At 73.0% G+C, this 57235-nt stretch carries 51 protein-coding genes and 1 pseudogene (1 of these 52 cut by a window edge); 26 read left to right on the forward strand and 26 right to left on the reverse strand.

All coding sequences use genetic code 11. The annotated features are described in order from the left end of the window. Together dxs and H297_RS0123920 are read left to right on the forward strand one after the other, a co-directional pair. Positions 1-1816: 1-deoxy-D-xylulose-5-phosphate synthase (dxs, locus tag H297_RS38075; RefSeq protein ID WP_106959690.1), on the forward strand; the 1816-nt coding region annotated here is incomplete at its 5' end. Then, positions 1813-3195 carry a class-III pyridoxal-phosphate-dependent aminotransferase gene (locus H297_RS0123920; protein WP_027739124.1) on the forward strand — a complete coding sequence of 461 codons (1383 nt, stop codon included), beginning with the start codon at positions 1813-1815 and terminating at the stop codon, positions 3193-3195. The genes dxs and H297_RS0123920, both read left to right, overlap by 4 nt. 195 nt (positions 3196-3390) lie before the next feature. Here H297_RS0123920 and H297_RS0123925 read toward each other — a convergent pair whose 3' ends face one another. Continuing rightward, positions 3391-4185 (reverse strand): tyrosine-protein phosphatase, encoded by a 795-nt coding sequence (locus H297_RS0123925; RefSeq protein ID WP_027739125.1) that lies wholly within the window; start codon positions 4183-4185, stop codon positions 3391-3393. Positions 4186-4314: 129 nt separating this feature from the next. Here H297_RS0123925 and H297_RS0123930 point away from each other — a divergent pair, with 129 nt between their 5' ends. The 5 genes from H297_RS0123930 to H297_RS0123950 all read left to right on the forward strand — a co-directional run bounded on the left by H297_RS0123930 (position 4315) and on the right by H297_RS0123950 (position 12375). Further along, positions 4315-5019 (forward strand): alpha-ketoglutarate-dependent dioxygenase AlkB, encoded by a 705-nt coding sequence (locus tag H297_RS0123930; RefSeq protein WP_027739126.1) that lies wholly within the window; start codon positions 4315-4317, stop codon positions 5017-5019. Between the two features lie 435 nt (positions 5020-5454). Continuing rightward, a complete protein-coding gene (locus tag H297_RS43800; protein WP_051352123.1) occupies positions 5455-7650 on the forward strand; it encodes an ATP-binding protein in 2196 nt (731 codons plus the stop codon). Between the two features lie 30 nt (positions 7651-7680). Next, positions 7681-8040 carry a roadblock/LC7 domain-containing protein gene (locus H297_RS0123940; protein ID WP_027739127.1) on the forward strand — a complete coding sequence of 120 codons (360 nt, stop codon included), beginning with the start codon at positions 7681-7683 and terminating at the stop codon, positions 8038-8040. A 152-nt stretch (positions 8041-8192) separates the two neighbouring features. After that, a complete protein-coding gene (gene lacZ, locus H297_RS0123945; protein WP_027739128.1) occupies positions 8193-11369 on the forward strand; it encodes a beta-galactosidase, LacZ type in 3177 nt (1058 codons plus the stop codon). A 52-nt stretch (positions 11370-11421) separates the two neighbouring features. Further along, complete coding sequence (locus H297_RS0123950) at positions 11422-12375, forward strand: alpha/beta hydrolase (RefSeq protein ID WP_027739129.1); 954 nt, start codon at positions 11422-11424, stop codon at positions 12373-12375. Positions 12376-12417: 42 nt separating this feature from the next. Here the strand turns inward: H297_RS0123950 and H297_RS38085 are convergent, their stop codons facing one another. Beyond that, the gene (locus H297_RS38085; protein ID WP_158693729.1) at positions 12418-14517 is read right to left on the reverse strand and encodes a GGDEF and EAL domain-containing protein; all 2100 of its coding nucleotides are present in this window, start codon (positions 14515-14517) and stop codon (positions 12418-12420) included. An 83-nt stretch (positions 14518-14600) separates the two neighbouring features. Then, a complete protein-coding gene (locus H297_RS0123960) occupies positions 14601-15422 on the reverse strand; it encodes an SAM-dependent methyltransferase (RefSeq protein WP_027739130.1) in 822 nt (273 codons plus the stop codon). Between the two features lie 223 nt (positions 15423-15645). Here H297_RS0123960 and H297_RS0123965 point away from each other — a divergent pair, with 223 nt between their 5' ends. The 5 genes from H297_RS0123965 (at position 15646) to H297_RS0123985 (ending at position 21005) form a co-directional block, all read left to right on the forward strand. Beyond that, positions 15646-17241: an ABC transporter substrate-binding protein gene (locus tag H297_RS0123965; RefSeq protein ID WP_027739131.1), complete on the forward strand. Its 1596-nt coding sequence runs from the start codon at positions 15646-15648 to the stop codon at positions 17239-17241. Between the two features lie 77 nt (positions 17242-17318). Continuing rightward, the gene (locus tag H297_RS0123970; protein WP_027739132.1) at positions 17319-18299 is read left to right on the forward strand and encodes an ABC transporter permease; all 981 of its coding nucleotides are present in this window, start codon (positions 17319-17321) and stop codon (positions 18297-18299) included. A 65-nt stretch (positions 18300-18364) separates the two neighbouring features. Then, the gene (locus H297_RS0123975; RefSeq protein ID WP_051352132.1) at positions 18365-19165 is read left to right on the forward strand and encodes an ABC transporter permease; all 801 of its coding nucleotides are present in this window, start codon (positions 18365-18367) and stop codon (positions 19163-19165) included. A gap of 119 nt (positions 19166-19284) precedes the next feature. After that, positions 19285-20250, forward strand: coding sequence for an ABC transporter ATP-binding protein (locus tag H297_RS0123980; protein WP_051352133.1), 966 nt, complete (start codon positions 19285-19287; stop codon positions 20248-20250). Between the two features lie 128 nt (positions 20251-20378). Further along, positions 20379-21005 (forward strand): ABC transporter ATP-binding protein, encoded by a 627-nt coding sequence (locus tag H297_RS0123985; protein ID WP_486589646.1) that lies wholly within the window; start codon positions 20379-20381, stop codon positions 21003-21005. A gap of 48 nt (positions 21006-21053) precedes the next feature. Here the strand turns inward: H297_RS0123985 and H297_RS38090 are convergent, their stop codons facing one another. Both H297_RS38090 and H297_RS0123995 read right to left on the reverse strand, forming a co-directional pair. Beyond that, positions 21054-22292, reverse strand: a complete 1239-nt coding sequence (locus H297_RS38090; protein WP_051352125.1) for a peptidoglycan DD-metalloendopeptidase family protein — start codon at positions 22290-22292, stop codon at positions 21054-21056. 143 nt (positions 22293-22435) lie between these two features. Then, positions 22436-23239: a DUF6227 family protein gene (locus H297_RS0123995; protein ID WP_027739136.1), complete on the reverse strand. Its 804-nt coding sequence runs from the start codon at positions 23237-23239 to the stop codon at positions 22436-22438. Between the two features lie 284 nt (positions 23240-23523). Here H297_RS0123995 and H297_RS0124000 point away from each other — a divergent pair, with 284 nt between their 5' ends. Next, positions 23524-25074: an FAD-dependent oxidoreductase gene (locus H297_RS0124000; RefSeq protein WP_027739137.1), complete on the forward strand. Its 1551-nt coding sequence runs from the start codon at positions 23524-23526 to the stop codon at positions 25072-25074. Between the two features lie 45 nt (positions 25075-25119). Here H297_RS0124000 and H297_RS0124005 read toward each other — a convergent pair whose 3' ends face one another. The 5 genes and pseudogenes from H297_RS0124005 to H297_RS0124025 form a co-directional block, all read right to left on the reverse strand. Then, positions 25120-26937 (reverse strand): acyl-CoA dehydrogenase, encoded by a 1818-nt coding sequence (locus tag H297_RS0124005; protein ID WP_027739138.1) that lies wholly within the window; start codon positions 26935-26937, stop codon positions 25120-25122. A gap of 140 nt (positions 26938-27077) precedes the next feature. Further along, positions 27078-27868, reverse strand: a pseudogene (locus H297_RS38095) (SAM-dependent methyltransferase). Positions 27869-27930: 62 nt separating this feature from the next. Continuing rightward, complete coding sequence (locus tag H297_RS0124015; RefSeq protein WP_027739139.1) at positions 27931-28755, reverse strand: SAM-dependent methyltransferase; 825 nt, start codon at positions 28753-28755, stop codon at positions 27931-27933. Positions 28756-28829: 74 nt separating this feature from the next. Continuing rightward, on the reverse strand, positions 28830-29093 hold the full coding sequence (locus H297_RS0124020; RefSeq protein ID WP_027739140.1) for a DUF397 domain-containing protein: 264 nt from the start codon (positions 29091-29093) through the stop codon (positions 28830-28832). A gap of 4 nt (positions 29094-29097) precedes the next feature. After that, entirely contained in the window at positions 29098-29955 is an 858-nt protein-coding gene (locus tag H297_RS0124025; RefSeq protein WP_027739141.1) for a Scr1 family TA system antitoxin-like transcriptional regulator, read from the reverse strand. A gap of 384 nt (positions 29956-30339) precedes the next feature. Between H297_RS0124025 and H297_RS0124030 the strand changes: the two genes are divergently transcribed. Both H297_RS0124030 and H297_RS0124035 read left to right on the forward strand, forming a co-directional pair. Next, positions 30340-30774: an ATP-binding protein gene (locus tag H297_RS0124030; RefSeq protein WP_064744872.1), complete on the forward strand. Its 435-nt coding sequence runs from the start codon at positions 30340-30342 to the stop codon at positions 30772-30774. A 196-nt stretch (positions 30775-30970) separates the two neighbouring features. After that, positions 30971-31801, forward strand: coding sequence for an SAM-dependent methyltransferase (locus H297_RS0124035; RefSeq protein ID WP_027739143.1), 831 nt, complete (start codon positions 30971-30973; stop codon positions 31799-31801). A 177-nt stretch (positions 31802-31978) separates the two neighbouring features. Here H297_RS0124035 and H297_RS0124040 read toward each other — a convergent pair whose 3' ends face one another. Both H297_RS0124040 and H297_RS0124045 read right to left on the reverse strand, forming a co-directional pair. Further along, the gene (locus H297_RS0124040; RefSeq protein ID WP_027739144.1) at positions 31979-32881 is read right to left on the reverse strand and encodes a Scr1 family TA system antitoxin-like transcriptional regulator; all 903 of its coding nucleotides are present in this window, start codon (positions 32879-32881) and stop codon (positions 31979-31981) included. Between the two features lie 252 nt (positions 32882-33133). Next, the gene (locus H297_RS0124045) at positions 33134-33376 is read right to left on the reverse strand and encodes a DUF397 domain-containing protein (protein WP_027739145.1); all 243 of its coding nucleotides are present in this window, start codon (positions 33374-33376) and stop codon (positions 33134-33136) included. A 222-nt stretch (positions 33377-33598) separates the two neighbouring features. Here H297_RS0124045 and H297_RS43355 point away from each other — a divergent pair, with 222 nt between their 5' ends. After that, entirely contained in the window at positions 33599-33775 is a 177-nt protein-coding gene (locus H297_RS43355) for a hypothetical protein (RefSeq protein ID WP_158693726.1), read from the forward strand. On the opposite strand, the gene H297_RS0124055 is transcribed toward H297_RS43355, so the two are convergent. Together H297_RS0124055 and H297_RS0124060 are read right to left on the reverse strand one after the other, a co-directional pair. Beyond that, positions 33752-35917, reverse strand: a complete 2166-nt coding sequence (locus H297_RS0124055; RefSeq protein WP_027739146.1) for an AAA family ATPase — start codon at positions 35915-35917, stop codon at positions 33752-33754. The genes H297_RS43355 and H297_RS0124055 overlap by 24 nt on opposite strands. 70 nt (positions 35918-35987) lie before the next feature. Further along, the gene (locus H297_RS0124060) at positions 35988-36632 is read right to left on the reverse strand and encodes a TetR/AcrR family transcriptional regulator (RefSeq protein ID WP_027739147.1); all 645 of its coding nucleotides are present in this window, start codon (positions 36630-36632) and stop codon (positions 35988-35990) included. Between the two features lie 296 nt (positions 36633-36928). On the opposite strand from H297_RS0124060, the gene H297_RS0124065 reads away from it, so the two are divergent. From H297_RS0124065 to H297_RS0124085, 5 genes are all read left to right on the forward strand, one after another. Next, a complete protein-coding gene (locus H297_RS0124065) occupies positions 36929-37963 on the forward strand; it encodes an NAD(P)-dependent alcohol dehydrogenase (protein WP_027739148.1) in 1035 nt (344 codons plus the stop codon). Between the two features lie 169 nt (positions 37964-38132). Beyond that, positions 38133-39041, forward strand: a complete 909-nt coding sequence (locus H297_RS0124070) for a universal stress protein (protein ID WP_027739149.1) — start codon at positions 38133-38135, stop codon at positions 39039-39041. 161 nt (positions 39042-39202) lie between these two features. Continuing rightward, the gene (locus H297_RS0124075) at positions 39203-40732 is read left to right on the forward strand and encodes a cytosine permease (protein WP_027739150.1); all 1530 of its coding nucleotides are present in this window, start codon (positions 39203-39205) and stop codon (positions 40730-40732) included. 195 nt (positions 40733-40927) lie between these two features. Further along, positions 40928-41713 carry an aldo/keto reductase gene (locus H297_RS0124080; RefSeq protein ID WP_051352134.1) on the forward strand — a complete coding sequence of 262 codons (786 nt, stop codon included), beginning with the start codon at positions 40928-40930 and terminating at the stop codon, positions 41711-41713. Continuing rightward, complete coding sequence (locus H297_RS0124085) at positions 41713-42165, forward strand: HIT domain-containing protein (RefSeq protein ID WP_027739152.1); 453 nt, start codon at positions 41713-41715, stop codon at positions 42163-42165. Before H297_RS0124080 ends, H297_RS0124085 begins: the two co-directional genes overlap by 1 nt. Positions 42166-42213: 48 nt before the next feature. Here the strand turns inward: H297_RS0124085 and H297_RS0124090 are convergent, their stop codons facing one another. Further along, positions 42214-43749 (reverse strand): ATP-dependent DNA ligase, encoded by a 1536-nt coding sequence (locus tag H297_RS0124090; protein ID WP_027739153.1) that lies wholly within the window; start codon positions 43747-43749, stop codon positions 42214-42216. Between the two features lie 51 nt (positions 43750-43800). Here H297_RS0124090 and H297_RS0124095 point away from each other — a divergent pair, with 51 nt between their 5' ends. Further along, positions 43801-44877: an ATP-dependent DNA ligase gene (locus tag H297_RS0124095; RefSeq protein ID WP_027739154.1), complete on the forward strand. Its 1077-nt coding sequence runs from the start codon at positions 43801-43803 to the stop codon at positions 44875-44877. 19 nt (positions 44878-44896) lie between these two features. Here the strand turns inward: H297_RS0124095 and H297_RS0124100 are convergent, their stop codons facing one another. Beyond that, positions 44897-45535: an acyl-CoA-like ligand-binding transcription factor gene (locus tag H297_RS0124100; protein WP_027739155.1), complete on the reverse strand. Its 639-nt coding sequence runs from the start codon at positions 45533-45535 to the stop codon at positions 44897-44899. A gap of 154 nt (positions 45536-45689) precedes the next feature. Here H297_RS0124100 and H297_RS0124105 point away from each other — a divergent pair, with 154 nt between their 5' ends. Beyond that, complete coding sequence (locus H297_RS0124105; protein WP_027739156.1) at positions 45690-47123, forward strand: carboxypeptidase regulatory-like domain-containing protein; 1434 nt, start codon at positions 45690-45692, stop codon at positions 47121-47123. 194 nt (positions 47124-47317) lie between these two features. Here H297_RS0124105 and H297_RS0124110 read toward each other — a convergent pair whose 3' ends face one another. The 6 genes from H297_RS0124110 to H297_RS0124135 all read right to left on the reverse strand — a co-directional run bounded on the left by H297_RS0124110 (position 47318) and on the right by H297_RS0124135 (position 52893). Continuing rightward, entirely contained in the window at positions 47318-47713 is a 396-nt protein-coding gene (locus tag H297_RS0124110) for a thioredoxin domain-containing protein (RefSeq protein WP_027739157.1), read from the reverse strand. 450 nt (positions 47714-48163) lie between these two features. Next, a complete protein-coding gene (locus H297_RS43360) occupies positions 48164-48310 on the reverse strand; it encodes a hypothetical protein (RefSeq protein WP_158693727.1) in 147 nt (48 codons plus the stop codon). Beyond that, a complete protein-coding gene (locus H297_RS38100) occupies positions 48307-49350 on the reverse strand; it encodes an aldo/keto reductase (RefSeq protein WP_051352126.1) in 1044 nt (347 codons plus the stop codon). The genes H297_RS43360 and H297_RS38100 overlap by 4 nt, the downstream gene beginning before the upstream one ends. Next, entirely contained in the window at positions 49347-50126 is a 780-nt protein-coding gene (locus tag H297_RS0124125; protein WP_027739158.1) for an SDR family oxidoreductase, read from the reverse strand. Before H297_RS0124125 ends, H297_RS38100 begins: the two co-directional genes overlap by 4 nt. Continuing rightward, positions 50123-51508, reverse strand: a complete 1386-nt coding sequence (locus H297_RS0124130; protein ID WP_027739159.1) for an enolase C-terminal domain-like protein — start codon at positions 51506-51508, stop codon at positions 50123-50125. Before H297_RS0124130 ends, H297_RS0124125 begins: the two co-directional genes overlap by 4 nt. A gap of 194 nt (positions 51509-51702) precedes the next feature. Further along, complete coding sequence (locus tag H297_RS0124135) at positions 51703-52893, reverse strand: PP2C family protein-serine/threonine phosphatase (protein ID WP_027739160.1); 1191 nt, start codon at positions 52891-52893, stop codon at positions 51703-51705. Between the two features lie 290 nt (positions 52894-53183). On the opposite strand from H297_RS0124135, the gene H297_RS0124140 reads away from it, so the two are divergent. From H297_RS0124140 to H297_RS0124150, 3 genes are all read left to right on the forward strand, one after another. Next, positions 53184-53684, forward strand: coding sequence for a MarR family transcriptional regulator (locus tag H297_RS0124140; RefSeq protein ID WP_051352135.1), 501 nt, complete (start codon positions 53184-53186; stop codon positions 53682-53684). Between the two features lie 91 nt (positions 53685-53775). After that, positions 53776-53907 carry a hypothetical protein gene (locus H297_RS44540; RefSeq protein ID WP_486589643.1) on the forward strand — a complete coding sequence of 44 codons (132 nt, stop codon included), beginning with the start codon at positions 53776-53778 and terminating at the stop codon, positions 53905-53907. A gap of 117 nt (positions 53908-54024) precedes the next feature. Continuing rightward, complete coding sequence (locus tag H297_RS0124150; RefSeq protein ID WP_027739162.1) at positions 54025-54261, forward strand: hypothetical protein; 237 nt, start codon at positions 54025-54027, stop codon at positions 54259-54261. Between the two features lie 18 nt (positions 54262-54279). Here the strand turns inward: H297_RS0124150 and H297_RS0124155 are convergent, their stop codons facing one another. From H297_RS0124155 to pcaB, 4 genes are all read right to left on the reverse strand, one after another. Then, entirely contained in the window at positions 54280-54672 is a 393-nt protein-coding gene (locus tag H297_RS0124155; protein WP_027739163.1) for a DUF2267 domain-containing protein, read from the reverse strand. A gap of 132 nt (positions 54673-54804) precedes the next feature. Beyond that, the gene (locus H297_RS0124160; protein WP_027739164.1) at positions 54805-56004 is read right to left on the reverse strand and encodes a 4-hydroxybenzoate 3-monooxygenase; all 1200 of its coding nucleotides are present in this window, start codon (positions 56002-56004) and stop codon (positions 54805-54807) included. Between the two features lie 8 nt (positions 56005-56012). After that, complete coding sequence (locus H297_RS38105) at positions 56013-56819, reverse strand: alpha/beta fold hydrolase (protein WP_106959692.1); 807 nt, start codon at positions 56817-56819, stop codon at positions 56013-56015. Then, positions 56816-57235, reverse strand: partial view of a 3-carboxy-cis,cis-muconate cycloisomerase gene (pcaB, locus tag H297_RS38110; protein WP_051352136.1) — the final stretch only. Its footprint extends 927 nt past the window's final position; the window shows 420 of its 1347 coding nt (coding positions 928-1347); the start codon falls outside the window, past its right edge; it ends in the stop codon at positions 56816-56818. The genes H297_RS38105 and pcaB overlap by 4 nt, the downstream gene beginning before the upstream one ends.

Raw genomic sequence — 57235 nt, forward strand, 5'->3', positions numbered from 1 at the left:
GCTGACCCTCGCCCTGCACCGGGTCTTCGACTCCCCCAAGGACAAGGTCCTCTTCGACACCGGGCACCAGTCCTATGTGCACAAGCTGCTCACGGGGCGGCAGGACTTCTCCCGGCTCCGTGCCAAGGGGGGCCTGTCGGGCTACCCGTCGCGGGCCGAGTCGGCGCACGACGTCATCGAGAACAGTCACGCCTCCACCGTGCTGGGCTGGGCCGACGGGCTGGCCAAGGCCAACGAGGTGCAGGGCCGGGGCGACCATGTGGTGGCCGTCATCGGTGACGGTGCGCTGACCGGCGGTATGGCCTGGGAGGCGCTGAACAACATCGCCGCTGCCAAGGACCGGCCGCTGGTCGTCGTCGTCAACGACAACGAGCGCTCCTACTCGCCCACCATCGGCGGGCTGGCCGACCACCTGGCCACCCTGCGCACCACCGACGGCTACGAGCGCTTCCTCGCCCGGGGCAAGGACGTCCTCAACCGCACCCCGGTCGTCGGCAAGCCCCTCTACGAGACGCTGCACGGTGCCAAGAAGGGCCTCAAGGACTTCATCGCGCCGCAGGGCATGTTCGAGGACCTGGGCCTGAAGTACGTCGGTCCCATCGACGGGCACGACATCGCCGCCGTCGAGTCCGCCCTGCAGCGGGCCAAGCGGTTCGGCGGCCCGGTGCTGGTGCACTGCCTCACCGAGAAGGGCCGCGGGTACCGGCCCGCCCTCGCCGACGAGGCCGACCACTTCCACACCGTCAACAGGATCGACCCGGCCACCGGTGAGCCCGTCGAGCCGTCCACCGGGCGCTCCTGGACCTCGGTGTTCGGCCAGGAGATGGTGGCGGTCGGCGCCGAACGGCCCGACGTGGTCGCCGTGACCGCCGCCATGCTGCATCCGGTCGGTCTCGGCGCCTTCGCCGCGGCCTACCCGGACCGGGTGTACGACGTGGGCATCGCCGAGCAGCATGCCACCGTCTCCGCCGCCGGCATGGCCACCGGGGGGCTGCACCCGGTCGTGGCCGTCTACGCCACCTTCCTGGGCCGCGCCCTCGACCAGTTGCTGATGGACGTGGCCCTGCACCGGTGCGGCGTCACCTTCGTCCTGGACCGCGCCGGTGTCACCGGCCCGGACGGCGCCTCCCACCACGGCATGTGGGACCTGTCCGTCCTCCAGTGCGTCCCGGGGCTGCGGATCGCCGCACCCCGCGACGCCGAGCGGCTGCGCGACGAACTGCGGGAGGCACTCGAAGTGGCCGACGCGCCGACCCTGCTGCGGCTGCCCAAGGCCGAGGTGGGCGAGCCCATCGAGGCGCTGCGGCGCACCGGGGGCGTGGACGTGCTCCGTGAGGGTGCGGGCGAGGACGTGCTGCTGGTCGGCGTCGGTGCCATGGTGCCCGCCTGCCTGGAGGCCGCCGCACTGCTGGCCGCGCGGGGACTCGGGGTGACGGTGGCCGACCCGCGCTGGGTCAAGCCCGTGGATCCGGCGCTGGTGGGGTTCGCGGAGCGGCACCGGGTGGTCACCGTCGTCGAGGACGGCGTGCGGACGGGCGGTGTGGGTTCCGCCGTCGGCCAGGCATTGCGGGACGCGGAGGTGGACGTGCCGCTGTGTTCCCTGGGCCTGCCCGAGAGCTTCCTGCCGCACGGCAAGCGGGTCGAACTCCTGGCCGAGCTGGGGCTGTCGCCGACGGGTATCGCCGCGCGCACCGGTGAGGTACTGGACCGGGCCGCGGAACGCGAGGCGGAGCACCGACGACGGCAGCGCGCCCGCAGCGGGCCCGGCCGCGCCCGGGCCGGCGCCGCACACACCGGCGAGGGGAGCGTGGCGTGAGCGACTTCGACCTGACGAAACTGCTGGCTGAGCGGGGCGCGGAGCGCTACGAACTGCACGCGCGCCACCTCAACCACCAGCTTCCGCGCATGCTGCACACGCTCGGCTTCGACAAGGTCTACGAGCGGGCCGAGGGCGCCTACTTCTACGACGCCGAGGGCAACGACTACCTGGACATGCTCGCCGGGTTCGGAGTCATGGGGCTGGGCCGCCACCACCCCGTCGTCAAGCAGGCCCTGCACGACGTGCTCGACGCACAGCTCGCCGACCTCACCCGGTTCGACTGCCAGCCGCTGCCGGGTCTGCTGGCCGAGAAGCTGCTGGCCCACGCGCCGGGGCTCGACCGCGTCTTCTTCGGCAACAGCGGTACCGAGGCCGTCGAGACCGCGCTCAAGTTCGCCCGCTACGCCACCGCACGGCCCCGCATCCTGTACTGCGCCCACGCCTTCCACGGGCTGACCACCGGCTCCCTCTCCGTCAACGGGGAGGACGGCTTCCGTGACGGCTTCGCACCGCTGCTGCCCGACACGCCCGTACCGCTGGGAGACCTGGAAGCGCTGGAGCGGGAGCTGCGGAACAAGGACGTGGCGGCGCTGGTGATCGAGCCCATCCAGGGAAAGGGGGTGCACGCGGCGCCGCCCGGGTACCTGCGGGCCGCGCGGGAGCTGCTGCACAAGCACGGCGCGCTGCTCATCGTGGACGAGGTGCAGACCGGAATCGGCCGTACCGGCGACTTCTTCGCCTACCAGCACGAGGACGGCGTCGACCCGGATCTGGTGTGCGTGGCCAAGTCGCTCTCGGGCGGCTATGTGCCGGTCGGGGCGACCCTGGGCAAGGAGTGGATCTTCAAGAAGGTCTACTCCTCCATGGACCGCGTGCTGGTCCACTCGGCGAGTTTCGGTGCCAACGCGCAGGCCATGGCCGCCGGGCTCGCCACCCTCGCCGTGATGGAGGACGAGGGCCTCACCGAGAACGCGCGCCGCACCGGTGCGGAGTTGCGCGACCGGCTCGCCGCCCTCGTGGGGAAGTACGAGCTGCTGCACGAGGTGCGGGGCCGGGGGCTGATGATCGGCATCGAGTTCGGCAAGCCCAGGTCACTGGGCCTGCGCAGCCGCTGGACCATGCTGCAAAGAGCACGCAAGGGCCTGTTCGCGCAGATGGTCGTCGTCCCGCTGCTGCACAAGCACCGCATCCTCACCCAGGTCTCCGGTGACCACCTGGAAGTCATCAAGCTCATCCCGCCACTGGTGGTCGGGCAGGACGAGGTCGACCGTTTCGTGAGCGCCTTCACGCAGGTCATGGACGACGCGCACAACGGGGGCGGTCTCATGTGGGACTTCGGGCGCACCCTGATCAAGCAGGCCGTGGCGGCGCGGTGAGCAGCAGCGGGACCCGCTGAGCCGTACGGGAAGCGCGCGGTGCGGGCCGGGGCAGGCGTCCCCGGCCCGCACCGCGTCGGCTCACTGTCGCGCAGGGGGCCGGGCATTTCGCCGGGTTCCTTCTGCGACGCCGTCTCACGGGCGGGTCGGCTGCGCAGCCGACGGGGCAGCCGGTCGCGTTCCTGTCCGCGGGGCTCAGTCCTCCAGCATGCGGGTCCGCAGCCTGGTGCGGGTCCCCTCACCGAGACCGAGGCCCTCGGTCAGATAGGTCTCCACGCTGCCCCAGGTCTCGTCGATCATGGTGAAGGCCGCGTGCAGGTAGGCGGCGCGGGCGTCGAAGAGCGGCGCCAGCAGCGCCAGCACCTCGGGCGACATCCCGGCCTTCGAAGCGGAACTGCGGTGCACCTTGTACCGACGGTGCGGGTCGTTGGACAGCAGGTAGTCGGCCTCGATGGCGTCGCGGTCCACGCCGAGGGCCAGCAGCGTGATCGCCACCGAGAGGCCCGCCCGGTCCTTGCCGGCGGCGCAGTGCATCAGCGCGGGCACGCTGTCCTCGGCGAGCGCGTGCAGGATGCGGCTGTGCTCGGCCGTGCGGGCTGTGATCATGGTGCGGTAGGAGGCCGTCATGCGCTCGGCGCCCAGTCCGTCGCCGAGGATGGCCTGGAGCTGCTCCAGCTCGCCCTCCCGCACCATCTTCCAGAACTCGGCCCCGTCGGCCGGGTCGGAGAGCGGGATGTTGACGTTGCGCACCCCCGGCAGCGTGATGTCCGGGCCGTCGAGCTTACGGTCGGCGGCGTTGCGGAAGTCGAAGACGGTGTGCAGCTTCAGTTCACCCAGGAAGGCCGCGTCCTCGGGGGTCGCGTGCGCCAGGTGACCGCTGCGGAAGAGCACTCCACGCCGGACCCGCCGTCCGTCCGCCGTGGGCAGCCCCCCGACGTCGCGGAAGTTGCGTACGCCGGCCAGCACCGTTTCGGCGAACTCCTGAGTCACGAGTGCGCTCCCTACCGCTTGAGACGACCGTCCGTTCGACCATACGACATGGATGCCCGAGGCGATCACTTCCCGTGAGGTGACCCGTGCGACAGGCGGTCCGGCGGCGGCTCGCCGTACGCTCGCACCGTGAGTGAGGAGCTGTTTCCCCGCCCGGCCCACCAGGTCGCCCCCGGCGCCGTGCACCTGCCCGGGTGGTTGGACCACGGGGCGCAGGAGGAGCTGCTGGCGGCGTGCCGGCGCTGGTCCCTGCCGCCGGCCGGGCTGCGGACGGTACGGATGCCCGGCGGGGGCGAGATGTCGGTACGGCAGCTCAGCCTGGGACGGCACTGGTACCCGTACGGGTACGCGGAGACCGTCGTGGACGGCGGTGGGGAGCGGGTGAAGCCCTTCCCCGGGTGGCTGGGGGAGTGGGCCAGGGCCGCCGTGGACGACGCCACCCGGGTGTCCCGCGCCGCGTCGGTGGAGGAAGGCCGGGCGAGCGGCGGGGACGGAGAAGCGCCCGGTGGTGAGCGGTGCGCCGCCCCGTACGACATCGCACTCGTCAACTTCTACGGTCCCGGTGCCCGGATGGGCATGCACCGCGACAGCGACGAGCGGACGGACGCGCCCGTCGTCTCCTTCAGCCTCGGAGACACCTGCGTCTTCCGCTTCGGCAACACCGTCTCGCGGGGCAAGCCGTGGCAGGACGTGACGCTGCGCAGCGGTGACGCCTTCGTCTTCGGCGGGCCCGCACGCCTGGCCTACCACGGGGTGCCGCGCACCGAACCGGATTCGGCGCCGCCTGCGCTGGGGCTGCGGGGCCGCGTCAACGTCACGGTGCGGGCGTACTGAGGGCGTACCGAGGGGCTGCGGGCCGGTACGCCGACGGGCCGGATCTCCGGTGAACTGACGGACCGCGCGGGCGTATTGGGGCGAATTGCGGTCTGTCAAGCGGAAGCCGGGCGGGTTCACTCGTTGGGAGCTGGCGAGCCATGGCGAATGCCCCGTTCGGGTCAGATGGGAGCGTGGGCGCGAGCTAGCGTGACCATGGCGCCGTCACCTTTCTCACCTCTTCTTGACACCTCAACTCCTTTCGAGGATCCCATGGCCGAACCCCCGAGCAACGCGGTGCGGACACCGGGAGGAACAGGACCCTCCCCTTCCGCTTCGCTGGTCGTCCCCCCTCCCGGTCCTCCCCGCCCTCCCGGCAGGCACGGCGCCGGGCGACGGCGGCACGGCAAACCCCGCGCGCGGGACGCCTCACGCGGCGGCGGTCCCCGCGAGAGCGTGGGCGACGCCGCCGTACGTCGCAGACTCGTCCGGCTCGCCGTCCTGCCCGCCGGGCTGATCGCTCTCACCGGTGCCGCCACCGTCACCTGGCTGCTGCGAAGTTGCGAGGGCGCCGGTTCCCTCGGCGCGCCACTGTGGGGTGTGCTGGCCGTCGGCGCCGTGGTGGCGGGCACCGTCCTGGCCGCCGCGACCGCCTTCGCCGTCGCCGAGGCCCGCGGCACCGCCGAGCGGTGCGCCGCGCTGCGCCGGGCCACCCTCCGCGGTCAGGCCGAACTCCGCTCCATGCTCTGGGCATTACGCCACGGGGAGCGACCCGTGGCGCGTACCCGTGCCCCGCAGGGTGAGCCGGACGGTGACGGCCTCGACCTGCTCGCCTACCAGGCCGCGCTCGCCCAGTGCGGGGCAGAGGCCGCCGTCGCGGAAGCGGCCGCGCTGACGGGGCGTTCCGGCGGCGGAGGCGCGGAGAAGATGGAGGTCTTCGTCAGCCTCGCCCGCCGCCTCCAGTCGCTGGTCCACCGGGAGATCCGCTGCATCGACGAGCTGGAGCACGAGGTCGAGGACCCCGACCTGCTCAAGGGCGTCTTCCACGTCGACCACCTCGCCACCCGCATCCGGCGCCACTCGGAGAACCTCGCCGTGCTCGGCGGCGCCGTGGCCCACCGCCGGTGGACCCGTCCGGTGTCCCTGTCGGAGGTGCTGCGCTCCGCCATCGCGGAGGTGGAGCACTACACCAGGGTGCAACTGGTCCCGCCCATCGACGGCGCCGTGCGCGGGCACGCCGTGGCCGACGTCATCCACCTGCTGGCCGAACTGATCGAGAACGCCACGGTGTTCTCCGCGCCGGAGACCCATGTACTGGTCCGCACCCAACTGGTGACGGCCGGGCTCGCGGTCGAGATCGAGGACCGGGGCCTGGGCATGAACCCCGGCGAGCAGCAACAACTGAACGCCGTGCTCGCCGAACCGACGGACATCGACGTGCCCGCGCTGGTGCGGGACGGCCGTATCGGGCTCTACGTCGTCGCCGCCCTCGCCCGGAGGCACGGTGTCGTTGTCCAGCTCCAGCACAACATCTACGGCGGAGTGCAGGCCGTGGCCGTGCTGCCCCGCCGCCTGCTGGGTGAGGCAGCGAGCGACGGCCAGGCGCTGGGAGAGAGCTCCGGGACACTGCCGACCGGCGGACAGGGCGGCGGAACCTCCGAGGCCGCCGGTACGGCCGGGGGCGGCACCGGCGGGGCCGGTGGAACGCCCTTCGCGGGGTCTGCCACGAAGGGCTCCGCCACGAAGGGCCCCGTTGCGGGTTCCGCAGTGCCGAGCCCCGCCGCGGGCCCGGTCACGCGGGACACCACCGCGGATCCCGCGGTGCCCGGCGCCCCCTCGGAGCCTGCCACGAAGGGGCCCGTCGCGAGGGCCGGTCCAGGGGATGCCGGGCATCGGTCGCCGTCCGCCCGGCAGGGCGGCGGACCTGGGGACGTGGGCAGGGGCGGGGACCCGGACGGGGACGCCCCCGGACCCGCCTTCCCGGGTGACCCGCGACCCCGCTCGCGTGCGCGGGGCACCTCACGGGGGCCCGCCACCCCCGCTCCGCCGACGCCGTCGCACTCCACGGACCCGGCGACCCGTTCAGCGGACCTGGCGGGTCACCTCACGGAACCGGCCTCCCACCCCGCGGATCCGGCAACGCCTCCCGCGGACGTGGCGGGTCACCTCACGGATCCGGCTTCCCCTCCCGCGGATTCGGCCTCCCGGCCCGCCGAACCGGGGGAGCGCCCCTCGAACGCGACCGACCGCCCCACGAACGCGGCCGCCGGTCCCGCGGGCGGGACCGGCCATCGCGGCAAGGGCGCCCGTGACCGGGCGGGGCGCGCGTCGCAGGCGCGCCGTCCGGCAGCGTCGGCACAGCAGGCGCGCGGCCGGGGGCGCGGTGCGTACCCGGCGAGCGGCGAGGGCACGGACGCGGCCGAAGGGGAGGCGGGGCGCCCGCCGTTGCCCAGACGGCAGCGGCAGGCTCGGGCGGGGGCCGAAGCGCGCGAGTCCCCGCCACGGCCCGAGGATGCCCACGGCGGGACCCCGCGCGATCCCGGGCTGATGGCCGCCTTCCGCCGGAGCGGCACTCCCGCGCACGGCGTCGACGGTCCGGCGGGTGGATCTCCGCCGCCGGACCGAGGAGAAGAGCGTGACCATGGTGAGTGAGGCCCCGGCCCCGCGGGCAGCGCCACCGACCTGTCGTGGCTGCTGGCGGCGCTGGTGCAGCGCGTACCGCGTGCGAGCAGCGCCCTGTTGCTGTCCGCGGACGGGCTGGAGCCGGACACCGCTGACCATATGGCGGCGCTCTCCTCGGCGCTGTACGCGCCGGCCCGGAGCCTCGGGATGCGGATGGCGGACAGCGGCGGGGTGCGGCAGGTGGTGGTGGAGCTCGGCCAGTCGCTGCTGTGCGTCTCACGGGCCGGGCAGGGGATGTGCCTTGCGGCGCCGGCCCGGCGGGAGGCGGATGCCGCTGTGCTGGGGTACGAGATGGCCGTGCTCGTCAAGCAGGTCGGTCCGCTGCCGGTCACGCCCGCACGGCAGTCCGGCTTGTCGTGACCGTCGCGGTCGCGCTTTCTGCGCTTTCTGCGCTTTCTGCGCTTTCTGCGCTCTCTGCGCTCCGGCGCGCTGTTGCCGTGTCCCGGGCGACGGTGAAAGAAGCTGTGCGGAACCGTTGTTTCTGCTTCGCCCCCTGTGGTGTCTTGTGGGTTATGGCAGCCAAGTCATGGGCACGACGGAGTTTTCTGACGGCAAGTGGCGGCGCTCTGGCGGGTTATGCCGCCCTCAGGGAGCAGAAGGCGGCCTTCGCCGCCGGACGGGGACGCGCCGACGGACAGGAGTGGGACGGCGATCCCACGGTCTTCGAAGTCGGCCGCGAACCGGCGCGCGCGGCCCTCATCCCCTACCGCGACACGAGGTCCGCGCTGCGCGGCGAGCGGAATCGTTCGCCCTACTACCGGTCACTGAACGGCACATGGCGCTTCCACTGGGCCGAGAACCCCGACAAGCGTCCCGAGGGCTTCCACCGCCCCGACTTCGACGACGGCGACTGGGACCGCCTGCCAGTCCCCGCCAACTGGGAGATGCACGGCTACCGGGAGCCCATCTACCTCAACATCCGCTACCCGTGGGTCGGTTACGAGGAGCCGGAGCCGCCCGCGGTGCCCAAGGAGTTCAATCCGGTCGGCTCCTACCGACGCACCTTCACCGTGCCGGGGGACTGGAACGGCAGACGCACCCTGCTCTCCTTCCAGGGCGTCAAGTCCGCCTTCTTCGTGTGGGTGAACGGCCGGCAGGTGGGCTACAGCGAGGACAGCTACACCCCGGCCGAGTTCGACATCGGCGCACACCTGCGCGAGGGTGACAACACCCTGGCCGTCCAGGTCCACCGCTGGTCGGACGGCAGTTGGCTGGAGGACCAGGACATGATCGATCTGTCCGGCATCTTCCGCGACGTCTACCTGTACTCGGTGCCCCGCGTCCACCTCGACGACGTGGAGGTGCGCACCGCACTCGACGACGCCTTCACCGAGGCGGAGCTGACCGTCCGCACCCGGGTACGCAACACCACCGACACGGCAGGGGAAGCGCACACTGTCACGGCTGTCCTCCACGGCGCGGACGGGCACCAGGTCGATACCGGTCCCCTCACCGGTACCGTCCGGCCTCCCGCGGGCGGCGTCGCGGAGGTGGACCTGACCGGTACGGTGCACCGCCCGAAGCTGTGGTCCGCGGAGAGCCCCGCGCTCCACACCCTCGTCCTGACTGTCGAAGGGCCCGACGGGAAGCGGACCGAGACCCACCGGGTGCGGTGCGGTTTCCGGAGGCTGACCTTCGGATCCGGCAGGCTGGAGATCAACGGCAAGCCGCTCGTCCTCGCGGGCACCAACCGGCACGAGTCGGACCCGGTGCACGGGCAGGCGGTGCCCGAGGAGACGATGCGGCGCGACATCGAGCTGATGAAGCAGCACAACATCAACGCCGTCCGCACCTCGCACTACCCCAACGCGCCGCGCTGGCTGGAGCTCTGCGACGAACTGGGGCTCTACGTGGTGGACGAGGCCAACCTGGAGACCCACGGCGTCCGCGACACCCTGCCCGCCTCCCTCCCGGAGTGGACCGACGCCTGTGTGGACCGGGCGCGCAGCATGGTCGAACGCGACAAGAACCACCCCTGCGTGGTCATGTGGTCGCTCGGCAACGAGGCAGGCAGCGGCGACAACTTCGCCACGATGGCCGACTGGATCCACGAGCGCGACGCGAGCCGCCCCGTGCACTACGAGGGCATGAGCGCGGTCGCCGACGTGGAGAGCCGGATGTACTCCCCGCCCTCGGACGTCGAGGAGTACGGCAGGTCGGGCAACCCGAAGCCGTTCCTGCTGTGCGAGTACGCCCACTCCATGGGCAACAGCACGGGCAACCTCCAGGAGTACTGGGACGTCTTCGAGAAGTACCCCAACCTGCACGGCGGCTTCATCTGGGACTGGGTCGACCAGACGATCCGCAAGCCGGTGCCGGGCGACCCCTCGCGCACCTATTCCTCCTACGGCGGCGACTGGGTGGAGGGCTACCCCACCGACGGCATCTTCTGCTGCAACGGGGTCGTCCGCTCCGACCGCAGCCCGGAGCCGGAGCTGGCCGAGGTCAAGCACGTCTACCAGCGCTTCTCCTTCGCGGGCGAGCGAGCGGCCGAGGGCGAGGTGAAGATCGCCAACAAGCAGTTGTTCACCCGGCTCGACGCCTACGACCTGCGCTGGGAGGTCACCCGGGACGGCGAGCGGCAGCAGTACGGCACCGTGCGGCCCCCCGCGGCCGAGCCGGGGTCGACGGGCACGGTGCACCTGCCGCTGAAACGCCCGGGCAAGCCCGTGCCCGGTGCCGAGTACTGGCTGGTGCTCTCCCTCGTCCTGCGCCGCCGCACCCCGTGGGCGAAGGCCGGACACGTGGTGGCGGCCGAGCAGCTCCCGCTGACGGCCTGGCAGGCCCCGGCGCCCGAGGAACCCGGGGACGAGACGCTGCCGCCCGTCGAGTACGAGGAGAGCGGTAAGCAGATCACCGTCACCGGCCGGGACTTCTCCCTCACCCTGGACAAGGACAGCGGGACGCTCACCGACTTCCGGCACCAGGGAGCGGTTCTGGTCTCCGCGGGGCCGGTGCCCAACTTCTGGCGCGGGCCCACCGACAACGACATCGGACGGGACTTCCACAAGACCGCCGCCACCTGGAAGGAGGCGGGTGCGCGGCGCACCACGGACGAGGTGAAGGTGGCGCGCGAGAACCGCTCCGTCGTCACCATCGAGGTCCGCGCCACCCTGCCGACCTCGCCGGCCACCTCCGCGTACACCACCGTCTTCACGGTGCGCGGCGACGGCGAGGTCCGCGTCACGCACACCCTGGAGCCCGGCAAGAACCTGCCCGACCTGCCCATGGTCGGCGCGCTGCTCACCCTGCCCGGGGGCCGGTCGGCCTTCACCTGGTACGGCCGCGGGCCGCAGGAGAACTACTGGGACCGCAGGAGGGGCGCGTTCGTGGGACGGTACCGCTCCACCGTGGAGGAGCAGTACACCGCTTACGTACGGCCGCAGCAGTGCGGCAACGTCACCGGCGTGCGGTGGGGCGAGCTGAGCGGCAAGGACGGGACAGGGCTGCGCGTGAGCACCGAGCCGGGCGAGCACCTGGAGCTGAGCGCGCTGCGGTACACGCCCGCCGACCTGGACGGCCCCCGGCACCCGTACGAGCTGAAGCCCCGCAAGGAGACGGTGCTGGGCGTCAACCACCGCCAGATGGGGCTGGGCGGCAACGACTCCTGGGGAGCGGCGCCACTGGAGCAGTACCTCCTTCACGCCGACCGCACCTACCGCTACGGTTACCGCCTGCGCGCCGTGTGACGCACGGCGCTCAGACGGCAGACGGTACAGGTGAGCGGGGAAGGGACGAGACGTGACGGAACGGCGGGACGACTTCACGACCGTGGCGGACGGAACCCGGGTGGCGACCTTCACCTGGCTGCCCCAGGGGGACGTCCGGGCGCTCGTGCAGCTCGCCCACGGCGCGGCCGAACACGCCCTGCGCTACGAGGCCTTCGCCCGCTTCCTGAACCGCAACGGCTACGCCGTCGTCGCCTCCGACCACCGGGGGCACGGGGCGACGGCGCAGTTCACCGGCGGCTACGGCGCCGTCGGTGCGGAGGGCTGGCGCGCCACGGTCACCGACCTGAAGGAGGTCGGTGACCGGGCGCGTGCCCACCTGCCCTCCGACATCCCGTTCTTCCTCCTCGGGCACAGCATGGGCTCCCAGTTGGCCCGGGACTACGCCCAGGAGTACGGGGGCCGCCTCTCCGGGCTGGTGCTCTCGGGCACCTTCCGTTCGCTTCCCGGCTGCGAGATCGACAGCGCCGTGCGGCGGCTGGAGCAGGAGATCGCCGAGCAGGGGCGAGACGCACCGTCCGCGTTCACCGCCGAGCTGTTCGCCTCGTTCAACGACCCCTTTCCGCACCGCACCGGTTACGAGTGGCTCTCCCGGGACGAGGCCGAGGTGGACGCCTACGCCGAGGACGAGCGCTGCGGCTTCTCCTTCAGCGCGGGTTTGTCCCTGGACTGGGTGCTGGCCAACCGCAAGATCAACGATCCGGAGCAGTTCCGCCGCATCCCGCGCGAGCTGCCCGTCCACATCGCGGTGGGCGAACTGGACCCCTGCCACCAGCGCCTGACCCTCGTGGCCGAACTGCTGGAGGACTTCCACTACCTGGGCTCGCACGACGTGAGCCGGCGCGTGTACGAGGGCGCGCGGCACGAGATCCTCAACGAGACCGACCGCGAGCAGGTCAGGGCCGACCTGCTGGAGTGGTTCGAGAGCCACCTGGACGTGGCGCCCCGGTACCGCCCCGGCAGCTGACGCGCTGAGAACCGGGGCAGCCGACGCCCGCCTGTCGGCCGGTCAGGCCCCGCGCGCCCAGGACCTGGCGAAGTCCCCGGGCGAGGACGGGCGCGCGTAGTACCAGCCCTGCGCCGTGTCGCAGCCCAGCTGCCGCAGCTGCTCGGCCTGGCTCTCCGTCTCCACGCCCTCGACGGTCACGGCCAGGCCGAGCGCGTGCGCGAGCGAGACGATGCCCTCCACGAACGTGAGGTCCACCGGGTCGGCGGGGTGGCGCTGGAGGCCCTGGGTGAAGGACCGGTCCAGCTTCAGCGTGGTGGCCGGCAGCTTGCGCAGGTTGGCCAGGTTCGAGTAGCCGGTCCCGAAGTCGTCCAGGGCGATGTCCACGCCCAGGTCCGCCAGTTGCCACAGCGGCTTCAACTCGTCCTCGTCCGCACTGATCAGCGCCGACTCGGTCACCTCCAGGCAGAGCGAGGACGGCGCCACCCCGGCGGACTCCAGCACCGCCACGATGTCCGGCACCAGGTCCGGGTGGTGCAACTGCCGGGGAGAAAGGTTGACGTTGACGCGCATCGGCCGGCCACCCGCCCAGGTGCAGGCCTGCGAGACGGCCTGCTGCAGCACCCAACGGCCCAGCGGCACGATGAGACCGGTGTGCTCGGCCAGCGGGATGAAGCGGTCGGGGCCCAGCCGCCCGTGCACCGGGTGCCGCCAGCGCACCAGCGCCTCGGCGCCGTCCACCCGGCCGTCGCTCATCCGGATCAGCGGCTGATACTCCAGGAAGAACTCGTCGCGCTCCAGCGCCCGGGGCAGGTGGTTGGTGAGGCTGTGCCGGTCGATGGCGCGGGCCTCGGAGTCCGGGTCGGCCAGCGCGAACCGGTTGCCGCCCGCGTCCTTGGCCCGGTACATGGTGATGTCCGCGCTGCGCAGCACCTCGGCGGGCTCCAGCGATCCGGAGGCCCCCTCGACGATGCCGATGCTGGCCCGCACGGACAGCTCCCGCCCCTCGACGCTGATCGGTGTGGCCAGCGCCGCCAGCAGGGAGCGCGCCAGGCAGGTGACCTCTTCGGTGTCCTCCGGGTCCGACATCAGCACGACGAACTCGTCGCCGCCGATCCGCGCCACCAGGTGGGCGGGCGCCGTGGTGCAGGAGTGCAGCCGCTCGGCGACCGCCACCAGCAACTGGTCGCCGACCGCGTGCCCCAGGCTGTCGTTGACGGCCTTGAAGCCGTCGATGTCCAGGTAGCACAGCCCGAAGCGGCTCATCCCGCCGCCCGGCGTCAGGATGCGGTCCAGGCGCTCGGCGAACAGCGTGCGGTTGGGCAGCCCCGTCAGCTCGTCGTGGGTGGCCTCGTAGCGCAGCCGCAGGTGCAGCAGGCGGCGCTCGGTGATGTCCTCCATCAGCGCCAGCTGGTACCGGGGCTCCCCCTCGGCGTCGCGCAGCAGCGAGACGGTCAGGTTGGTCCACAGCACGGTCCCGTCGGGACGCTGGTAGGGCTTCTCCACGCGGAAGTGGTCGCGCCGTCCCGCGGCCAGCTCACGGTGCAGTCGCCACACCTCCGGGGCGTCGTCCGGATGCACCCAGTCGTTGATGTTGCGGCGCCGCATCTCCTCCTCGGAGCGCCCGAACATCCGGGCCAGCGCCCCGTTGGCGTCCCGCAGCCGGCCGTTCATGTCGGCGATGCCGATGCCGAGGGTGGCGTCCTTGAACACCGCGCGGAAGCGGGTCTCGGAGGCGTGCAGGGCCTCCTCCACGGCGGTCTGCGCGGCCAGCGCGGCCCGTGAGAGCGCCTCCTGCTCGGCCAGAGTGCGCTCCCGCACGGCGAAGGCGAACCCCGCGGCGAGCGCGTGCTGAAGCCGGGAGCAGCGGGAACGGGTCTCGTCCACGCCGAGCGCGCCCGGGGCGCCGGGGGCCGGGCCGAGCTCGGCCGCGTAGAGCACCAGGTAGGACTCGACGACGCCGAGGATGTGCGGCAGCGCATCAGGGCTGGTGCAGTGCGCCTCGTCCACCAGCGCCCGGCCGACCTCGCGCCCGGCCGCGGGGGTGAACGGCTGGGCGTGCAGGGCCTCGCCCAGCCGGACGGCCAGCGGGTGGAGGAAGTCCTCCAACTCGGCGCGGGTCAGCGACGTCTGGGTCGCCGGGAAGACGGCGCGGCTCCAGATCCGTGCGAACCGGCGCGGCCCGTTTGCGCCGTCCGTACCGGCCGCGCCACCGTCGGTCCGCTCCTCGCGCTCGTCCTTGGAGGTCACGCGGCGCTGCCCGCCTTGCGCCCGACCCCGGCGAAACCGCCGAAGACGGCGGCGTCCTCGTGCTCCGGCGGCCCGTCGGGGCGCCACAGCGGCGCCGACACCAGCCCGGGGTCGACCATCTCGAACCCCTCGAAGAACCGCTGGACGTCCTCTTTCGGCCGGAACACCAAAGGGGCGTCGGCGCTGCTGTAGACCTCCTGGAGGCCGGCTCCGCCGTCCCGCCGCGGTCCGCCCTCGGGGGAGCCGTGGGAGAGCACCAGCAGGCTGCCGGGTGCCAGGTGGCGGGACAGCTCGGCGAGGCACTTGTGCGGCTCGTCACGGTCCTCGACGAAGTGCAGCAGCGCCACCAGCATGAGGGCGACGGGGCGCTCCAGGTCGAGGAGTTCCTCCACCTCGGGCGCCTCCAGGATGTCCTGCGGCGAGCGGAAGTCCGCCGACACGATGCCGACGCGGTCCTCGTCCTTGAGGACCGCCCGGCTGTGGGCGACGGCCACCGGGTCGTTGTCGACGTAGACCACGCGGGCCTCCCTGTCGAGGGCGTGGGCCACCTCGTGGACGTTGCCGAAGGTGGGGATGCCCGAGCCGATGTCCAGGAACTGGGTCACGCCCTGGTCGGCCGCGAAGCGGATGGCGCGGCGCAGGAACGCGCGGTTGCTCTGCATGATCTTCGGGAGTCCGGGCCACGCCTGGATCGCCTGCCGCGCCGCCTCGCGGTCGACCTCGAAGTTGTGCGAGCCGCCGAGGTAGTAGTCGTACATCCGCGACACACTCGGCACCGCGAGGTCGATGCCGTGGGGGGCCCAGGCGGGACGTTCCATCGAGGGGTCTCCAGCTCGCTGCGTTCACCGGTGGGTTCCGGTCGGGCCCATGAGGCTAACGACCGAGCGGCGGCACACGGAAGGAAACAGCGTTACTGGGGCTGGATCTTGCCCGGGCCGCACGAACGTGGCCGGGAGGTATCGGGGCATAGTGAACCCCGGCATGATTTAATTGCGAGCTGTTTGCAAGAACGTGGGATGTTTAACAAGGAGTGTGCCACAGATGACTGCCCGGACGGTACGGACAGCCGGCGCGATGGCCACGGCCGCCGTCGTCCTCGCGTCGGGTGCGGCATGCTCCGCCCCCGGTGGCGGGGACGGCTCCGGCGGCGGCACGGACGCGGTCACGGTCGGCGTCGCCCAGGAGCCGGAGACTCTGAGCCCGTTGCTCGGCTACGGCAAGGAGGGCAACTCGAAGATATTCGACGGCCTCCTCACCCACGACGCCCGGATGCACCTGAAGCCCGCCCTCGCCGCCCGGCTGCCGAAGGTGAGCGAGGACGGCCGGACCTACACCTACGACCTGCGCAAGAGCGTCAGCTTCAGCGACGGGAAGCCCTTCACCTCACGGGACGTCGTCTACACCTACGAGACGATCCTCGACAAGAAGACCAACAACGCCTCCAGGAGCGAACTCGACGCCGTCAAGAGCGTCGAGGCCCAGGGCAGGCACCGGGTCGTCTTCCACCTCAAGTACCCCTACGCGCCCTTCGCCGAGCGCACCGTCCTGCCCATCGCCTCGCAGGCCGCCGCCTCCCGTACCGACGTCAACACCGGCTCCTACAACACGAAGCCCGTCGGCACCGGGCCGTACGCCCTGACGAGCTGGCGCAAGGGCGAGAAGCTCAGCTTCAAGGCCAACCCGCACTACTGGGGCCGCAAGCCGAAGGTCGAGCGCTTCACCGTCGCGGTCATCGAGGACGACGACGTGCGCGCCACCCGGCTGCGCTCCGGCGACCTGGACGGTGCAATCCTCCCGCCGAACCTCGCCAAGTCCTACGAGAAGGACGAGGACAAGCGCACCTTCAGGGCCCAGACAGCCGACTACCGCGCCGTCACACTGCCCAGCGACAACCCGGTGACCGGCGACAAGGCGGTCCGCCGCGCCCTCGACCTGGCCGTGGACCGCAAGGCGATGGTGAAGTCCGTCCTCAACGGCGCCGGCAAGCCCGCCTACGGCCCGCTGCCCACCGACAGCCCCTGGTTCGCCAAGGGCACCGCACGCCCGCACGACCTGGACCGGGCGAAGACGATCCTCGACAAGGCGGGCTGGAAGCCCGGAAAGGACGGCATCCGCCGCAAGGGCGGCAAGCGGGCAGCCTTCACGCTCTGGTACTTCTCCGGCGACAAACTCCGCCAGGACCACGCCCTGGCCTACGCCTCCGACGCCAAGAAGGCCGGCATCGACGTCCACGTCCAGGCCGGCAGCCGCGAGGTCGTCCGGCCCAAGGTCGAGCACGACGCGATGCTGCTGGGCAACGGCTTCCCCGCCGACCCCGACTTCGACCTCTACCCGACGCTGCACTCCTCGCAGGCCGGCAACGGCTGGAACAACCTGGCCTACTACCACGACAAGACCGTCGACGAACAGCTGGACGCCGCCCGCCGCAGCCGCGACTCCGAGGACCGCAAGGCCGCCTACGCCAAGGTCCAGCGAGCCGTGGCGAAGAACCCCGGATACACCTTCCTGACCACCATCGACCACGTCTATGTCGTCGATGACAAGTGGCAGGGGCTGACCACCCAGGTCGAGCCGCACGACCACGGCATCGGCGCCGGCCCCTGGTGGGACGTGCAGGACTGGCAGCCGAAGAAGTGACCCGAACGAACACGGCGGTGCCCACCACGCCCGCCGAGCCCGCACCGGCCGCGCGGCAGCGCACCGGGCGACGGGCCCTGTGGGGGCCGGCCGCCCGGCTGACGGGGCGGCGGCTGCTGGCCGCCGTGCCCGTGCTGGCCGCGGTCACCTTCGGCGTCTTCGCGGTCGCCGCCGCCTCCCCCTTCGACCCGGTCCAGCAGTACGCGGGCGCCGCCGGGCTCAGCGCCTCCCAGAAGACGCTCGACCAGTTGCGCGCCAACCTGCACGTCGACGGGCCCTTCTGGCAACGGTGGTGGGACTGGCTGACCGACGCGCTCGGGGGCGACCTGGGCGAGGCCACCTCGCTGCGGCAACCCGTCGCGCAGGTCATCGGCGAGCGCCTGGGCTGGTCGCTGCTGCTGTGCGCGGTCGGCTTCGCCCTCGCCCTGCTGGCCGGCACCGTCCTCGGCGTCACCGCCGCCCGCCGCAGGGGCGGAGTGTTCGACCGGACGGTCACCTCGCTTGCCTACACGCTGGAGGCGGCACCGCCGTTCTGGCTCGGGTTGCTGGGCATCTGGCTGTTCGCCGTGCGGCTCGGCGTCCTGCCGGCCGGCGGGCTCACCGACAGCGGCAGCGACGTCGTCACCGCGGGCGGCCTGCTGCGCCACCTCGCCCTGCCCGCAGTGGTGCTGGGCGTCTCGCAGGTGCCGTGGTTCCTGCTCTACGTACGTCAGGGGGTCGGCGACGCGCTGGAGGAGGACGCGGTGCGCGGCGCCCGCGCCCGGGGCCTGGCCGAGCGCACCGTCCTGCTGGGGCACGCGCTGCGCTCCGGGCTGCTGCCCGTGCTGACGCTCATCGGCTCGCGCATCCCCGAACTCATCACCGGCGCCCTGCTGGTGGAGACCGTCTTCAGCTGGCCCGGCATCGCCTCGGCCACCGTCAAGGCCGCCACCGCCGCCGACTTCCCGCTGCTGGCGGCCCTCACCACGCTGGCGACGGTCGCGGTGCTGGCGGGCAACCTCCTCGCCGACCTGCTGTACGGACTGGCCGACCCACGCGTGGCCCTGGAGGAGATGTGACTGCCGCCACCGCGCTCGGTACCGCCGCCGCACCCCGCGCGGTCCGCCGCGGGCCGCGCCTGTGGATGTGCGCCGGCCTGGTCGTGGCGATCCTGGCGGCCGTCGTCCTGGTGCCGCTGTTCGTCCCGCTGGACGAACAGGCCGTCGACATGACCGCCAAGCTCCACGCACCCTCCCTCGCCCACCCGTCCGGCACCGACGACCTGGGGCGCGACGTGCTGCTGCGGTGCGTCTACGGGCTGCGCGTCTCGCTGCTGGTCGGGGTGGTCGCCGCGCTCACCGCCACCGTGATCGGCACCGCCGTCGGTGCGGCGGCCGGCGCGGCGGGCGGCCGTACGGACCGGATGGTGATGCGCGTCGTGGACGTCTTCTCCTCCGTTCCGCACCTTCTGTTGGGCATCTTCATCGTGGCGATGTTCCGCCCGGGCGTATGGCCCGTGGTCGTCTCGGTCGGACTCACCCACTGGCTGTCCACCGCGCGGATCGTACGGGCCGAGGTGCTGTCCCTGCGCTCCCGGGACTTCGTCGATGCCGCCGTCTCCGGCGGGGCCTCCCGCTGGCGGGTCGGCGTGCGGCACCTGCTGCCCGGAGTGCTGCCCCAGGCGGGGCTGGCCGCCGTGCTGATGGTGCCGCACGCCATCTGGCACGAGTCCGCCCTCTCGTTCCTCGGGCTCGGGCTCCCCACCCACCGCGCCAGCCTCGGCAACATGATCCAGGACGCCCGGGGCACGCTGCTGGCCGGCGACTGGTGGCCCACCCTCTTCCCCGGGCTGTTCCTCATCGTGCCCACCCTCGCCGTCGCCGGGCTCGCGGGCGTGTGGCGCGAGCGCCTCAACCCCCGGCGCCGATCGGAGCTGATGCTGTGACCGCGCGGACGACGGACCGGCAGCTCACGGAGAGCCGACCCTCGGAACAGCAGAACGCAGGGCGAGACGTGACGAGCCCCGAGCCGACGGACCGGCAGCCGCTGCTGTCCGTGCGGCGGATGTCCGTGCGCTTCCGGATGCGGGGCGGACGCGAGATCGCCGCCGTCACCGACGTCTCGCTGGACCTGGCACCCGGGGAGTGCCTGGCGCTGGTGGGGGAGAGCGGTTGCGGCAAGTCGGTGCTGGCCTCCGCGCTGCTGGGACTGCTGCCGGGCAACGCGTACGTGACCGGTCAGGCGCTGCTGCACGAGGGCGGGGAGGCGCTGGACCTGCTCGCCACCGACGAGGCCACCCTGGCGCGTACCGTGCGCGGCCGGCGCGTGGGCCTCGTTCCGCAGAGCCCCGCCGCCCACCTGACGCCCGTACGTACCGTGCGCGCCCAACTGGCCGAGACCGTACGGGAGCTGACCGGGGCGCGGAAGGACGACCTGGCGGCGGCGACCCGTGCCGCCGCCGACCGTGCCGCCTTCCCCGCCGACCACCTCGACCGCTACCCGCACCAGCTGTCCGGAGGGCTCGCCCAGCGGGCGGCCACCGCGCTGGCCCTCGTCGGTGAAGCGCCGCTGCTGCTGGCCGACGAGCCCACCACGGGCCTCGACCGCGACCTGGTCGAGCGCACCGTGGACGAGCTGCGCGCCCACACCGGCGAAGGACGCGGCCTGCTGATCATCACCCACGACCTGGCCGCGGCCCAGCGTGTCGCCGACCGGGTGGCCGTGATGTACGCGGGCCGCGTCGTGGAACTGACCGACGCCCCCGGCTTCTTCGGCGCGCGCGGTCCCCGCCACCCCTACGCCCGCGGCCTGCTGGACGCCCTGCCCGACCGGGCCTTCACCCCCATCCCCGGACGGCCGCCCGAACTGGGCGACCTGCCCGAAGGCTGCGCCTTCGCCCCGCGCTGCGACCGGGCCACCGCCAGGTGCGCGACCGTACCGGCCCGGACGGACACCGTGGCCTGCCACCACCCGCTGGGTGCCGCGGAGGAGGCCCGGCGGGACGAGCGGACGGAACGGAGCCGGGCATGACGGCACCGGAGCTGCCCGGGCAGCGGCACGAGGGCCGGCCGGCCGCAGGCGAGCAGGGGGTGGTTCCCGCGCTGGAACTGCGGGGTGTCACCGCCGGATACGACCGCCGCGCACCCGTCTTCCGCGAGATGTCACTGGCCGTGGGGGAGGGGGAGGCCGTCGGGCTGCTGGGGCCCAGCGGCTGCGGCAAGTCCACCCTGGCGAAGGTCGCGGCGCTGCTGCACCGGCCCGACGCCGGCACCCTCCGGCTGGCCGGGGAACCGGTCCGCGGCTGGCGGCACCGGGCGCCCCGCGCGCAGCGGACCGCCGTCGGCGTCGTCTTCCAGCAGCCCCGCCTGGCCGCAGACCCCCGGCTGACGCTCGCCGCGCTGATCGCCGAACCGCTGCGGGCCACCGGCCGCCGGGCCGAGTCGGCGAAGCGCACCGGGGAGTTGGCGCGGGCCGTCGGCCTCGGCACGGACCTCCTCGGCCGCCGCCCGCACGAGGTCAGCGACGGCCAGTTGCAGCGCGCCTGCGTGGCCCGCGCGCTGTCCCTGCACCCCCAGATCCTGGTGTGCGACGAGATGACCGCCATGCTGGACGCCTCCACCACGGCGAGTCTCGTCGCCGTCGTGGAGGGCTACCGGGCCGACTCCGGTGCCGCGCTGCTGGCCGTCGGCCACGACCGTACGCTGCTGGAACGCTGGTGCGACCGCACGGTGGAGATGGCGCCGGGCGCCAGCGCCGCCGCTCCTCCCACCCCGGCGCCCCGCTGAGGACCGAGCGGGAGGGCGCCCGGGCGCCGGGCGTGCGGTGCGGTGGTGTCACAGCTGCACGCCGTGCCGGCGCAGGTAGGCCGACGGATCGACGTCGCTGCCGTAGCCGGGGCCGCTGCGGATCTCGAAGTGCAGGTGCGGTCCGGTGGCGTTGCCCGTCGCGCCCGAGCGGCCGATGCGCCCGCCGACCGCCACCGACTGGCCCGTACGCACCGAGATGGCCGACAGATGGCCGTACTGGCTGTAGGTGCCGTCGTGGTGCCGCAGCACCACCTGGTAGCCGTAGGCGTCGTTCCAGCCGGCCGTGACGACGGTGCCGCCCGCCACCGCCTTGACCGCGGTGCCGGTGGAGACGGGGAAGTCGATCCCCGTGTGACGCCCGGAGGACCAACTGCCGCCCGCCGCACGGTAGGGCGTACTGGGGGCGACACCGGAGACCGGGGCTGTCACCCCCTTGCTCTGCGGCGAAGTGCGCTGCGGAGCCTCCCGCTGAGGCTTGGGGTCCGGTTTCCGCTCCGCCTTGTGCTGCGGCTTCCGCTCCGGAGCGTCCCCCGCCTCGTGCGCGGGCCGGCGCTCCGTCCGCTGTCCGGACGTACGCTCCGGCTGCTGTGCGGGTTTCCGTCCGGTCCGCTGCGGGGCGCCGGTCGTCTCCAGGCGCTGGCCGGGCAGGATCAGGTCGGGGTCGGCACCGATGGTGGAGCGGTTCCGCTCGTAGAGGCGGTGCCAACCGCCCTCCACGCCGTGCGCGTCGGCGATGCCGGAGAGGGTGTCACCGCCGACCACCTGGTAGGTCGTCTGCTTCTTGAACCGCTCGGCCCTGGCACGGTCCGCCTTGGCCCGCGCCTCCGCCGTGCCCTCGCGCGTGGCGCGCCCGCCGGTCGTGGAGGCGGCGGGCCGGCCGGTCGCGGCGGAACCGGGAGAGGGCGCGGCGGCGCGTGTGGGCGCGGCCCCGGCCGGGGCGCCGTGCGGGGTGGGGGCGCCGCGAGTGAGGCCCGCGCGGGGCCCGCAGTTCGGCCAGGCCCCGGGCCTCTGCCGGTCCAGCACCTGCTCGGCGACCGTGATCTGCTCGCCCCTGGTGGCCAGGTCCGCGCGCGGGGCGTAGGCCCGCCCGCCGTAGGCCGCCCAGGTGCTCTGGCTGAACTGCAGTCCGCACGCGTCGTCTCCCTGCGCGTGACGGCCGGCGGCGCGGGCATCGCCATCCCGCTCGTCGCGGCCCAGGCCGCACCCGCCACCTCCCAGGACGTGTGGGAGAAGGTCGCCGGCTGTGAGAGCAGCGGCAAGTGGCACACCAACACCGGCAACGGCTATTTCGTGCGGCGGAGCGGGAAGGGGGTCGACGGTGGCGCCCACGTGCGGACATGGCCGGTTCCTCCGGTGCTCGGCGGTCCGCGCGCCCGCGCGGCCGGTGGCGGTCTCGTGCTGGCGGGGTGCTACAGGTCCAGGCCGCGCTCGCGCCCGAGGCGGTGTGCGGCCCGGTCGGCGACGGACTCCTCCAGGTACACCTCGCACACCAGGCGCCCGTTGCCCGACATGTTGTGCTCCAGTTCGTAGAGGCTGACCACGACCCCGTCGGGCAGCAGGAACGCGTGCTCGTAGACCGCGCACCACACATGTTCCTCGCCGGGACGGGTGCGGGGTTTGGGGATGTGAGTGATGTGGTGCCCGAGCGAGCCGGACAGCAGCCGCAGCGTCTCCGCACCCGGCCGGTCCGGGTTCTCGGCCCGCCGCAACAGCCTGCGGGCGTGCTCCGCCGAACCGTCGCGGACGAAGTCCTCCCGCCGGGGGCGCGGTTCGCCGACGGGGTCCGCTGCGGACAGGAGGTCCCCGAAGCCGGTCGGGCACCCGGCGCCCCCGTCCGGGTCCGCGTCCCCGGCGTCCGCGTCCACGCCGTGGACCTCGTCCGCCTCCCGGTGCACGCGGCGCTCCGAGACGCGCAGTGCCTCGGCGTTGTCGTAGATCTCGTGCAGTTCGTCCAGCCCGTCGGGGCTGTCGTAGCACAGCTCCCACAGCAGCAGGCTGCTGCCGTCGGCCAGCAGGAAGACGTGGCGGAAACTGCTGCACCGCAACCTGGGCGGCGGGGTGTTGCGGTGCCGCCAGCCGACCAGCTCGGCCTGGAACATCACGGCGGTGCGCAGCCGGTCGAGCACCGTGTCGGCGATGTCGAAGGGATTCCGGGCGCGGGCGAGCAGTTCCTGGAGATGGTGAGCAGGTGTCAGGTGAGCTTCTTCGCTCATCGCGGACCCTCCCGGCGTACTACCGACAACCGACCGCCCCCGCGCGCACACACCGTAGCGCTACGAGCACAGGACGCGGGAAGAGTTGGCGAAATTGCGCCCGCCGACCGGGTTGCGGAAGCGTCTTTTCGGCCGAAAGCACCGAAGTGTGCACACGTCGCCGGGGTGAGCAGCGCGCCAGGGGGAACCACAGCTACGACTGAGCCGTGACCGCCCGTGTCCGTGCCGAGACCAGGGCACCCCGCGCCGCCGGTACGGCACCCCTGACCGAAGGGAGCGCGGCGGTGACCACACTGCCCGTCGGATACGAGTCCTACTGGATGCTCTCCGCGGCGGCGGCACCCCAGCCGTCGCTGCCTTCCGACAGCCGGGTCGAGGTGGACGTCGCCGTGGTGGGCGGCGGTATCGCCGGGCTCTCCGCGGCGTGGGAGCTGGCCCGTGCCGGGCGCAGCGTCGCGGTGCTGGAGTCCGACCGGCTGGCCGCCGGGGTCACCGGCCACACCACCGCCAAGCTCTCCGCCCTGCACGGGCTCGTCTACGGTTGGCTGCGCGCCCAGCGCGGCGCCGAGGACGCCCGGCTCTACGCCCTCTCGCAGCAGGGCGCCGTCGACCACGTGGCCGACGTGGCACGGCAGCTGGGCGTGGACTGCGAGCTGGAGCGGGTTCCGGCGTACACCTATGTCGAGTCGCCGGGGCACGAGGACGAGATGCACGAGGAGGCCCGCGCGGCGGCCGAGGCGGGACTGGCGGCCTCGTACGTGACCGACGCGGGGCTGCCCTTCCGGGTGGCCGCCGCCGTACGCGTCGAGGACCAGGCGCAGTTCCACCCCCGCAAGTACCTGCTGGCGCTGGCCGAGGACATCCGGCGGCGCGGCGGCCTGCTGTACGAGCGCACCCGCGTCGTCGACCTGGACGAGGGCGAGCCGTGCGTGGTGACGGCGGAGAACTCGGGGCAGGTCGTCGCCCGCGACGTGGTGGTGGCCACCCATTACCCCGTCTTCGACCGGGCGTTGATGTTCTCCCGGCTGCAACCGCGCCGCGAGCTGGTGATCTCCGCGCTGCTGCCCGAGGAGGAGGCCCCGCGGGGCACCTACCTCTCGCCGGAGCGCGGCACCCGCTCGGTACGCACTGCGCCCTACCCGTTCGGTGACGGCCGTCGGCTGCTGATCGTCACCGGGGAGACCTTCAGCCCCGGCATGCCCGACATCGGCTCGGTCGCCGCCCGCTACGAGCGGCTCGCGGCCTGGACCTACGAGCGCTTCCCCAATGCGCGCCTGGCGCACCGCTGGGCCACCCAGGACAACGAGACGACCGACCGCGTGCCCTACATCGGCCGGTTCCACGCCGGTGCCCAGCACACCTACGTCGCCACCGGGTTCGGCGGCTGGGGGATGAGCTCGGGCGTGCTCGCCGGTCAGCTGCTGGCCGCGCACCTCACGGAGGCCGCCCTGCCGCCATGGGCCCGGCTCTACGACCCGGTGCGGCTGCGGCCCAGCGAGGGCCCGGCACTGCTGCGGCTCCAGTCGGCGGTGGCCCGCCGGTTCGTCGGTGACCGGCTGCGCCCCAGCTTCGTGGACTCCGTGGCGGAGATCTCCCCGGGGACGGGCGCCATCGTGCGGGTGCGGGGCCGGCGCTGCGCGGTGCACCGCACCGTGGAGGGCGAGCTGCGGGCCCTCTCGGCGCGCTGCACGCACCTGGGCTGCCTGGTGCGGTTCAACGACGCGGAGGCCGCCTGGGAGTGCCCCTGCCACGGGTCGCGCTTCGCCACCGACGGCTCGGTCCTCCAGGGCCCGGCCACTCGGCCGTTGGAGGAACGGGAGCTGGGCGAGGACTGAGGACCGCATCGCGGGCGCGGGGAGGACGGATGCCCGGACGCCGGCCTACAGCCAGTCCGGGTCCGTCTCCAGTACGACCGTCTCCCGCGCCGCCAGCAGGTCGAACTGCGGCCCCGTGCGGGGAAGCTCGAAGCGGAAGAAGTACCGTGCCGCCTGCCGCTTGCCCCGCAGGAAGGCGTCGTCGGGTCCGGCACCGGACGTGGCAAGGAACTGCTCCAGCCAGATCCAGGCCACCACCACGTGCCCGACCGCCTCCAGGTACACGGACGAGTTGGCCAGTGCCACCGTCGCCTCGCCGCTCTCCCACAGGCGTGCCGTGGTGGCGGGCACCCGCTCCCAGCAGGTGCGCAGGGTCGCCGCCAGTTGCGCGGACTCGCCACCGGCGTCCTCGGCACGGCGCAGCGTCTCCTCGACGGCGGCGCCCAGCGCGTGCAGCCCCTCGCCACCGCCGCGCACCACCTTGCGGCCCAGCAGGTCCAGGCCCTGGATGCCGTGGGTGCCCTCGTGGATCGGGTTGAGGCGGTTGTCGCGGTAGTGCTGCTCCACGTCGTACTCGCGGGTGTAGCCGTAGCCGCCGTGCACCTGGATGGCCAGGCTGTTGGCCTCCAGGCACCACTGCGACGGCCAGCTCTTGGCGATGGGGGTCAGCACCTCCAGCAGCAGCCCGGCCCGGGCCCGTTCCTCCTCGTGCGCGGCCGAGTGCTGCTCGTCGACCAGCTTCGCGCAGTACAGCAGCAGGCCCAGCGCGCCCTCCACGTACGCCTTCTGGGCCAGCAGCATCCGCCGCACGTCGGCGTGGTCGACGAGGGGCACCTGCGGGGCCTGCGGGTCCTTGCCGCCGGCGCCCGTCGGGCGGCCCTGCGGCCGTTCGCGTGCGTAGGCCAGGGACTTGAGGTAGCCGGTGTAGCCGAGGGCCATCGCTCCTGCGCCGACGCCGATGCGTGCGCCGTTCATCATGTGGAACATGTATGCCAGGCCCCGGTGCTCCTCGCCCACCAGGTACCCGACGGCGCCCGCCGCACCGCCGGGCCGGTGGCGGGCGCCCTCGCCGAAGTTGAGCAGCGTGTTGGTCGTGCCCCGGTAGCCCATCTTGTGGTTGAGCCCGGCCGGCACCACGTCGTTGCGCTCACCGGCCGAACCGTCGGGGGTGACCAGGTACTTGGGGACGATGAACAGCGAGAGCCCCTTGACGCCCGCGGGGCCGCCGGGGACGCGGGCGAGTACCAGGTGGACGATGTTCTGGGCGAGTTCGTGGTCGCCGCCGGAGATCCACATCTTGGTGCCGAACAGCCGGTAGGTGTCGTCCGCCTGCCGCTCGGCGCGGGTGGTCACGTCGGCGAGCGAGGAGCCCGCCTGCGGCTCGGACAGGCACATGGTGCCGAAGTACCGGCCCTCCAGCATGGGCCGCACATAGGTGTCGACCTGCTCGGGCGATCCGTGGGCGCACAGCAGCCGCGCGTTGCCGAGTGTGAGGAACGGATAGGCCGAGGTGCCGATGTTGGCCGCCTGGAAGAAGGCGAAGCAGGCGGTGGTCACGGCGTGCGGCAGCCCCATGCCGCCGGAGTCCTCGTCCATGGCGGCGGCCAGCAGCCCGGAGTCGGCGAAGACCTTCAGCGCCTCGGCCACGTCGCCGTGGGTGTGCACCCGCTCGCCGTCGAACCAGGGCTCTTCCTGGTCGTTGCGCTTGTTGTGGGGGGCGAAGTGCCGGGCGGCGATGCGCTCGCTCAGCGCGAGGGCGTCGTCGAAGGTCTCCCGGGAGTGCTCGCGGTAACGGGCGCGCCCGGTCAGCGCGGCGACGTCCAGCCAGTCGTACAGCTGGAAGTCCAGGTCGCGGCGGGAGAGCAGCGGTACGGGTGCGGCCATGGTGGTCTTCCGATCCCGGGGGACAGCGAGCAGGGGACGCCACGACGATGTCTAAGCGCTTGCTTATGTTCGTCGCCAGGTGCCTTCCGTGTCAACGGCTCCCGCACCTCGCCGAGGCCGGCCGCTCCCGCGCCCCCCGGCTACGGCTTGCGGGCCACACCGGCGTAGAACGTCAGCGTGCCCTGGGGTGGTTGTCCGCCCCCGGTGCCGGGGCGGCACAGGTGGGTCATCGTCAGGCCCGGTTCGAGCAGTTCCAGGCCGTCGAAGAAGCGGGCCACCTCGGCGCGGGGACGCAGCGTCAGCCTGGTGCCCAGGCGCGTGTAGATGTCCGCTGCGCCGACCGCCCGGTCGGACACGTCGCGGTCCGGCAGGGCGTTTCCCCCATGGGTGGAGCACAGGAAGCTGCCCGGGGCGAGCGGTTCGAGCAGCGCGGCGACGATCTCGTGGGGCCTGCCGCGTCGGGGACGAAGTGCAGCAGGGCGTTGGCCGACAGCGCCACCGGGCGGCTCAGGTCCAGGGTGTCGCCGACCTCGGGGGAGTCGAGGATGCTGCCGGGGTCGGTGATGTCGGCGTGCAGGTAGGCGGTGCGGCCCTCGGGTGTGCTGTGCGACAGGGCCTGTGCGTACTGGAGGACGATGGGGTCGTTGTCGGTGCAGACGACGCGGGCGTCGGGGGCGACCGACTGGGCGACCTGGTGCAGATTGGGCTCGGTGGGGATGCCGCTGCCGAGGAACTGCCGCACCTTGTGGCCGTCCGCCAGGGCGCGGGTGACCCGGTGCATGAAGTCCCGGTTGGCCCGCGCCGCCGTGACGATCTCCGGCAGCGTGTCGACCACCGCCCGGGCGGCCTGCACATCGGCCTCGTAGTGGGGCTTCCCGCCCAGGAAGTAGTCGTACATCCGGGCCGAGTGCGGCCGGCCGGTGTCCCTCATCGATGCGCTGCCCTGTTCGAGCACCGTTCCCCCTCCGCTGTGGTGCCCTCCCGCCCCCGGGGTCAGGGCTTGCGTGCCAGCCCGGCGAACATGCTGGGCTGCCCCTCCTTCAGCTCCGCGGCCTGGCCCGGCTCCGGGCGCCATTCGTGGGCCATCACGAGACCCGGCTCCACCAGCTCCAGACCGCCGAAGAAGCGGGCGATCTCGGCACGGTCACGCAGCCTCAGCGCCGTCCCGCCCTTGGCGTAGATCTCCTCCACCTGTCCGCCCAGCTCCGCGAGCGACGAGTCGTCGACGTCGGCCGTGGCGTGCGAGAGGCACAGGTAACTGCCGGACGGCAGCTTGTCGAGCAGGCCCTTGAGGATGTCGTAGGGGCCCCACTCGTCGGGGACGAAGTGGAAGAGCGCGTTCACGGAGAGCGCGACCGGACGGTCGAGATCGAGGGTGGAGCGCAGCTCGTCCGAGTCCATGATCGTGGTGGGCCTCGCGGCGTCCGCCTGCAGATAGGCGGTACGGCCCTCCGGCGTGCTGTGCAGCAGGGCCTGCGCGTACTGGAGGACGATCGGGTCGCTGTCGGTGTAGACGACGCGGGCGTCGGGGGCGACCGACTGGGCGACCTGGTGCAGATTGGGCTCGGTGGGGATGCCGCTGCCGATGTCCAGGAACTGCCGCACGCCCGCCTCGGAGGCCAGCCAGCGGGTGGCGCGGATCATGAAGTCGCGGTTGGCGCGCGCCATGGCCCCGGCGAACGGCACCGTGTCGATGACTGCCTCGGCCGCCTCGACGTCCACTTCGTAGTGGGTCTTGCCGCCCAGGTAGTAGTCGTACATCCGTGCCGAGTGCGGCTTGGTGGTGTCGATCCCGGGGAGGTGTCCCTCTGCCGTCATGCGGCCTCTCCGTTCTCCGGTCCCATGGGTGGGGCGCCGCGCCGCGTGGGAGCGCCGCCCGGCGGTCGTCTCGGTCAGTCGGAGGCGAGCAGGAAGTCGGCGACGCCCTGCTTGGCACCCTGCAAAAAGGTCTCGAACTCGTGAGTCGTGTAGATCAGCGCCGGTCCCTCCGGGTCGGTCGACTGGCGCAGGGCGACCCGGCCGTCGCCGAGCTTCATCGCCTCCACGCAGCTTCCACCGTTGGTGCCGCTCCACGGCTTCTGCCAGCCCTCGGAGCCGAGGTTCTTCGCCGGCATGCCGTTGTATATGTGGGGGCGGGTGTGGCCTGTGTGACCCATGGTTCTAAAACTCCTTGCGGATCTCACCGAGGACGGCCTCGGTGTGTGGTACTGGCGCAGCCTGCGCGCCCATGCGGTCCAGCACCTCCAGATAGGCGGCGGTGTCCGGTCGCTCGTCCAGGTAGGTGGCTCCCGTCAGGCTCTCCGTGTAGACGATGTCCGGGAGCTCCGGGATGTCGAAACGGAAGAGCTGGAAGGGCCCGAACATGCCGGGGTGGGCACCCGAGCTGAACGGGATCACCTGGAGCGTGACGTTCTGGTGCCGGGACATCTCGATCAGATGGTCGATCTGCCCACGCATGACCTCCGGGGAGCCCACGTGGCGCCGCAGCACCTGCTCGTCGAACACGGCCCACAGCACCGGGGCCCTGGAGCCCTCCAGCAGCCGCTGGCGGCCCATGCGCAGCTGGACGCGACGGTCCAGCTCCTCCTCGTCGGCGGACGGGAACCCGGTACGCAGCAGCGCACGCGCGTACTCCCGCGTCTGGAGCAGTCCGGGCACACAGTGCGGCTCGTACGCCCTGATCAGGCTGGCCTCTCCCTCCAGGCTCACGTAGAGGCTGAACCAGGCGGGCAGGACATCGCGGAAGCTGTGCCACCAGCCCGGCTGGTTCGCCTCCTCCACCAGGGAGAGGAAGGAGGCCGCCTCCTCCTCGGAGAGGCCGTACATCTGCAGCAGCTTCTCCACGTACGGCGGCTTGAGGCCGACCTCCGCCTTCTCCATGCGACGCACGGTGGTCGTGTTGACACTCAGTGCGTGTGCGGCGTCGGTGAAGGAGTAGCCCGCACGCTCCCGGAGGTCGCGGAGTCGCAGCCCGAGCACTATCTGCCCCACGGTCGGCGCGGAACGGGCCTCGGCCACTACTGCCTCCTTGACGTGCCTGTCCAGGCGGGACCTTGTGCGTCAGCAGTGTGCCATGGCTCCCGTGCAGCGACCATACTGCCCATCCGATTCTGCGAATTGCAGAACTCCTCTTGCCATCTGTCAGTGGGCGGGAGCATAGTGAGGAGCGTGACCCAGCTCATGTGGCTGCGGCACCGGAGCCGCACCTCTTCGCCCGCATGGTCGGAAGGCAGCCTGCCAGCGACAGCCTTCCGGCCCTCGTACGCGTGCGTCGGCGTCCCCGGACCCCGTGCGGAAGGCATGCCGGCAGCCGTCCTCACCCCCCACAGGTAGACGGAAGGCGATTTTCCCGTGGCCTCCTCGCATCCCCCTGCACCGCTTCCCCCGCCCCCCGTGGCCACCGTGCCCGCCCAAGTCCGGCGGGAGGGACACGGCGCTACCCGGCAGGAGGGATTCGAGCTCCCCGCCCACACCTCCTCCGTCGCCCGCGCCCGCGCCCACCTGCGCAGCCACCTGTACCGCTGGGGGCTGACCGAGGACCTCGGGCACACCGCGCAACTGGTGATCTCGGAGTTCGTCACCAACGCCGTGCTGCACACCGACACCGGCCGCATAGGGTGCCGGCTCCATCTGAACGGCAGCCGGCTGCGCATCGAGGTCGCCGACGAGGGCACGCAGACCCGCACCCCTCAGCCGCGCACCGCCGATCCCGACGAGGTCAACGGCCGCGGACTCCAGCTCGTGGGTGCGCTCGCCCAGCGCTGGGGTGTCTCCGCCCGGGGGACCCGGTGCGGCCGCGTGGTCTGGGCGGAGCTGGGAACCGCCGGCATCGCCTGAGCCGGCCAGGCGGCGGCGCTCCGGCGCGACCGTCCTCTCCCGACTCCTCCCGGTATGTGCCTGCCCTTGTGGCAATTTCCCCACGTGACAAGGCGATTGACGTGGTCTGGACCGGTCCCGCCGTGTCATGCTTCCCGCGATGGCAGGCGCACGTGCTGGCAGAGTGCGTGATGCACGGGGAACACGTGGGGCACGGATGCGGGAAGAGCTGGCCGGGGCGGACGATCTCGGAGTGGACGTCACCATTCCGAGCGTGTCCCGGATGTACGACCACTATCTGGGTGGCAAGGACAACTACGCCGTCGACCGCGAGGCGGTCGCGGAGCTGGACGCGCGTGTGCCGGGCACCCGCGCGCTCGCGTTGAACAACCGCAGCTTCCTGCGGCGTGTCGTGCGGATCCTGGCCGAGGACTACGGGGTGCGCCAGTTCATCGACCACGGGTCCGGTCTGCCCACCCAGGAGAACGTCCACCAGGTCGCCCAGCGCGTGGACGCGCGGGCTCGCGTCGTCTACGTCGACAACGACCCCATCGTGCTGGCCCACGGCCGCGCCCTGCTGGAGGACAACTCCCGCACCGCGGTGGTCCAGGCGGACATCCGGGACACCGACGCCGTGTTCGGCAGCCCGGAGGTGGCCCGCCTCATCGAGAGGGACCGACCGCTCGCCCTGCTGTTCGTCTCCGTCATGCACTGTCTGCCCGACGGTGCCGATGCAGCCGACCCGGCCGCCCTCGTCCGCCGGGTCATGGAGCGGGTACCTTCCGGCAGCTTCCTCGTCCTCAACCAACTGGTCAGCCACGACGCCGGAACCCGCGACTGGGTCACCGAGTTCATGTGCCGCAGTACGGGGGGCGGGTGGGGCCGTGTCCGCGAACCCCACGAGGTCGCGGCCTACTTCGCGGGACTCGATCTCCTCGACCCCGGCCTGGTCGAGATATCGGAGTGGCGACCGGACTCCGAGCTGTGCGGCCTCCGGTGCACGGAAGACGTGTGGTTCGAGTTCGGGGGAGTCGCCCGGAAGCGCTGAGAGCGGCCGACCGGCGGGCAGCGGCAAGCGGTTGGGCCTGCCGTTCCTGCCGGTGCTGCGGGTCGGCGGCGGTCAGCTCGTGCACGTACGCGACTACGCCGGTGCCCTGCGCGGAGTCTCCGAGACGGGGCGGCACGCGATGCCTGCGCCGCCGGACCGGCCGGGTGGCCCGGCTCTTCAGTACTCGCTGAGCAGCTTTTCCAGGAACGTCAGTGTCCTGGCCGGTGGTTCGGCCATGGCACACAGGCGGTCCATCACGACCAGGTAGCCCTCCACCTCGTCCCGCTTCTCCAGGTAGAGGGAGCTGGTGAGCTGCTCCAGGTAGACGATGTCGGGCAGATCGGGTTCCAGGAAGCGCAGAATGGTGACCGGGCCGCCGGCCGCCGCGAGGCCACCGAGGCTGAAGGGGGCGATCTGCAGCGTGACGTTGGGCCGTTGCGCGATCTCGATCAAGTGCGCGATCTGGTCCCGCATCACCTCGCGTGTGCCCAGCGGCCGGCGCAGCGCCGCCTCGTCCATCACCGCCCACAGGCGCGGCGCGTGCGGCCGGTCGAGGATGGCCTGCCGCTCCATGCGCAACTCGATGCGGCGCTCGCTGCGCTGCGCGTCGTCGCGGGGGTGGCCGAGGCGGATCACCTCGCGCGCGTACTGGCGGGTCTGCAGCAGGCCGGGGATGAACTGGACCTCGTACGTGCGGATGATCGAGGCGGCCTCTTCCAGCCCGATGAGCCGGTCGAACCACGGGGACATCACGTCGCTGTACTTCTGCCACCAGCCGGGGTTGCCCGCCTGGCGGGCGAGGGCGAGGTACTCCTCGCGCTCCTGCGCGTCCCACACCTCGTAGAGCGTCAGCAGATCGGCGACGTCCCGTTCCTTGCAGCCGACCCGGCCCAGCTCCAGGCGGCTGATCTTGGCGTGCGAGCCGCGGATGGCATCTCCCGCGTCCTCCCGGGAGATGCCGCGCTCTTCGCGCAGCTTGCGCAACTGCGTGCCCAGGACGATCCGCAGAATCGTCGGACCGCCCCTGGGGCGCTCCAGGATGCGTCCGGGCGACGCCTCGCGCCGCTGCTGTCCTGCCATCGCGCCCGCCTTGCTTCCCTGAGTGACTGTCCGGGCGCTCAGTGTCCCATCCCGCTCACCGGGCGTACAGCCATACCGGTGACGTGACCGGAACCGAGCGGCGGGTGTGGCCGACTGCCGGGAGGCGGGCCGCGGCAGGCCGGGCAGGCCGGAAAGGGGACCGCGGCAGGCGAACCGCCGCCACACGTCCGTGTCGTGTGGCGGCGGCGCCGCGGGTGGTGCGTCGTGACCGTCAGCGGGCCGGTCGGTGGGTCAGACCTGACCGTCCAGCAGGTCGTCGAAGTCGCCGTCCTTGGCGCCCTGGACGAAGGCCGCGATCTCGGCGGGGGTGTACACCAGCGCCGGCCCCGACGGGAAGCGGGAGTTGCGCACGGCGACGCCCTGGCCGGGGAGCGTGGCCACCTCCACGCAGTTGCCGTTGGGGTTGCTGCGGCGGCTCTTGCGCCAGACCGCACCGTCGATCCGGGTGGCTTCGATGCCGTTCTCGATCTGCATGTACGTCTCTCCCTACGTCACTTGCGTTCCCCCGTAGCGGTTGCGACGGGTGAAGCCTCTCACAGCGGGACGTGCTTGCAGATGTACTTGCAGATGTACTTGCAGAATCAGTTACGGACCCGCCACAATGCCCGTCGTACTCCACGCAGGAGTCCCCATGGGACTCAACTCCACTTACGGGCAACGGAGTTCACGATCTTCCGTCCGTCTACAGGAGCTCCAGTGACCACACCAGGCACCGAATTCCCCTCCGCGGCGGCGGACCCGGTGAACGACGGTTCCGACTGGGACAACCCGCTGACCAGGCTGCTTCTGCTGCTGGAGATCGCCGAGCGGCCCGACTGGCTCCGCGATCTCGCCCCCGCCGGGCCCGGCTCAACCGCGCACGGCCTCGGGTAGCTCCCGGGCGAAGACGAGCTCCAGCCCGGAGACGGCCCGGGTGAGCGCGACATAGAGCCGCTGCGGTCCGCGCGGTCCGCTTCCGGCGATCTCGGCCGGCTCCACGAGGACGACACGGTCGTACTCGAGCCCCTTCGCGGACTCGGCGGCCACGACCGTGACCCGGGCCGAGGCGTCGCCCCCGCCCGGCTCGGCGGTGCCGATGTCCGCCGCCGCCAGCGCCCCGCGCAGCGCGGAGACCCGCGCTCCGTCGGCGATCACGGCGACGGACCCCTCCCGGCCCAGCGCCGCCCGCACCCGCTCGGCGACGACCCGCGGGATCTCCGCCGGAGAGGCCACCCGCACCCTGGTCAACTCCCCGCCCGGGCGCAGCGACCGGGCTGCGGGCACCCGCACCCCGAGCGAGGGCAGCAGCCGGTTGGCGACCTCGACCAGGCCCGTCGGCACCCGGAACCCGGTGGTCAACGGTGTGATCACCGCATCCGTGGCGCCCAGGTGCGCCAACTGTTCCGGCCAGTCGCGCGCCGCCCAGGGCGTGGTGCCCTGCGCCAGGTCGCCCAGCACGGTGAGCGACCCGAACCGGCTGCGGCGCGCCAGCACCCGGCACTCCATGGGGGAGAGGTCCTGCGCCTCGTCCACCACAAGGTGCGCGAAGCTCTCCGCGGGGTGCGCGATCAGCCCCGCCGCCTCGTCGAGCAGCAGCAGATCGGCCGCCGACCAGCGTGCCGTGCGCGCGGTACGCGGGCGGCGCCCCGGCCACCGCAGCGCCGCCTGCTCCGCGCCGGTCAGCAGCCCGTCGGACGCCGCCGCCAGCGTCCTGGCGTCCCCCAGCAGCCGGGCGACGACCTCCTCGGGCCCGACGCGTGGCCACACCGCGTCGAGGAAGGCGGTGACCTCCCGCTTCCTGCCCGTCCGGCGCAGCCACTCGCCGCCCGGCGGGCCGCCCCGGCGCTCGGCGCGGTCCCGCAGCAGCGCCACCGTGCGTGCCCGTATCCGCTCCCTGCCGACCTCGTACGGAGGGTCCTGTGCGAGCGTCTCCGCGACGAGAGCGCGCAACTCGTCCTCGTCCAGGCGCCAGCGGTAGGAGCCGTCGGGTACCGCCAGCGGGGTGTCCGGGAGACGTACGCGTGCGTACAGGGCGCGGCGCAGGACGGCGGCCATCCGCACGTCGTGCTTCAACTCGACGGCTTCCGGCGGGTCCTGGGCCGTCACCGGCTGCTTCGGCAGCAAATCCGCCACCGTGCACTGCCGCACACCACCCTCCCCCAGCGCGGGCAGGACCGCGCGGATGTAGTGCAGGAACGCACGGTTGGGCCCCACGACGAGGAGTCCACCGCGTGCGATCCGGCGCGGGTGGGTGTAGAGCAGGTAGGCGGCGCGGTGCAGTCCGACGGCGGTCTTGCCGGTGCCGGGCGCGCCCTGCACGCAGACGGAGCCCTCGGGCCCGGAGCGCACCAGATCGTCCTGCTCGGGCTGGATGGTGGCGACGATGTCCCGCATGGGGCCGACGCGCGGGCGCTCGACCTCCCCGGCCACGATGTCACTGCGCAGCCCGGGCACGAAGGCGCTCTCGTCGGCGCGGCCCGCCGCCGGGGCGGCCAGCGGCTCGTCCTCCAGGCCGGTCAGGTCGTCGGCCGTGCCGGTGGCGTCCGGGTGCCAGCCGAAGCGGCGGCGGGAGCGGACGCCCTGCGGGGCGCGAGGGGTCGCCTGGTAGAAGGCCCTTGAGACGGGAGCTCGCCAGTCCAGCACCAGAGGAGGCGCCGAGGGGTGTTCGCTGACGCGGCGTCGGCCGAGGTAGTAGCGCTGTCCCCGGTGGTCGCCCGCCTCCTCGCCGGCGGGTCCCTCGTCGCCGAAGTCGAGCCGCCCGAAGAACGGCGGCCCGTCGGGCTCCTCGCTCACCTCCTTGGCGAGGCCGCGCAGAGTGCGGCCCAGCGCCTCGGCGCTCGCTCCGTCGGCGGCCACGCCCTCCGCGGCACTCTCGCCGGAGTGCCGGCCGGTGAGGATGCCCGCGCCCTCCGCCACCCTGCACCGGGTGGCGGCGTCCGTGCGGTCCAGCGCGGCGCGGCAGCGGTCGGTCCAGGCGCGCTCGGCGTCCAGTTCGGTCTGCGGCGACATGCCGTCGCCGGCCTGTTCCCCCGTCATGGGAAGGCTCCTTACGCATCCGTGTCGGCAGTGGTCCCGTCCGGCTCCCGCTCCGCGGTGGCCGGGCCGCTCAGGCGTACGGCGTCAGCCCGGTGCGCAGCAGGGCGAAGGCGTGCCGGGCGGCATCGCGGGCACCCGGGTACGCGTCATCGGCGCGCGCCCCCTGTGCGATGCGGGTCCAGTTCCCGGTGGCCAGCACCCGGTGGGTGGTGACGATCTGGCCCGCCGCCAGCCGGGCGGTCAGCCTGTCGTGTGCGTCCCCGCCCCCGTGGGCGGCGAGTTCCTCGGCCAGCGCCTCCTCGGACCGCGCCGTGTAGGAGTGCAGCCGTGCCACCAGGCTCGGGGTGCCGTACAGCAACCGGTGGAAGGCCAGTACCTCCTGCTCGTCGCAGAGCCCGGTGACCGGGTCCCGGGCCGCGAGCCCGGCGAGGAAGTGCTCCTCCAGGGCGGTCAGCGGCGGTTGCCCCGCAGCGCGCGCGGCGACCACCCGGGCGGCCTCGTCCTCGTGGTCGGCGAAGCGGTGGAGGGCCATGTCCTCCTTGGTCGGGAAGTAGCGGAAGAGGGTCGGCCTGGAGACCTCGGCGGCCTCGGCGATCTCGGAGACGGAGACGGCGTCGAAGCCCTTGGCCAGGAAGAGGGTCACCGCCGCGTCGGAGATCGCCTGGTGGGTGCGGCGGCGTTTGCGCTCGCGCAGCCCGGCGGGGGGTTCGCTCATGGGGCGACCGTACCAGGAAATGTAACTGAGTTAAATTCGTATCTGCGTCTCATTTCCGGGCCGGGGTCAGGGATGGTGCCCCGCTTCCCGCGCTCCCTTTGCGGGCCCCGTGGCGTGCTGCTGTGATGGAGCGGAGCGCCCTCACGGCGCGGGGCGTGCCACTGCGAGCCGGGCGGGGGCGGTGGGCAGTCAGGACAGGTCGCGACCTGCACTGCCACTCCGCGGCGGCCGTACCGGACCCTCACCGGCCGGCCGCCGCGGAGGCGCCGGCGCACCGACCACCGAGCGGAGCTGCCATGAAGGCCCTTCAGTACCAGCAGATCGGTGAAGCCCCCGTCCTCATCACCGTGGAGGACCCCGAACCGGGCCCCGGACAAGTGCTGCTCCAGGTCACCGCGGCCGGAGCCTGCCACTCGGACTTCGCCGTCATGGGGATGACCGCCGAGCAGCTCCGCTTCCCCCTCCCGCTCACCCTCGGGCACGAGGGGGCGGGCACGGTCGCGGCGCTCGGGGAGGGGGCGAGCGGCGTCGAGGTGGGGGAGTCCGTGGCGGTGTACGGACCGTGGGGCTGCGGTGTGTGCCACAACTGCGCGCAGGGCAAGGAGAACTACTGTCTGCGGGCCGCGCAGGAGGCCATCTTTCCGCCCGGCCTGGGAGCGCCCGGTGCGATGGCCGAGTATCTGCTCGTCGACGACGTACGCCACCTGGTGCCGCTGGGCGACCTCGACCCGGTCACCTCGGCGCCGCTGACCGACGCGGGCCTGACCCCGTACCACGCGGTCAAACTCTCGGTGCCCAAACTGGTCGCCGGCACCACCGCCGTGGTCATCGGCACCGGAGGGCTGGGCCACATCGGTATCCAACTGCTGCGGGCGATGACCCCGGCCCGGGTCGTCGCCCTGGACGTGGCGCAGGAGAAGCTCGAACTCGCCCGCGCCGTCGGGGCCCACGAGACGCTCCTGTCGGACACCAAGGCCGCCGACCGGATCCGGGAGCTGACCGACGGTCAGGGTGCCACGGCCGTCTTCGACTTCGTCGGCGTTCCGCCCACCACCGCGCTGGCCGGTCAGAGCGTCGGCATCGAGGGTGACGTGACGCTGGTGGGGATCGGTGGCGGCTCGCTGCCGGTCGGCTTCGGCATCCTGCCGTACGAGACGACGGTGCGCTCCCCGTACTGGGGCAGCAGGTCGGAGCTGGAGGAGGTGCTGTCCCTCGCGCGCCAGGGTGCGCTGGACATCCATGTCGAGCGCTTCGGGCTGGACGAGGCGCCCCGCGCCTACGAACTGCTGCACGAGGGCAAGATCGACGGCCGCGCGGTGATGGTGCCCTGAGTCGTACCCGGGGGGAGGGCGAGGGACGGCAGGGTGGTGCCGCCCGTCGCGGCACCCGGCTGCCGGCCGGGGCACCGCGCCTTCTCCCGTATCCGCCCCGTGTGTCCGACACTGGCGGGGTACCCGCCCCTGACGCGAGGACGCCCGAGGACGCGAGGAGAAGAAGGCCATGTCGCAGACCAACGACCGCCCCGACCACCCCTCGGCGCCCACGGCCGGCCGTGTGGTGGTCGGTGTCGACGGATCCCCGCACTCCCTGCGCGCCCTGGACCGGGCCGCCGACGAGGCCGCCCGCCGGGGCGCCGACCTGGAGGTTCTGTGCGGTGCCGTGCCGCCGAGGCGCAGCGTCGTTCCCGAGACCGACACCGACACCGAGCGGATGCGCCGGGCGTGCCGGGAAGTGGCCGAAGCGGCCGCCCAACAGGCCCGCGAGCGGGCGCCCGGACTCACCGTCACCCCGGCGGGCGTGCGTGAACCGGCCGTCGAGGCGCTGGTGCGGGCCAGCCGCACGGCCGATCTGACGGTGGTGGGATCCCGCGGGCGCGGCGGCTTCCGGGGGTTGCTGCTGGGCTCGGTGGGGCTGCGGCTGGCCGCTCACGCCGCCGGTCCGCTGATGGTCGTGCGCGGCGAGGCGCCGGAGCCGGGGGGCGCCTCGGCGGGCCCGACGGTGGTGGGGCTGAAGTGGTCGGGGGCGACGCAGCCGGTCGAGTTCGGCTTCCGCGCCGCACAGTACGACGGCTCCACTCTGTGGATCGTGCACGCCTGGAACTACCCCACGCTGCCCGGGGTGGCGCTGAAGCTGTCGCCGAAGGAGCCGTCCGAGGCGACGCGGCACGCGGAGACGTTCCTGGCGGAGACCGTCGGACCGTTCCGTGAGCGGTACCCCGACGTGGAGGTGCACACCGAGCAGCGCCAGGGGGCTCCGGCCGAGCACCTCATCAAGCTGAGCGAGGGGGCGCAGGCGATCGTGCTCGGGGTGCGGCGTGCACACCGGCGCCTGGGTCTCCAGGTGTCTCCCGTGGTCCACGCGGTCCTCCAGCACGCGGCCTGCCCGGTGATCCTGGTGCCGGTGGTCTGAACCGTCCCATTCTTGGAGGTTCCTCCGAAATCGGGAGGGCCGATCGTGTGGTTCTGTACGATAGAGGCCGCACTGCAACGCGCGTAGAGTCCAGGGACGTCCTGGTCAGGACCCTGCAAAGACGCACGTCGCACCAGAGAACCACGCACGGAGCCCCACCCATGGCAGTTCGTCCCGGCGTCGCCGACGCCGACGGCGCCGCACCGGCGCCCTCTCCGGCCTCTTCGGCCGACTCCTCCGCCACCGCCCCGGCGACCGCCACCGACGAGACTGTCGAGTCGCGCGGCATCGAGCCCGTGCCCGACCACGAACGGCGCGGCCGGATCCGCGAACTGTTCCCCACCTGGGTGGCCGCCAACATCAGCGTGCTGCTGCTCACCATGGGCGCGGGGCTCGTCGTCTTCAACGGCCTCAACTTCCTCCAGGTGCTGCTGGCAGCAGCCGTCGCGGGAACCGTCTCCTTCGGCCTGGTCGGACTGCTGTCCGTCTCCGGCAAGTGGGGCGGCGCTCCCGGCGCGATGCTTTCCCGGGCCACCTTCGGGGTGCGGGGCAACTACTTCCCCGGCATGATCCTGTGGGTCGCCCGGTTCGGCTGGGAGACCATCAACGCCGTCACCGGCGCCTACGCCGTGCTCACGGTGCTGGACCTGCTCTTCGGCATCAAGAGCAGCACGCCGCTGATCGTCGTCACCCTGCTGCTGTTCGTGGGCGTGACGTTCCTGGTCAGCGGGGCGGGCCGCAAGGTGCTGAACATCTGCAACACCTGGTCGACCTACCTGTTCGGTATCTTCACGGTCCTGGTGCTGGTCTACCTGGTGACCACGATCGACTGGGGCCAGGTCTTCTCCCGGCCCGCCGGCGGGACCGCCATGTTCATCGCGGGCATCGGCACCGTCGCCGCGGGCGGCATCAGCTGGATCCCCACCGGCCCCGACTTCGCCCGCTACCTGCCGCACAGCGCCCCGGGCCGCCGCATCTTCGGCACCACCGTCTCCGGCGCGCTGCTGGTGCTGGTGCCGATGGTGCTGATGGGCGGCGTGATGTCGTTCGAGCAGCCGGCGCTGGCCAAGACGAACGACCCCGTCTCCTTCCTCGGCGAGGCCCTGCCGGGCTGGCTGTCGGTGCCCTACCTGATCATCGCCCTGATCGGCATGGTGCTCATCAACAGCCTCTCGATGTACTCGGCCGGCTTCACCGCGCAGACCATGGGCGTCAAGCTGCCCCGCGCCTCGGCGGTCTCGATCAACGCGGTGATCAGCCTGGTCGGCGGCCTGCTGCTGATGCTGGTGGCGAAGAGCTTCTACGGCTCGTTCATCTCCTTCCTCTCGCTCCTGGCGGTCTCCTTCTCCGCCTGGGTGGGCGTCTACGGCGTGGACATGCTGCGCCGCCGCGGCAAGGCCGTCCGCTACGACCCGGCCGGGCTGCTCGACACCTCGCCCACCAGCCGCTACTGGTACGTCGGCGGTTTCTGCTGGCAGGCCATGACGGCCTGGGGCGTCGCGCTGCTGCTGGGGCTCGGCTTCACCAAGTGCGAGTGGTTCGCCGGTCCGCTGGTCGACACCTGGATCGGCGAGAACGGCCTGGGCTGGGCAGCCACCGTGCTGTTGGCCGCCGTGCTGTTCGCGGTGCTGCCCGCGCCCCGCGAACAGGAGACCGGCGCGATCCGGGAGCGGCAGCCGGCCGGCACCTGAGCGCCGGGCCGGGACGCGGAAGCCGCCCGCATGTGCGTGAATGGACCTGGGCAGGCCGGGCAACCCGCCCGGCGGGGCCGCGGCCACGCCGGGCGAGCCGGCCCCTGTGAGTGAGAGCCGACCCTGAGTGAGAGCCGAGGTCGCACAGTGAACAGCGCGCACGTCCCCACCGTCCTGCTGAACAGCGGAACCGAGATGCCCCAGCTCGGGTTCGGCGTCTACCAGGTGCCGGACGACGAGGCCGCCGAGACCGTCTCGGCGGCCCTGGCGGCCGGCTACCGCAGCATCGACACCGCCTCCCTGTACGGCAACGAGGGCGGCACCGGCAAGGCGCTGCGGGCCTCCGGCGTCCCCCGCGAGGAGCTGTTCGTCACCACGAAGCTGTGGAACACCGACCAGGGCCACGACCGTGCCCTGCGGGCCTTCGACGACTCGTTGGAGCGGCTCGGCCTCGACTACGTGGACCTCTACCTCATCCACTGGCCGGCGCCCGCGCAGGACCTGTACGTGCAGACGTGGCGGGCGCTGGCCGAGATCCACGACAGCGGCCGGGCCCGGGCGATCGGCGTCTCCAACTTCGAGCCCGAGCATCTGACGAGGCTGTCCGAGGAGACCGGGGTGGTGCCCGCCGTCAACCAGATCGAGCTGCACCCGCGCCTCCAGCAGCCGGAGCTGCGCGCCTTCGACGCCGAGCACGGCATCGCCACCGAGGCCTGGTCGCCGCTGGGCCGCGGCAACGGCGTCCTGGACGATCCCGCGGTCCGCAAGGCCGCCGCCAAGCACGGCAGGACACCGGCCCAGGTGGTGCTGCGCTGGCACATCCAGCTCGGCAACGTCGTCATCCCCAAGTCCGTCACCCCCTCCCGTATCCGGGAGAACCTGCAGGTCTTCGACTTCGAGCTGGACGGCGACGACCTGCGGGAGATCCGGCGACTGGAGACCGGAACCCGCGTCGGCCCCGACCCGCGCACCCTGTCCTGATGGCCACGGCCGCCGACGAGCAGTGCGTCTTCTGCAAAATCGTCGCCGGGGAGCTGCCCGCCCACCGCGTCCACGAGGACGGCGCCGTGGTCGCCTTCCTCGACCAGCGGCCGCTCTTTCCCGGGCACACGCTGGTCGTCACCCGCGCGCATCTGGAGACGCTGGCCGACCTGCCGGAGGAGACCGTCGCCCCCTACTTCGGTGCCGTCCGCCGTGTCGCCGCCGCCGTCGAGCGCGGCATGGCGGCCGACGGTACGTTCGTGGCGCAGAACAACCGGGTCAGCCAGTCCGTGCCCCATCTGCACACCCACGTGGTGCCGCGGCGGTTCAAGGACGGGCTGCGGGGCTTCTTCTGGCCGCGCCACCGGTACGAGGACGAGACCGAGGCCCGCCGGGTGGCCGCCCGTATCCGGGCGGAGTTCAGCGACGCGGCGGAGGCCGACCACCAGTGACCGCAACCTGGCTGCGGCCCGCCGTCGCGGGGCAGTCGCGGCCAGGGTTCAGGGCAGCAGCGCGGTGACCGCCGCCACCGTGTCCGCCTCCGCGGGGCGCTTGTCGTCCCGGTAGCGGACCACTCGCGCGAACCGCAGGGTGACCCCCTCCGGGTAGCGGGTGGAGCGCTGCACCCCGTCGAAGGCGATCTCCACGACCAGCTCGGGCGGCAGCACCACGCCCCAGGGTCTCTCCTCGACCGCCAGTTCCTGGAACCGTTCGGTCTGCCAGGCCAGCAGCGCGTCGGTCATGCCCTTGAAGGTCTTGCCGAGCATGGCGAACGTGCCGTCCTCGCGGCGCGCTCCCAGGTGGAGGTTGGACAGCTTGCCCGTGCGCCGTCCGCTTCCCCACTCGGCGGCGAGCACCACCAGGTCCAGCGTGTGGACCGGCTTGACCTTCAGCCAGGAGCCGCCGCGCCGTCCTGCCGAGTACGCCGCGTCCAGCGCCTTGACGACCACGCCCTCGTGGCCGCGGGAGAGCACCTCCTCGGCGAACTCGCGTACGGCTGCTCGCGCGCTCGTCTCGCCGGGATCGGACACCGGCACCCGGCGGACCCGCAGTTCCTCGGGCAGCACCCGGGTCAGGGCCGCGTGCCGCTCGGCCGACGGCTGCTCCAGCAGGTCCTGCCCGTCGAGGAAGAGGACGTCGAAGAAGACCGGGTGCAGCGGCAGTTCGCTGCTGGCACCGGCCACATCGAGACGGGAGGCGACCCGGCCGGAGACCTCCTGGAACGGGCGCGGCCAGCCGTTCTCCCGCAGGGCGATCACCTCGCCGTCCAGCACGACCTGCGCCGCGTCGGCCCGGCGGGCGACCTCGGCCGCCTCCGGCAGCCGGTCGGTGATCTCGTCGAGGGTGCGGGTGTAGACCCGTACGTCGTCGCCGTCCTTGTGCACCTGCACCCGGATGCCGTCCAGCTTCTCCTCGACGGCGCACGGGCCCAGCTTGTCCAGTGCCTCGTCCACGTCCTTCGCGGTCTGCGCCAGCATCGGCAGCACCGGCCTGCCCACCTCCAGCCGGAACCGACCCAGTGCCGCGGGCCCCTCGGCGAGCAGCGCCCGGGCGACTCCACCCAGCGTGCCGCCCAGCATCACCGCGCGCCGTACCTCGCCCGGCTCGGCGTCCACCGCCGCGGCCAGCCCCTCGACGGCGAACGCGTCCAGCGCGCCCTGCCGCAGCTCGCCGCCGACCAGCCGCACGAGGAAGAGCTGCTCCGGCCGGGTCGCCGCCGCCATCAGCGCGTCCAGCCGCCGTTTGCGCTCGGCCTGCGCGCCCTTGCCGCCGACCTGCGCGAGACCGGCGAAGGCCGCATCCGTGTCGGGGATCGTCAGGGTGGCTTCGGCGGCGGGGGAGGGCAGCTCGCGCAGGCTGCGCCAGCCCACCCCGGTGCGGCGCTGCGGCAGTCGCCCGGCCAGATAGGTGACGACGACCGGTACCTCGGCCGGCTCGGCCCGGCGGAAGAGCTCGGCGAGCAGGGCGATCTTCTCGTTGCGGCTCGCGGCCTCGGCAATCCGAGCGGACGTCTGTGCGATGTCTGCCAGCAGCATGGCCCCATGGTCGCCGATGCGAGCCGGGGCCGCCCGGCGCAGAATCGAGGGGTGGACCTCCCGGTGATGCCGCCCGTCAAGCCGATGCTCGCCAAGCCCGTCCCGCGGCTGCCGGAGGCGGCCGAGGGCATGCAGTACGAGGCCAAGTGGGACGGGTTCCGCTGTCTGGTCTTCCGGGACGGCGACGAGGTGGAGCTGATCAGCCGGACCGGCAAGTCGCTGGTCCGCTACTTCCCCGAACTCGTCGACGGGCTGCGGCAGCGGGCGCCCCGCCGCTGCGTGCTCGACGGCGAGATCGTGCTGCCCCTCGGCGGCAGGCTCGACTTCGAGGCACTCCAGCAGCGCATCCACCCGGCCGCCTCCCGGGTGCGCCTGCTGGCCGAGCGCACCCCCGTCTCCTTCGTCGCCTTCGACCTGCTGGCGCTGGGGGACACCGACGCGATGGTCCGGCCGCTGTCCGAACGGCGGCCGTTGCTGGAGAAGGCCCTCAGGGGCGTGACCCCGCCCCTCCATCTGGCGCCGGTCACCTACGACCGGGCGGTGGCCGAGGAGTGGTTCGCGCACTACGAGGGGGCCGGGCTCGACGGGGTGGTCGCCAAGCGGCCCGAGCTGCCCTACCGGCCGGGGGAGCGGGTGATGCTCAAGGTGAAGCACGAGCGCACTGCCGACTGCGTGCTGGCCGGGCTCCGCCCGCACAAGAGCGGGCCCGACGCGGTGGGCTCCCTGCTGCTCGGCCTCTACGACGCCTCCGGCGCGCTCCAGTACGTGGGAGCCTCCTCCTCGTTCCCGGCGGCGCGCCGCCGGGAGCTGATGAGCGAGCTGGCGCCGCTGCGGACGGACCGGCCCGAGCGCCACCCGTGGGCCCGCTGGGAGGAGGAGGCGGCGCACGAGGAGGGGCGGATGCCGGGCGCACCCAGCCGGTGGAGCGGCACCAAGGACCTGTCCTGGGTGCCGCTGCGGCCCGAGCGGGTTCTTGAGGTGGCCTACGACCACATGGAGGGCGAGCGCTTCCGGCACACCGTGCACTTCCGCCGCTGGCGCCCGGACCGCGAGCCCGGCTCGTGCACGTACGAGCAGCTCGAACAGCCGGTGCGCTACGACCTGGCGCAGGCGCTCGGTGGGCGCTGAACGCCCGGCCCACTGAGGCTCAGCGGGCCGGGCGCAGCGGATCGTTCCCGGCCGGGGCGGGGAGCCCGGCGGCCAGTGACGCGAAGCAGCTGTCGAGCATGGCCAGCAGTTCCCCGGCCGACGACTCGGCGTCCCACGCCCGGATGGCGGAGCGCAGCACCGTCATCGCCGTCCCGGCCAGCAGGCGGGGGTAGAGGGCGTCGGCGGGCAGCCCGGTGCGGGCGGCGACGGCCTGTGAGAGGGCTTCGGCCATGTGGCTGTTGCTGTGCACCAGCTTGGGCACCAGTTCGGGGTGGGCGCCCAGCAGTTTGCGGCGCTCCCGCCATCCCGCGTCGGCCACCAGGGCGGGGATGGCCGTGCGCAGCGTCATGCGCAGCGCCTCCAGCGGGGGTTCGTCGGCGGGGCGCCCGGCCAGCAGCTCGACGAGCTGTCCGGTGAGCCGGTGGTCCCAGTCGAAGACCGCGTCGTCCTTGGTCTCGAAGTAGTTGAAGAAGGTCCGCGGGGAGACCCCGGCGGCCTCGCAGATGTCGTGCACGGTGACGGCGGCCGGACCGCGCTCCAGGTACAACCGCACGGCGGCGGCGCGCAGCGCCGAGCGGGTCTCCAGCTTCTTGCGCTCCCGGAGTCCCTGGGGGCTTTCGGCGGTGTGCGCGGACATGCGTGCTCCCGTGCTGGTCGGCTGCTCGGTTCCGGCGCCGGCTGTGGCGCTCCCTACAGTAGTGCATTTTTGCAGCGCTGCATTTTTCTGTTAGCGTCACTAATCATTGGCAGTACCACGTACATCGTGACCAGGAGGAGGCGGACCCCAGCCCATGGCGGAACACAAGGCGGAACCGGACAGCGGAGGCAGCGCCTCCGCGCTCCGCGCGACGGTGCGCACCCTGGCGGAGACGCTCTGGTTCCCGGCGTTCTTCTTCACCGGCTTCCTCGTCTGCTACCTGCTGCCCTTCCACAACCCGGTGCCGCACCACGTGGACGTCGCCGTCGCCGGACCGACGGCCCCGCAGCTCGAAGCGGCGCTGGAGCACAAGAGCCCCGGTGCCTTCGACATCCACCAGGTCGCCGACGCGCAGGCGGCCCACGACGCCGTCACCGACCGTGACGCCACCGCCGCCTACGTGCCCGACGCCCACACGCCGCAGCTCTACGTCGCCAAGGCCGACGGCTACTCCCTGGAGTCGGTCCTCCAGAAGACCTTCACCTCCGTCGCCCAGCAGAGCGGCGGACAGCTCAAGATCCACGAGGCCGCCCCCACCGCGTCCGGCGACGGCATGGGAACCGGGCTCTTCTACGTCGTCCTCGCCTGCACCATCCCCTCCTACGTGAGCGTGATGATGCTGCTGCGGGCCACCACGTTCGGGCGGCGCAAGAAGGTCCTCACCCTCGTCGCCATCGGCGTCGTGGAGAGCGTCGTCGCCTTCTTCGTGGCGCGGGCCATGGACGTCATCCCGGACGAGCCGCTGGCCATCCCGCTCATCTTCCTGATGACCCAGGCCGTCTCGCAGACCTCCTACGGGCTCGTACCGTTCTTCAAGCAGTTCTTCCCCGGCGTGGCCATGGGGCTGTTCGTCCTGCTGAGCATGCCCTCCAGCGGCGGCGCGATCCCCGTGCAGATGGTGCCCGGGTTCTTCCGGGCCCTGCATCCCGTCATGCCGATGGGCAACCTGATCGAGGCGCTGCGCGGGCTGTTCTACTTCGACGGCAAGGACGTGTGGCAGCACGCGTGGGTGCTGTGCGCATGGGTGGCCGGCGGCGCCGCCCTCGTCGCGCTCGGCGCCTGGAAGGAGCGCCGCGCAGCCCGCAAGGAGGCCGAGCGGGAGGCGGCGGCCGAACTGGAGGGCGAGCCCGCACAGGCGACCGCGCCCACCCCCGAGCCCCCGGTCGAGGACCCCTCCTTCGAGCTGCCCCGGCCCAGCGCCGTGGAGCCGCACACCCACCGCATGGGCCAGCAGCAGCCCACCCTGACCGGCCGGGTCACCGACGAGGGCGGCCGGCCGCTGCCGGGCGTCGCCCTCACGGTGACCGGCACCCACGGCCGGGAACTGGTGCGGGCCATCACGGACCACAACGGCGAGTACGGCGCGGCCGGGCTGCCCGATCAGTTCGTCAACGTCATCGCCAGCAGCCCCGACCGCCTCGCGGCCGTGGCCCGGGTACGGGCCCGCGACGGCCACCCCGTCAGGCAGGACTTCCGCCTGGACCGCCGCCCCGTCCCGGCGGGCGCCGCGGGAGGGGCCCGAGACTGAGGGCTTCGCGGCTGAAGCCCCCGTGCCCCGCCGCCCCCCGGACGTGGCCTCCCGTCTTGGCGCCCCGTCGTGGTCTCCTGCGACAGCAGTGGCCGCCCGGCATCAGCCGGGCGGCCACTGTCGTGGTGCTCTCCGGGAGGGCGCGGCGGCTGCCCGGGGCGGTTCCGGGCCCGGGATGCGGGCGCCGCCCGGGCTCAGGCGTCGCCGCCCTGCGCCCCGCCGTCCTGACCGCCCTGCTGGGCCTCGGCGGTGCGGCGGACCTCCTCCATGTCGAGCGCACGGGCCTGGCCGATCACGTCCTCCAGCGCCGCCTCGGGGAGGGCGCCGGGTTGGGAGAAGATCAGGGTGCGGTCCCGGATGATCGCCAGGGTCGGGATCGACTGCACCTCGAAAGCCGCCGCGAGCTCCTGCTGTGCCTCCGTGTCCACCTTGGTGAAGGCCAGGTCGGAATGGCGCTCCGCCGCGGCCTCGTACACGGGTGCGAAGCTGCGGCAGGGGCCGCACCAGGAGGCCCAGAAGTCGATCAGGAGGAAATCGTTCTGCCCGACGATCTCCTCGAAGTTGTCCTTGGTCAGCTCGATGGTGCTCATGCTGTCTCCTGCAATGGGGGCATCAGGACGGGCCGCGCCCTGGAGGCGGAGGAACAATCCTCCGCCCGCTCCGCATTCCCCACGGACAGGCTCTCCAGTCCCCTCCCGTTCCGAACGGGTCCGGCCCTCCGGGACACCGCGCCCTGGCCCCGGGTGCCGGTGGCGGCGCCTGGCCGGGGCCGTGTCCGCGTCCCTCGCACGCCGTCCTTCCCGCGAGGCACCGTGGCGTCCTCCGCTCGACCGGGCAGCCCGGCCGCCGCGCCCGGCGCGCAGCAGCCGTGGACCACGTCCAGAAGTGAGGCCGTCCGGTACTGCCAGGCCACGTGCACCGGCGGCCTCCGGTCCGGCGAGCAGTCGGCCGAGGTCCTGGCACACTCCAGCAGGTGGAAGAGGCCGGTGCCGCTGCGCCGGACCGTCCAGGACGTGCAGCCCCCGCCCGGATCGCGGCGGTCAGCTCCGCGGCACCTCGGGGTGCGGGGGCCTCGCAGTCTGGTGGTCGAGGTGGTCGGAGTGGTCGGAGTGGTCGGGGTGGTCGGGCAAGTTGGGCTGGTCGGGGACGCGGTCGGTGCGCACGCGCCTGTGCGGGACGGCCCTCATGGCGTCCGCTCTCTCGTCCCGGGCCGGGTGCTGTCGGCACCTTCCGGATACGGCAGCGGTACGCGGTGCCTGAGCAGCCCGCTGGAGGCGAGCGCGTCCCACAGGGCGGGCGGCAGCGGACGGCGGAACCCCGCGGCCGCGTCCCGCACCTCCTGCGGGGACCCCAGCCCCAGCAGCACGCCGGCGACCGCGGGGTGGCCCAGCGGGAAGCGCGCCGCGGCGGTGCGCAGCGGGACACCGTGCTGCGCGCACAGCGCCTCCAGCCTCCGCGCCCGGTCCAGCACGTCTGTGGGCGCCGCGCAGTAGTCGTAGGTCGCCCGCAGCCGCGGATCGGCGAGCACCCCGGAGTTGAAGACGCCCGCGGCCAGCACCGGGACGCCCCTCTCCTGTGCCGCGGGCAGCAGGTCGTCCAGCCCGCTCTGGTCCAGCAGGGTGTAGCGGCCGGCGAGCAGGACGACGTCGAGGTCGGTGTCCCGGACGAACCGGGCGGGCATCGCGGACTGGTTCATCCCGATGCCGATCGCGGAGATCACGCCCTCGGCGCGCAACCGCTCCAGGGCCGGGTACGCGCGGGTGAGGGCCTGGTGTTCGTGGTCGTCCGGGTCGTGAAGGTGGACGATGTCGACGCGGTCGAGCCCGAGCCGCGTCAGACTGCCGTGCAGGCTGCGGCGCACCCCGTCGGCGCTGAAGTCCCACACCCGGCGGTGACCGGCGGGGGCGGCGAAGCCGTGCGCCAGATCGCTCCCGTGCGGGGCGGGCAGCGGCTCCAGTAGACGTCCGACCTTTGTGGAGACCGTGAAGCTGTCCCGGGGCAGCCCGCGCAGGGCCGACCCCAGCCGCCTCTCGGCCAGCCCCAGACCGTAGTGCGGGGCCACGTCGAAGGTGCGCAGCCCCTCCTCCCAGGCCGCCTCGACGGTGGCGGCCGCCTGCGCTTCGCTCATCGCCTCGTACAGGTTGCCGAGGCAGGCGGCGCCGAAGGCGAGGCGCGTCACGCGTGCGGTGCTGCGGCCCAGCGTCCGGTGCGGCAGCGGGTCGCTCATGCCCCGGCGGGCCTCAGCCGCAGGCCGGCCATGCCGCCGTCCACCGCCAGGGCCGTACCGGTGACCGACCCCGACGCGGGCCCCGCCAGGTAGACGATGGCGCCCGCGACCTCGTCGGCGCTCACCAGCCTGCCGTGCGGCTGCCGGGCCTGGAGCGCCTGCCGCTCGGCCGCCGGATCGTCGGCTGCCGCCAGCAGCCTGCCCACCCAAGGCGTGTCCACCGTCCCGGGGTTGACGCAGTTGACCCGGATGCCCTCGCGTACGTGGTCGGCGGCCATGGCCAGCGTCAGGGAGTACACCGCCCCCTTGCTGGCCGCGTACAGCGCGCGCTGCGGCAGCCCTGCGGTGGCCGCGATGGAGCAGGTGTTGACGATCGACGCGTGGCCGGAGCGGCGCAGGTGGGGGAGGGCGGCGCGGGTGGTGCGGGCGATGCCGACGACGTTGACGTCGAGCACCCGCTGCCACTCGCTGTCGGGGTTGTCGGCCACGGTCCCGGCGGCGCCGATGCCCGCGTTGTTGACCAGGATGTCGACACCGCCCAGTTGCGCGGCCGCCTGTTCGACACCGGCGCGGACGGAGGCGTCGTCCGTCACGTCGGTGCGGATGCCGTACAGCGGAGCAGCCGATGCCTGCGATGCCTGTTCCGGGTCCGGCTCCAGGTCCAGTACGGCGACGGCTGCGCCGCCGGCGGCGAGGCGCAGGGCGGTGGCCCTGCCGATGCCCGAGGCGCCGCCGGTGACGACGGCGCGCAGCCCGGCCGTTTCGTGGATGGTCATGCCTGGTCCTCCGCAAGGTCGGAGTCCTCCGGGCCGTCGCCGTGACGCGCGCGGTCGGCGGCCCAGAAGCTGCCGTGTGGGTAGGTGTAGGTGGCGATCGACTCGGGACTCATGGCTGCCGAGAAGCCCGGCCGCAAGGGAGCGGCGTAGTGCCCGTCGCGGATCACCACGGGGTCCAGGAAGTGCTCGTGGAGGTGGTCGACGTACTCGACGACCCGGTCCCGGGTGGTGCCCGAGACGGCCACGTAGTCGAACATCGACAGGTGCTGGACCAGCTCGCACAGGCCGACGCCGCCCGCGTGCGGACAGACCGGCACCCCGAACTTCGCGGCCAGCAGCAGGATCGCCAGGTTCTCGTTGACGCCGCCGACCCGGGCCGCGTCGATCTGCACCACGTCGACGGCCTCGGCCTGGAGCAACTGCTTGAAGACGACCCGGTTGTGCACGTGTTCGCCGGTGGCGACCTTCACCGGTGCCACGGCCCGCCGGATCGCCGCGTGCCCGAGCACGTCGTCGGGGCTGGTCGGCTCCTCGATCCAGTACGGCTCGAACTCGGCCAGCGCCCGCACCCAGTCCACGGCCTGCGCCACGTCCCAGCGCTGGTTGGCGTCGATCGCCAGCCGGAATCCGGGGCCGAGCACTTCGCGGGCGGTGCGGCAGCGCCGTACGTCGTCGCTCAGATCCGCCCCCACCTTCAGCTTGACCTGACGGAACCCCGCAGCGACGGCCTGCTCGGCGAGGCGGGCGAGCTTCTCGTCCGGGTACCCCAGCCAGCCGGGCGAGGTGGTGTAGGCGGGGTAGCCGTCCCGGCGCAGTCCGGCTTCGCGGGTCTGCCTCCCCTCCTGGCCGCGGCGCAGGATCTGCAGGGCCTCCTGCTCGGTGAGTGCGTCCGTCAGGTAGCGGAAGTCGATCTGGGAGACCAGCCACGCGGGTTCCGCGTCGGCCAGCAGCTTCCACAGGGGCTTGCGCGCGGCCTTGGCGGCCAGGTCCCACACCGCGTTGACCACGGCGCCGACGGCCATGTGCATCACCCCCTTCTCCGGCCCCAGCCAGCGCAGTTGGCTGTCCCCGGTCAGATCCGCGGCCAGGGATCCCGGGTCGGCGCACAGGCCGGCGACGGACCGCCCCAGCACGTGGGGCCGCAGTGCCTCGATGGCGGCGACCTGCACGTCGTTGCCGCGCCCGATGGTGAAGGCGAACCCGTGCCCGGCCAGTGCGCCGCCGCCCGCACCGGCGTCCTCCGCGTCGGTGCGCAGAACGACGTACGCGGCGGAGTAGTCGGGGTCCGGATTCATCGCATCCGACCCGTCCAACTGCCCGGAGGTGGGGAACCGGACGTCGTAGGTGTCCATCGCGATGATCCGTGCAACGTCTGCGGACAACTGGGGTTCCTTTCACAGACCGTTCCCCGGCCGGCCGCACCTGCCCTGCCGACCGGAGCACCGCACGCCTCGAAGGCCCGGTAGCCGAGGCGATCGAGGCGATCGAGGCGATCGAGGCGATCGAGGCGACACTATGCCTGCGAGGGAACCGGCGCAAGGAAACATCGGATCTCTTCTGTGCCGGTCGCGCCGAGTCAGCCCGCGCCCGGCCCCACCGCCGCGTCGCGCCCGTACCAGTCGACGCAGACCGCCAACGCGTCGTCCTCCAGCAGTCCGCCGCCGCGGTGGTCGGACAGGTCCTGGAAGACCGCGCGGGGCACCTGGGCGGCGGGCAGCAGCCGATTGGCCGTCAGGGAGCGGGCCAGACCGTGGTCACCGAACGCCTCACCGCCGGGCGAGGCGGACTCGTAGACCCCGTCGGTCGCCAGCAGCAGCCGGTCCCCGGGCTGCACCTGGAACCGCTCGGTCACGTAGTGGGTCTCCTCGAACATGCCGAGCGGGAGCTGGGCGTCGAAGACGAGCGGGTCCACCTTGCCGCCCCGGCGCAGCCAGGCGCGCGGGGAGCCGGCCTCGACGACCTCCACCTGCCCGGTGGTGAGTTCGAACCGGAGCAGCACCATCGACACGTGTGCGGTCCCGTGGTGCTGCGCGTACACCGCCTGGTCGGTCAGTGCCGCCTGGTCGGCCAGGCCGAGGCCGGCCCGCCGGGCGTTGCGCATCGCGCTGACGGCGAGGTTGGTCAGCAGGGCCGCCTCCACGCCCTCGCCCATGCCGTTGGCCACGGCGATGGTCAGGTGGCCGGCCGAGACGGACCAGTCGAAGTTGTCCCCGGTGGTGGAGTACGCGGGCTCCAAGTGGGCGCCCAGGGCGAATTCGTGCCGCCGCAGCGAGCGGCCCGGCAGCAACTGCCACTGCATCTCCGCGGCCAGGGTCAGCCGCGTCGCCCGGCGGGCCCGCAGGTAGAGGTCGGTGTCGCGTTCGGCGACCGCGATCTCGTGGCCGAGTGCCCCGCACAGGTGCTCCAGCTCCGGAAGCAGCCCGTGCACATCGGCCTCACCCGGAAAGGTGACCGACAGGACGCCCAGCCGGTCACCGCGCACGCTCACCGGCAGGTGCGTCGCGACGGTCCGCGCCGACCGGTCGGCGACCACCAGGGGTTCCGGCGCCCGCAGTGCCCTGCCCTGCGGGCTGTTGTGGATGCGCACCGGCTCCGCGGTGAGCGGCACGGGCTCCACCATCTGCAGCGTGCTCATGCCGTAGTCGGCCATGCGCAGCTCGGCCCCGAGGGCCCCGTACTGTTCTCGCAGTGCCTCGTCGACGACATCGAGCAATGCGTGCGGTGCGGCGGCGCGCAGGGCCCGCTCGACCACGGCGTATCTGTCCACGTCTCCTGCTTCTGGGTCTGTCAGACGGTGCGACGGCCGGGCAGGGGGCACTGCTGCCCTGCCCGGCCGGTTCCGTACATTATCGTCGCACTGCAACATTCGCTGAACGACAACAGATGGCGCTCGGGGGCCGTCCCGGCGCCGTGACCAGCCGGTACGGGTCTGCCGTCCGGGTCTGTCGCCGGGGTGAGGCGGGACGATAGGCTCTACCCGCCCTTTGCACGGATGCCGAACAGGTGACGAATGGACCCCGATGCCGGGGCGAAGTGGCCGGAAATGTGGAGTGGAACGTGACGTCGTCCTCGCGCGAGGCAGCTTGGGCAGCCGGGGCGGCCGGCGAGGTCATCGAGCTGCTGGAGGTCCTGTGGGAGCACGGCCGGGACGCGGTCTCCACCTCGCCCGTCTCCGCCTCCCAGCTCCGGGTCCTGTACTGCCTCGACCGTGACGAGGGCATGAACCTGCGCACCCTGGGCGAGCTGCTGGGGTCGGGGCCCTCCTCGGTCAGCCGGCTGTGCGACCGTCTCCAGGCACTCGGTTTCCTGGAGCGGCTGCCGAGCCCCGTCAGCCGCCGGGAGCTGGAGCTGCACCTGACGCGGCAGGGCCACAAGTACCTCAGCGACCTGCGGTTGCGCCGCCAGGAGGCCCTCACCGCGACCCTGGCCGCGATGTCGCCCAGGACCCGCGCGCTGCTGGGTGAGGGGTTGCAGGCCTTCCAGGACGCGGCGGAGAGCGCGTCCCCGTCCCCCGTGCGGCCGCTGAGCGCACTGAAGGACGTGGACCGTTCGGCGTGACACCTGGCGGCTCCGCTCCGAGCGCCCCGCACTGTGGTGTGCTGCGCACACCCGCGACCGGCGGGACGCAGACCGCAGGAGGCGAGCTGCCATGGCGCACCGTGAGGCGACCGTCACGCTCCCGGCCGACGCGGACGCGCTCTTCGCCCACCTCGGCGAGGTGGGCAACCTGCCCGCCTACGTGCCGGGCGTGCGTGCCGCCGCACGCCTCGACGAAGAGTGAGCGCGCGTCACCGGTGCCGCCGGGTGGACGCTGGAGGTGCGGCTGACCGTCGACGGGCCCAGCCGCAGCGCCACCTGAGGAGCGGGCGGTCCGCTCGGTCACCGGGGACAGCTGTACGTGACCGACGCGGCAGCGGCCGCGACCGGCGCGGGTACCGACACCGGTGCGGGCGCGGTCGGCGCCGAAGGGGCAGCCGCGGGCGAGGTCCGCGTCACGGTCGCCGTCGAGACGGGCGGTGCGGGCGGGGCGGAGGGAGCGGGTGGCGACGACGGGGAGGAAGGCGCCCGCTCCGGTGCTGTCCTCGACCGCTCGCTCGCCGTCCTTCGGCGCAGTTGGCAGGCGACCGACGGGTGACCGCCGGGTGCGGGCCGCTCAGCGGCTCAGCTCCGCCTTGCCGAACAGCGCCGCGTACCCGCTGGGCAACTGGCTGATCAACTGGTTGAGCTCGCCCCCGGACACGGCGTCCCCGAGGGTCGACAGGACGGCGCTGGCATCCCACTCGGCGGTCCGGGGCCGGGCTCCGGTCTGCTCGGCGACCCGTTCGCAGAACTGCAGCACGCCGAACGTCTCCGGCTCCTCCTCCCCGGCCTCGGCGACGACGGGCCCGAGCGGACCGGGGAGCTGGGCCGCCAGCTCCTGGGCCTTGACGGGGGAGATGCGGAGGGCCAGCACGCTCAGCACCGCCCAGGTCACCTGCTCGGCCTCCTGCCGGTCACGGTATTCGCCGCGCTCGCGGACCTGGGCCAGGAACTCGTCGTACCTCATGGTCGGCTCCTTCGTCCCACGGGATCACTCACGCCGCATGCGGCGCCGCTCTCCCGCCCCCGGTACCCAGCGGTGGACCGCTCATGGGTGCCGGCCGGCAGCGCCTCTGGACCGGCTCCGGCGCCGGTCCGCTCACCCGGAGGCGGCGGACAGCGGCATGCCGGTGTAGTTCTCCGCCAGCTCGGCCGCGGCATGCCGGGAGGTGGCGATCCGGTCCAGTTGGGAGAGCTGGAGACGGGTGTCGAAGGAGGACTGGCCGGGGGCGGTGTGCAGGGTCGTCGTCATGAAGTACGAGAAGAGCTCGGCCCGCCACACCCGCCGCAGGCACTGTTCGGAGTAGGTGTCCAGCAGCGCGGTGGAGCCGGACCGGTGCAGGTGGGCGAAGGCGCGGGCCAGCACGGTGACGTCGGAGACGGCCAGGTTGAGGCCCTTGGCGCCGGTCGGCGGGACGATGTGGGCGGCGTCCCCGGCGAGCAGCACCCGGCCGTGGCGCATCGGCTCGGTCACCGAGCTGCGCATCGGCAGCACGGACTTGCTCGTGACCGGGCCGCGGTTGAGCCGCCAGTGGGCGTCCGCGCCGAAGCGGCGGTCCAGCTCGTCCCAGACACGCGCGTCGGGCCACGCCTGCGGGTCCGTCCCGTCGGGCACCTGGAGGTACAGCCGGCTGACGGTGGGTGAGCGCATGCTGGCCAGCGCGAACCCGTGCGCGGAGTGCGCGTAGATCAGCTCGTCGTGGACGGGCGGCGCGTCCGCGAGGATGCCCAGCCACGAGTACGGGTAGACCCGCTCGTGCACCCGCCGCGCCCCCTCGGGGACGGTGCGGCGCACGGTGCCGTGGAAGCCGTCGCAGCCCACGACCCAGTCGCAGCTCAGCGAGCGCTCCCGGCCCTGGTGGGTGTAGCGGACGGTGCACCGGTCGCTCAGCGCGCCCTCCACCGCGTGCACCGGCGCGTCGAAGAACAGCGGTGCCCCGTCGGCCAGTTGCAGGGCTGTCAGGTCCTTGACGATCTCCGTCTGGGCGTAGACCCACACCCGCCGGCCGCCGGTCAGTGCGGGGAAGTCGAGGCGGTGCCGGCGACCGGCGAAGCGCAGCTCGATGCCCTCGTGCGGCATTCCCTCGCGCTCCAGCCGGTCGGCGGCGCCCGCGCAGCGCAGCACGTCCACCGTGCCCTGCTCCAGGATGCCGGCGCGCTGGCGTTGCTCCGCGTAAGCGCGATCCCGGCTCTCCAGGACGACGCAGTCGATGCCGTGCCGGTGCAGCAGGCGGGCGAGCAGCAGCCCGGCGGGGCCCGCACCGACGACGGCGACCCGGGTGCGGCGGGGTGGTGTCATGGGAGCGGTCACTTCCCGGTGGCGGCCGGTGCGGTGGCACTGTCCCAGTGCGCCAGCAGGGCGTCGGTGACGGTGTCGGGCCGCTCCACTCCGGCGAGGTGTGCGGCGCCGTCCACCTCGACGAGGGCGGCCCCGGGGATGCCGTCGGCCAGTTCACGGGCGTGTGCCGGCGGGGTGGCCGGGTCCTCGCTTCCCGCCACGACCAGCGTCGGCGCGGTGATCCGGGACAGGGCCTGCCGCGCGTCGAAGGCGGCGAGTGCCTCGCAGCAGGCGACGTATCCGGCCGGGTCGGCCTCGGCCAGATCCGCGAGCAGCCTGGCACCGAGCGGCGTGCCGCTCATCGTGTCCGGGTCGGCGAACCAGCGTCCCGGAGCCGACTCGAGGACGGCCCGGGCGCCGCCCTCCCGGACGAGGGCGGCCCGCTCGTGCCAGCCCGCCGCCGGACCGAACCAGGCCGAGGTGCACACCAGGGCCAGCGACGCCACCCGCCGGGGGTGGTGGACGGCCAGGTGGGTACCGATGCCGCCGCCCAGGGAGATCCCCGCATACCGGAAGGTCTCCCAGCCGTGGTGGCCGGCCAGCGCAAGCACCTGCGCGGCCAGCTCGTCGACGGTGGTGCGCTCGGTGCTCGGTTCGGCCAGCACGTCGAGGGGGGTCCGCCCGTGTCCGGGCAGGTCGTAGCGGAGCACCCGGTGCTGCCGGGTGAGGGCGGGAAGCTGGGGCTCCCACACCGCGAGGGAGGTGCCCAGGGACGGTCCGAGGATCAGCGGGGTGCCGTCTGCGGGGCCGTCGAGACGGTGGTGGGGCAGGGTCACGAGTCCTCCTCGGGCTCGGCCGGACGAAACGGGGCCGGGCCGCGGCCGGCCAGTGCCCGGTCCACCAGGTGCGGGGCGCACCCCGTGCGGTGTGCCGGGTCGGCCAGTCCGGCCCACACCCCCTCGGGTACCCCGGCCAGTTCCGGGTGCCCGCGCAGTACCTCGGTGAGGGGTACCCCGTCCGAGGCGGAGCGCGCGGCGGCGTCGGTGACCAGCGCCGTGGCCCGCGCCCTCCCGACGTGTGTGCCCAGCACGGTCGAGGCGTGCTCGGCCAGGATGCGCCCGCCGGTCAGCTGAAGGTTCTGCCGCATCCGTGCGGGCCGAACCCGGAGCGCTTCCGTGAGTTCGGCGGCGCACCGGGCGGCGCCGCCGGTCACCCGCAGCGCCTCGCGCAGGGTCTGCCACTCGCTGTGCCA

This window comes from Streptomyces sp. CNT360, assembly GCF_000424785.1.

Excerpts from the sequence above, each read along its gene's own strand:
- H297_RS0124125 (WP_027739158.1), bottom strand. The coding sequence starts at position 50,126 with ATGACCATCCACGAAACGGCCGGGCTGCGCGCCGTCGTCACCGGCGGC.
- H297_RS0124040 (WP_027739144.1), bottom strand. The coding sequence starts at position 32,881 with ATGGCAGGACAGCAGCGGCGCGAGGCGTCGCCCGGACGCATCCTGGAG.
- H297_RS0123975 (WP_051352132.1), top strand. The coding sequence starts at position 18,365 with ATGTGCGCCGGCCTGGTCGTGGCGATCCTGGCGGCCGTCGTCCTGGTG.
- H297_RS0124075 (WP_027739150.1), top strand. The coding sequence starts at position 39,203 with ATGGCAGTTCGTCCCGGCGTCGCCGACGCCGACGGCGCCGCACCGGCG.
- H297_RS0124020 (WP_027739140.1), bottom strand. The coding sequence starts at position 29,093 with ATGGGTCACACAGGCCACACCCGCCCCCACATATACAACGGCATGCCG.
- H297_RS0123960 (WP_027739130.1), bottom strand. The coding sequence starts at position 15,422 with ATGGAACGTCCCGCCTGGGCCCCCCACGGCATCGACCTCGCGGTGCCG.
- H297_RS0123965 (WP_027739131.1), top strand. The coding sequence starts at position 15,646 with ATGACTGCCCGGACGGTACGGACAGCCGGCGCGATGGCCACGGCCGCC.
- H297_RS0124105 (WP_027739156.1), top strand. The coding sequence starts at position 45,690 with ATGGCGGAACACAAGGCGGAACCGGACAGCGGAGGCAGCGCCTCCGCG.
- lacZ (WP_027739128.1), top strand. The coding sequence starts at position 8,193 with ATGGCAGCCAAGTCATGGGCACGACGGAGTTTTCTGACGGCAAGTGGC.
- H297_RS0124155 (WP_027739163.1), bottom strand. The coding sequence starts at position 54,672 with ATGAGGTACGACGAGTTCCTGGCCCAGGTCCGCGAGCGCGGCGAATAC.
- H297_RS0123985 (WP_486589646.1), top strand. The coding sequence starts at position 20,379 with ATGTCACTGGCCGTGGGGGAGGGGGAGGCCGTCGGGCTGCTGGGGCCC.
- H297_RS0124060 (WP_027739147.1), bottom strand. The coding sequence starts at position 36,632 with ATGAGCGAACCCCCCGCCGGGCTGCGCGAGCGCAAACGCCGCCGCACC.
- H297_RS0123995 (WP_027739136.1), bottom strand. The coding sequence starts at position 23,239 with ATGAGCGAAGAAGCTCACCTGACACCTGCTCACCATCTCCAGGAACTG.
- H297_RS44540 (WP_486589643.1), top strand. The coding sequence starts at position 53,776 with ATGGCGCACCGTGAGGCGACCGTCACGCTCCCGGCCGACGCGGACGCG.
- H297_RS0124070 (WP_027739149.1), top strand. The coding sequence starts at position 38,133 with ATGTCGCAGACCAACGACCGCCCCGACCACCCCTCGGCGCCCACGGCC.
- H297_RS0124100 (WP_027739155.1), bottom strand. The coding sequence starts at position 45,535 with ATGTCCGCGCACACCGCCGAAAGCCCCCAGGGACTCCGGGAGCGCAAG.
- H297_RS0124005 (WP_027739138.1), bottom strand. The coding sequence starts at position 26,937 with ATGGCCGCACCCGTACCGCTGCTCTCCCGCCGCGACCTGGACTTCCAG.
- H297_RS38100 (WP_051352126.1), bottom strand. The coding sequence starts at position 49,350 with ATGAGCGACCCGCTGCCGCACCGGACGCTGGGCCGCAGCACCGCACGC.
- H297_RS0123980 (WP_051352133.1), top strand. The coding sequence starts at position 19,285 with ATGTCCGTGCGCTTCCGGATGCGGGGCGGACGCGAGATCGCCGCCGTC.
- H297_RS43360 (WP_158693727.1), bottom strand. The coding sequence starts at position 48,310 with ATGAGGGCCGTCCCGCACAGGCGCGTGCGCACCGACCGCGTCCCCGAC.
- H297_RS0124110 (WP_027739157.1), bottom strand. The coding sequence starts at position 47,713 with ATGAGCACCATCGAGCTGACCAAGGACAACTTCGAGGAGATCGTCGGG.
- H297_RS0124160 (WP_027739164.1), bottom strand. The coding sequence starts at position 56,004 with ATGACACCACCCCGCCGCACCCGGGTCGCCGTCGTCGGTGCGGGCCCC.
- H297_RS0124045 (WP_027739145.1), bottom strand. The coding sequence starts at position 33,376 with ATGCAGATCGAGAACGGCATCGAAGCCACCCGGATCGACGGTGCGGTC.
- H297_RS0124035 (WP_027739143.1), top strand. The coding sequence starts at position 30,971 with ATGCGGGAAGAGCTGGCCGGGGCGGACGATCTCGGAGTGGACGTCACC.
- H297_RS0124090 (WP_027739153.1), bottom strand. The coding sequence starts at position 43,749 with ATGCTGCTGGCAGACATCGCACAGACGTCCGCTCGGATTGCCGAGGCC.
- H297_RS0124085 (WP_027739152.1), top strand. The coding sequence starts at position 41,713 with ATGGCCACGGCCGCCGACGAGCAGTGCGTCTTCTGCAAAATCGTCGCC.
- H297_RS0124065 (WP_027739148.1), top strand. The coding sequence starts at position 36,929 with ATGAAGGCCCTTCAGTACCAGCAGATCGGTGAAGCCCCCGTCCTCATC.
- H297_RS0124080 (WP_051352134.1), top strand. The coding sequence starts at position 40,928 with ATGCCCCAGCTCGGGTTCGGCGTCTACCAGGTGCCGGACGACGAGGCC.
- H297_RS0124055 (WP_027739146.1), bottom strand. The coding sequence starts at position 35,917 with ATGACGGGGGAACAGGCCGGCGACGGCATGTCGCCGCAGACCGAACTG.
- H297_RS0124015 (WP_027739139.1), bottom strand. The coding sequence starts at position 28,755 with ATGACGGCAGAGGGACACCTCCCCGGGATCGACACCACCAAGCCGCAC.